We start from the raw sequence: 57,671 nt of genomic DNA on the forward strand, positions 1-57,671 counted from the left end.
CTCGCAACGCATTGATTGCTTGCCTATCTACTCAGTAAGGCTCTTCAAAGGATTATTAACGAAATCTTAAAACTCATTCTTTATTAAGCTGAATTATCATTTGTGACAAAGCTGAATACACTGCCTTCATTCCAACAATGTTTAGGGTAAAGTTTATGAAAGCAATGGTTGTTCGAGAGTTTGGTGGCGCTGAAGTGTTTGAAGCAGCAGAATTAGCAAAGCCACAAGTTACAGTGGGCAATGTTGTGGTTCGTATTGCCGCTTCCAGTGTTAACACTATTGACATGATGATTCGAGAAATGGGGGAAAGCTTGCCGTTTTCTCCTCCTGCGCCAGCGGTGTTGGGAATGGATTTCGCGGGTACTATTGAAGAAGTCGGTGAAGGCGTATGCGACTTTAATGTTGGTGATGAAGTCTATGGTTGTGCCGGTGGTTTAGGTGATTTACCTGGCAGCTTAGCCCAGTACATATTGGCCGATGCTAAGTTAATCGCTCGCAAACCAAGCAACTTAAGCATGCGCGAAGCAGCTGCTATTCCGCTTGTGGGCATTACCGCATTTGAAGGTTTGACTCGCGCAGGCATTAGTCGAGGCCAGAAGGTGTTAGTACACGGTGGCGCAGGCGGTGTAGGGCATTTAGCCGTGCAGTTAGCCCGTTTCTACGGTGCTGAAGTATATGCAACTGGCGCTGCGGGCGAACAAGCTAAGCTGATAGAGAAGTTAGGCGCTACCGCGATTGATTTTGCCGCTGAGCCTGTGGCCGACTACGTTTCTCGCTATACCCAAGGTGCGGGTTTTGATGTGGTGTATGACTCAGTAGGTGGTCCTAACTTAGTAAACTCGGTGGAAGCGGCTAAGTTAAATGGTCAAATCGCCACAACCCTAACCTTTTTAGAGCTAGACCTGTCGATGATTCATATGAAGGGCTTGTCGCTACACGTAGTGTTTATGCTCATCCCAATGATTCATAACCAAGGTCGTGAAGCTCACGGTAAAATTTTAGCTGAGCTCGCTAAAATTATTGAACAAGGCGCGTTAACGCCAGTGTTAGACGAGAAGCGTTTTGCGCTAGATGACGTCAGTGATGCTCACACTTACTTAGCCAGTGGCAAAGCCATTGGTAAAGTGGTTGTAGACCTAGAGTAAACTGTACCAACGTTAATGGCTTACCCTACGGTAAGCCATTTATCTCCTCGCTAGGAAGGCTTGTTTAGACCCCTTTCGGAACACTACCATGTTAGCTGTATCACCAACATTAACCCTCATCATCAAAAAGACTCTGCCACTCAGCTTAGGCTTGTTTGCGGTAATGCTAGTGCAACTAGTGGACTCGGTATTCATTAGTCGCTTGGGCTTAAATGAATTAAGCGTTCACGGTATTACTCTGCCATTTCAAGCTGGCTTAATAGGTTTGCAAGTAGGCATTGGGGTCGCTGCAACATCGATTATCTCTCGTGCGGCAGGTGCTAAGCAACATGCTCAGGCTGGGGTTACCGCCAGTTTGGCTTTTATCTTTGGTTTGTTGTTTATTGCCCTTATTTGTTTGTTATTGATTGTGTTTACGAACAGCATCTTTGCTTCGTTTGTAGAGCGCGGGCCGGACGAAGCGCAATTTGAGTTGCTGTTAGCCATTTTCGCGGATTATTGGCCGGTGTGGTTGTTAAGCGCTAGCACGGGAGCGGCGCTTTATTTGGCTACTTGTGTCTATCGGGCCAATGGCGATACCAAAACAACCGGAGCCATGTTTGTTCTGGCGAGTGTGATTAACTTGCTCCTCGATCCCTTACTAATTTTTACTTTGGATATGGGCATTCAGGGGGCGGCGATTGCCTCTACCTTAGGTTATGGTGTCAGTACCCTTGTTATGCTGCTAAAAGCCAACAATAAAAACTGGTTTCACGCTATCCGCTTTAAGCCTGAAACGCTCAAGTATTTTACTGCTCTTATCAATATGGCTATACCGACTACTGCTAATCAGCTTTTGCCTTCAGCAGGCGCTTTTGTAGGAATGATGCTGATTGCGCGGATGGGCACAGAGGAGATCGCTTTTTGGAGTTTGCTTGCTCGCATCGAAAGCTTTTTGTTGGTATTTACCCTTGCGCTAACCATGTCTGTTCCGCCAATGATAGGGCGTTATTTAGGAAAGGCGCAGCCAGAGAAAATAGCGCAAGTGGTCAGCGCGACAGCAAAGTTTGTATTGGTATATCATCTGCTGGTGGCGGTGATTCTGGCATTGGCCTCTCAACAACTGATTCCTACCTTGAGTCAAGATATGGGGATTCAGCTTTGGCTAAGCAGCGCTTTATGGATCATCCCTTTTAGTTATGGAACCTTAGGTTTGTGCATGGTGGTAGCATCGATTTTTAACGCACTAGGTTTAGCTAAAATCGCGTTATTAGTATCACTCGCACGCTTGTTCGTACTGTATATTCCGGCCTTGCTGATAGGCATCTTAAGCGGTAGCGTATTGCACGTAGTTATCGCTGCTACAGCCGCTAACTTTTTGGCGGGGGGATTCGCGTGGTATAAGCTAAGCACCTATATTAAAAGCAATCTTTCTGGCAATACCATTGTCAATCAACGCCAAGTAAGGCTACTACCGAGCTAATGTAATGAACATAGAACACCTCAAACTGTTTGTGAGGCTAGCCTCCACCCATAATATTAGCCAAGCGGGCCAAGAATTAGATTTGTCTCCACCGGTTGCTAGTATGCATATTAGCCGTCTTGAAGAGAGTTTAGGTGCGCGATTAGTGCATAGAACGACCCGTAAGGTATCGCTTACCGAGGAAGGCGTCGCCTTTCTACCTCATGCTAAAGAGATACTGTTAAGAGTAGATGCAGGAAAAGCCTCTGTTGGCTCTGGCAGTGCTCTGCCTCAAGGCGTGCTTCGAATCGCCGCGCCGTCTTCTTTTGGGCGAATGCATATCATTCCTGCCTTAAAAGAGTTTTTGGCGTTGTACCCAGATTTGTCGGTGGATATTTCTTTAAGCGACAGTATTTTTGATTTAGTTGAAGGAGGTTTCGATGTATCTATTCGTAACGCCACATTGCATGACTCAAGCCTGATTGCGCGAAAACTGGCGGCGGATAAACGTATTATTTGTGCATCTCCTGAGTATTTAGCAAAACACGGCAAACCGGAAAATCCTGAGCAGTTAGTAAATCATCAATGTATAAAGCAAGCAGGTTTAGCCCATTGGAATTTTGCTACCACTAATGGTCCTTTTAACTTTAAGGTAAAAGGGCATATCCGCGTTGATAATGGAGAGGCCGTTCGCGATCTTTGTGCTGATGGAATGGGCTTGGCGAAGTGCGCAACTTGGATTGCTTATGAGCAGCTTAAGTCGGGTCAACTGGTGCAAGTATTGGAGGATTATCCGCTACTCGATAACGCCGCTATTTGGGCTGTTTACCCCAGCGCGACCTTGCTTGCACCTAAAGTAAGAGTGTTTATTGACTATTTTTTGCAATGCTTTGGCAGTCCGCCTTATTGGTGCGAAGATACTCAAGCAAGAGATACCCTGCCTGCAGACGCATAACTAAAAAGTGGCCATCCTCATTTCATGGACTCTATGTTCTCAGTAAAGGGCTAGGTAAGAGACTTTTTTCACACCTTAATAAGTGCTTTTAGATAAAAGAAAACACCCTAAGGGTGTTTATGCTATAAATAAACAACTTACCTCCAAGAGTACTAAGATGAATTACTCACTGAGCCAACTTCAAGCCTTTGTTAGTACGGTGGAGTCAGGCAGCTTTAAGCAAGCTGGTATGCTGCTAAATAAGCGCCCCCAAGTTATTGCTAAGCTGGTGGGCGCTTTAGAAGATAGCTGTAACTTGAGCTTGTTTGAACGCAAAGTGCGCCAGCTAGTGATTACCGATGAAGGTAAAATATTGTTTCGGCTTGCTAAAAGGATTATGCAAGACGCCCAACAATTTGATAGCCAGCTAACGGCATTTGACCAAGCCTTGCCGAATGAGTTTAAGGTTGCCATTGATAACAGCTTAGTTTGCCAGCAAGTGACCGAATGCTACTTGGAAGTATTGAGTCAAATTCCTACCATTGAATTAGAAGTGTTAAGCGGCGAAACCCTGCAAGTATTGGATTGGGTGAACGCAGGCGATGCAGAGCTTGGTTTAGTATTTTCACCACTAGTTGAGCAAAGTGAGTTAGCTCAAATTGATGTCTTTCATTTTAGTATGGTAGAGGTGGCGGCTAAGCAGGTCGTTACTCAAGGCAGCGTTCTCGGCGAACAAGAGGTAGCAAAGCTTAGCCAAATAGTGCCTAAGTTTATTTATCAACTGGGTCACCAAGAGGTGTATGTATCCAGTGACCGAAATATCATCTCTAACAATGCGCAGGAAAGCATTGCTATGATGCTTGCTGGCACTGGTTGGTGTCGATTACCTTGTTATATTGTGCAGCCTTACTTAGATTCTGGAGACTTAAATGAGTTTTCTTTGGAGGGGGCCAATCGAATCATTTGGCATGGGTCGGTGATGCATAATAAGAACAAAGAACTGAGCATGGCTGGCGATATATTTTTGGAAAAAGCCATGGCACTGCAAGACCGGATTAGTCAGTAATGTACTTTAACATCTGCTAAAACTGGCCTGGCAGTTTAAGTTGTTGTCTTTAGTTGGTTGCGGGGAATGACTGGTGAGAGTGCATGTTTAACCAGTGACCATTGACCTTTTTTAAGACAACGGTAATGACATAAGGGCCAGACTCTAGGGTGTGATCATTAACATCAAATTGGCTGTAATGCATGTCTGCTACATAAAGAGCAACAGTGTCAGATAACAGCGTTACTTGCTCTTTATGGGTTTTTAAGTGCTGTTTTACTACGCCATCAAAGGCTAAACCATACAAACCCAGCGTCTCTTGCTTTGACCAAAGAGGGTGGCCAGCCATTACGTAAGTGTGGTTATCAGGCGCTTTGCTAAACATTGCATCTACATCGGCGTTGCTCGCATGATCCCACATTTCATGCACTGCGGTTAATACTTCTGATTTACTGTCGTTAGCAAAAGCGGCACCCGGTGACGCCATAGTAAGCACTAACAGCGCAAGACCAATTAAAAAGTTGATGATATTCATAGCTTGTTCTCTTGAGGTGATAGCCTGATAAAGGGCTTTGAGGATTGAATGTATTCGACGATTTTTTGCGCGTGTAATTATTGCCATCGGTATTGTTGGTAATCTGCAGAGCTATCAATAGATGCAGTCTTGTACTTGGATGACGCTTCCATGGAACCTGCAACAAATGCATTCCCATTAGCTTCAAAAGTATTATAAGAGCCTGCGTTGGCAGCAGAGGCAATTAACGCTGCAGTTGCAGTTTTTACAACAAATAGCTTCTTCATAACTGTTTCTCTTAGGGTGGAAAGCAACAAGTTTTTGTTTGGTCGCTGCATTTCAATGACACCATTATCAACATCCTTTAGAGTACTTGATAATCGTATTGGACACCTTTAGGGTGTTTATTGTTGATAGAAAGAGTTAACCAGTATTGCGGCCAGTTGGCGATTGGATAAAGCCGCGTAAGCCAAAGGCTTGGTGAAACAGCGGTGAAAATCGGATGGCGCTAAATAGTAAAGACCGCATTAGCGGCCTTTGTAGGGATGTTTGTTGGTCGTCGCTTAGCTAAGTATTACTGTGTTTGGAAAAAACTGCGTCCAAATACCGTAGTGAACACCGTTATGGATAGCCACTTGTTCACCTTGTTCATTGAGCAACTTAACAATCTCGCCATCACTAAATATCTGCAGGGTTTCACCACCTAACTCAAAGGTGAAGCCATTATTTTTGTGGGCAAAGTTTGGGTCAATTGCAATTTGCTCTTGGCCGTTGTCGTATCCAAATATTTCTTGTTTCGGGTTAATTCTAGTATCAGCCAAGTTCAAGGTATCAAAGATAAAGTCTGGATTATCAATGTTACGTTGGTCTTTCAGTGGTTGTTCAAATAAGCCAAGTAATACCTGGTCGATTAAACGCTCCATACCATAAACGTATACTTGTGCATCTGGGTATAAGGTTTTAGCCGTTTCCCATTCCATTTGGGTATTTGGGTGTACCGTAGTTTGATGCTCGGTAAATTCAGACTGCATAGTAATTTGCTGAATCGCGGTACCGTTATTAGTGTCTTTGAATACTAGGTTGTTATGCACTTGCCCTAATACTTGTAAGTTAGATTTACCCAAGCCGTAGTCTGTTTCTACTACCATTGGTAAGTTAGATAAACCACAATAGGTAACTGCGTACTCAACACCGTCTTGTTCAAAACCAGCAACATGCGGTACTTGTAGGTGGTAGCGAGGGAAGATAAAGGTTTCGCCTTTTAGCTCAACTACATAAACCCGTGAGTCTTCTTCTGGAATGAACATATCCGCATCTTCGGTTGAGAAGTACTGTGCGTTAAACTGCTCAGTAGGGAAAGCGGTAGGCATTGCATAAGACTGCGCCCAGAAAGTAAGCGCTACACCTGCAGTGGATAAGCCCATCCATAGTGGTTTCCAAAACTTCCCTTTGCTATTTAACAACCAAAGTAGAGCTAAAGCCAATGCTTGTGCTGTCCAGTAATAAGGCATGTAGCGGAAATAGTGCAGCACTAAGTCTCTTGGTACGCCAATGGTTTGACCTGGCTCGGTCATTAATACCGCACAAAAAATAGCGAAGCTAGCCAGCAGCAGTGCATATAAGTTAAAAAATATCTTCATCGTTATCTCCTCAGAGCACCTGGTAAATTTGGTGCTATTGACGCTAGTGATTAACACAATCTAAAAGTTGTTAGGGCTAACCACGTTGTCGCTGTTCTCACTGTGCTTGTGAGCGATGGCGCTAACTAAGTGGCTATAAGTTGAGTGAATTTTGTCATGAGGATGATGAGAGAGTAAGCCGAGTGGCTGGAAAGCATTGTTCCACTAAATGGTTCAATAATGCAGACTCGTTATTTAAGTTTGTTAGCCGTTCAGGCTTAGTTCGCAGTGTTTAACTAAGTTCTTTGCGTCATAAAAGCACGGCAAACGCCGTGCTTTTTACTTTTAAACTGCGGCTTTTGCTTTTGGCTGAATGAGCACTTCTGGGCTCGATAGTCCCCAATCTACAATGGCTTCTTGCTGGTCTATTTCATAAAGGTTTTTGCCGCTGGCATGGTTAATAATTTTTGCAGCTCGCCAGGTGGCTAAACTGAGTTGCGGCTCGGCAATACCGTGGCTATGAATGCCGGCATTCACCATGTAAATACGGTTGTTAGCTGCTGGCCATTTCACGCTAAAATCAGGACAAAGCTCTGGCAAGCCTTGTGAGTTTAGAGGGATTTGCGAAGCTAGTTTGGTTAAACAACTCGGCAGTGCACGGCGGTAACCGGTACATAATATCACTACGTCGGCGTTGATTTGAGTATTGTCGTGGGTGAGACCATGCTCCAAGTGTAATTTGTAGCCATTTTCGTTATGCGCCAGCGAAATCAGTGTTCGATTGGGCTGAATAGACCACCAGCTTGGATTATTAAGCACATAACGGTCGTGATAAAGGCGCTGGTAAATGCCTTGTAAGCAGTCGTTTGTAATTCCGTCACTGGTGAGTTTTTGGCGAGACACTTCACTGTTTTTGGTAGTTTGCGCTAGGTGATAAAATCCATCCACATAATCAGGCATAAAATACTGATCGGTAAAGCAGCTTTCATCTAGTGCTTCAATGTTTGAGCGGCGCGATATCCAGTTTATATCTGCTACTTCGCCGAAGGTTTTGTCGAACAGGTGCTGGAATACATCAGCACCGGTTTGTCCTCCGCCAATAATAGCCACACGTTTGCCCGTTAAATTAGGTTTTCTCAAGTCTAATTCGCTGGCATGAAAACAGGTATTGCTAATGTGGGGCTCACAAAAAGTTGGCACTTGTGGTTGCATACCAGTGCCAACGACCAAGTGTTTACTTTGGTAACTGTGTTCACTGGTTTCAATGGTAAAGACGTCGCCATTAAACTCAACAGACTGAACGTCTTGGTTAAAGCGAGTATTGTTTAAGCTGTGTGCTGCCCAGCTTAGGTAATGGGAAAATTCGATACGTGAAATCACCGACTGGCCTGAGGCAATAAAGGGGTAGAGCTTTTGTTGTTCTACCAAGTAATTTAAAAAACTATAGGGATTGGTGGGGTCAATGCCTGTCACCAAATCCTTCAAGTAGGAGGTTTGCATTTTTGCATCATTTAGTAGCAGCCCAGGGTGCCAAGCAAAAGCCTTTTTACGTTCTAAAAAAAGCGTTGAAAGATCAGGCTTTGTGCTGGCTAATGCGGCAATACTCAAGTTAAAAGGGCCAATACCAACGCCGAGTAAATCTACTGTTTGTGTGTTCATATTCAGTCCCTAAATGGCAAATTGATTAAAGAATCGCTGGCGGCTACATTGCAGTAATGCCGCCCGTTTGTGTGGAAAATCGAACTCAAATTGTTTTTCTAAACCCAGTCGTTCGGTAATGCTTACCACCCGGTGATTGTCGGCCCTTGGTTCGCCCATTACGTTGTTGGTTTTAGCTTCATCTAAAAAGCAGTACTGCAATATTGCGCAGCCCCAAGTGTCAAAATACACGCCGCCCCTAAAGTTGAAGTTGCCCACTAAAATATGCACGCCACGGTCGTATTCTTGATAGCTATAATGAGGACCTAAGCGATCTTCTGCCGTCCAATACACTTCAAAATAGCCAAACGGTACCCCATCAAATTCGCCAATGACGGCATATTGATGTGGGTCTTTTTCCATTTTGCTTAAATACTCGTTATGGCTTTGTTTATCGCCTTCTAGTTCCCAAACCGGAAATATTTTGGGGTGATTATGCCAACGATTAAAGCAGGCTAAATCTCGGTCTTTATCAATGACCCGAAAGGTGAGTTGGCGTTTTAAGTGGTAAAAGTAGCGGCTATATACCTGGCCACGAGGCCTTGCAGGACGAATCGGATGCTTATTACCATTGTCGGCGCGTATTAGCTCAGCACTTTTTGCGGCAGTTTGTTGTTCTCGCCATAGCGGCGCTAGCTGCAAAAATTGCTGCAACGTTAAGGCATTCAATTCGGATTGATTAACCGCGTGTTTGGCAGAGGCTGGGTAGTAGTCACACTTTAGGGCGTCGAGCTTAAGCTTGAATAGGCCATGTTCCGCAATACTCCACCATAACAAATCGTCTGTTTTATATAGTGCGTTTAATGTGGAGTCATCACCACCAAAGCGCAACTGGCAGCAGTTTTGATGGTTTTCTATGGTGCCTCTCGCCAGCGTTTCGCCATTTTCTCTTACCGCAAACGTTATTGCGTTGTCAGGGAGTTGTTCATCTTCGAAACATAGCGTTCTGCCACCTGCGAGCTTTTTAAAGGTGAGCAGCGGTGCCTTAGTTTGTTTAAAAGGGTTGTCGATAGAACAGTAAATTTGGCTAGGATCTTCTAGCGTGGCTTCGTTGTGATTCGCCAAGAAGCAATAAAAATTACGTTTCCAATGTAAGCTTGGAGAGCTAAGTAAATACCTATAGAAAGAACCATCTTGAGGATGGCTTGCTTGCAACTCACTTATTTTATCCCGGCACAAATCCCATAACTTAGTTTCGCTGATCAAACCTGCGGCACCAATAGCGGCAAGGGTATTTAGTAGGCTGTTGCCGATTAAATAGTAGGCATGGTAGGGGTTTACCTGCTCAGCCTCCATAAAGTACTCGGGCGTTTCGTCGCCAAACTGTTGTTTAAACAAACTCATTGCTTGGCTGGTTAAACCAATACCTTGGCAATCTCTATACGCTGCGCCGCTAGGTAGGTTTTTTTCAATCTTAACAAGAATATTTTGTTGGTGGGCTAACAGCACAAATCCGTAGTCGGTGCGCGCAATACATAGCGGCTTAATCACCTTGTCCCAAAACGCTGACACCCATTTAAGCGAAGCGTGCTGGTAACATAATTGGTGTTGTTGTGCGTAGCTCTTAATCCAGTGAACCACTTTGGCATCTTTTTGCGCGCTGTTAACTTGGTTTACACTTGCCAAGCAAAACATGTTTTCAGTATTTAATTTACTGTTAGCAGCATGTGATTGATGGAATGGGTTTTCTCTAAAGCTAATCAGTGGTAGGTCTAATACTTCGCCGTTTATGCCAGTAACACTTGCCCATAAGGGTTCTTCTATAAAGTAGCTATCAGGCAAGCGCTGACGCAGCTCTTCACCCGCGGGGGTATTAAGTAAGCGACTGAACTGAATACCTCGTTTGGCTTCTTTACTGGTGAGTAAGCGTAAGGAATTGGTGAGTTTGACTGGTAGCGAGACCTTTAGCATCCAAGCTTGCTGGGGATGGTAAATAGCCCGACTAGACGATGTGGCTGTCCAGCCTGCAGATTCTATTCCTAGGTCTTTTACCACTTCGGCAAGGCTTAGCGCCTGTTCACTCTCACGCCAGGCTTTGGCTTGTAAAGGGTGCATAGGGAAGGGCACCCATTGTTTATCTTCTAGCTGATCTGCAGTGAATGTAGCGCCATTAGCTTGATTGGCCTGTTTTTCACTATTGCTGTAAAGCTGTTTTAGTTTGTCTGCTAAGTCTCCAACAAGGCTTTCGCCGACCAAGTGAGAGGAGTGAATCGCAAACCATTCAATGGCAAAATTGCTGGCAAACTCCGGCAAATATTGGGCTTGTTGTTGTTCACTTAAGGGTTCACAACTTTTTCCTGCAGGGTGCATGCTATGGCCGCCAGTCAAACTTTGCTCAGACAAAATAAACTGGTCTAAAGTAAGCTTGGAACGCTGGCTTAAAGCTTGTTCGGCTCGAGTAATATAATGATTAGAATCTTCGACACGCTGACGAAATAGCGCTTTTTCTTCTTTGCTTAGCTGAGGGTACAAACCCTCGACGATTAATTTTAATGCCACTTCAAATAAGATTCTTGTTTGTTGTTGAGCTTGATGTAACACCAGTTCTCCGCTGTAGCGGTGCCGCCAACTGGGCGATACATAACTCAACTTAATCTCTAGGCTAGAGCTTGCTGATAAGGGCAAAAAAACTGAATTGCCTTCTAAATGCTTGTTAGCGGTTTCGGCCAGCAAACTGTTGAAAAATGACTGATGGCAAAGTGCGTGAGTCTTCATTACTGCTGTTCCTGCTTAACTGATTGAGTTGATCCCCAAGGGCTTACAGTAGCCGCGCCTTGCCACTCAACACTGAGCTCGGCCACGTTACTACGCGATTTAGTTCGTTTGGTGATTGGGCTGCCGATGACTAAAAATCCCACCGGGTGGTGCCTGTCTTGTAAACCTAACAAGTGCCTAACGTTAGGGAGTTCAACGGCGTCGGTGCTATACCATACGCCGCCGAACCCCAGCGCATCGGCCGACAGCAAAATCATTTGGCAGGCTGCTGCAGCCGAAAATATTTGGTCTTGTTTAGAAATGTGACTGTCTTCGGCAAGCTCGGCTGAAACCAACACTATGCTGGGGGCTTGTTTTAAATAACTGGCTAAGCGTTTGGCGCGTTGTGGCTCTAAGCTCGCGTTGGCAGTTTGCCAAGCGGTTTGCAACAGTGAGATAAGCGCCTCAATATTTTGTTGATTAACCACTAAAAAATGCCAAGGCTTTAGTTTTCCATGATCGGGTGTGCTCATAGCCGCTTGCAGTATCTCTGTCATTTGTTGTGGCTTGGGCGCTGGTTGTTGCAGCTCATGAACGTGGTAAGACACTCGTTCATTTAAAAATTGGCTAATGGCATTCATGTCCGTTTCCTGTAGCTAATCAGAAGTAGCAAAATAAAGTAGATAGACCCGATTACCGACACCATAAGGCCGGCAGGGATTTCGTTGGGCGCCATGAGTCCTCGGCCTAAGCTGTCGGCCCATATCAGCAATATTGCTCCAGTAATGCCCGAAGCAGGGATAAGGTGTTTATGGCGATATAAACCTAAAAGGCGCGCGCAGTGCGGGGCAAGCAAACCTACAAAGCTAATGGAGCCAATGCTTGAAACACAAATGGCAGTGAGAAGGGCAGAAATAGCCAATAACAGTAGCCGTTGCTTTTGCAGCGCTACGCCTAAGGTTTTTGGCAATATTTCGCCCAATGGCATTAAGTCTAACTGTCGCAAAAGGGGCACAATGGCCAATAAACTAAGGGTAGTAATGCTGGCGATGGGTATGATGCGTTCAAACGTTGCCCCATAGGTGGTACCCGCTAACCACATCATGGTGACCGACGCGGTGGAGCTGCCAAAAGTGAGTAATATTTGGGTTGCAGTGCCAGCAAAGGCGGTAATCACAATGCCAAATAAAGCCAATTGAGACACGCTGAGTTGTTGTTTTAGCCCCCATGACAGCAAGGCCATTACCGCACTACCGCCTACTAACGCTGCTAGAGTAAGCTGCAATTGATTGGCGGCGGGGAAATATACCAATACGCAAGCAATCAGCAATACTGCCACAGCACTTACCCCAGATATATCAGGGCTGGCCATGGGGTTTTTAAACAAGGTTTGCAACAAGGTACCGGCACAAGCCAAACCAAAACCACCAAAGGCGGCCAATAATACTCGCTGGTTAATCCATACCGCACCTATGTCTTGTGGCTTGGCTAAGCAAAAGTACAAACTAACAACTAACAAGCCACTGAGGGCGCCAATAACAAGGGTGGGGCTGGCGTGAATAAAGGGCTTTAAACCTAAGTGTTGAGTTTCTACCGCGGCTAAGGCCTTGCCAGAGCGTTGAAACAATAAAAACACAAAGTAAGGTGCACCTAACAGCGCTGTAAATGCACCAGTGGGTAAGCGATAGCCCAAGAACAACAAACTTCGTGAACACCACTCGGCGGCTAATACCAGCGCTGCACCAATAACAATGGTGATAAACCACTGCAGGGCGATATTGTTGGCTCCTTTGCTAAGCCTTAATACCAAACGTGTTAGATGCGGAGCCATTAAACCCACAAAACCTATCATACCAACAATAGACGTGGCCAAAGCAGCTTGGCTAATGGCTAACAGCAATATTGTCCAACGCCAAGGTTTTATGGCGAGGCCTAAAGCGGCTGCATGAGTATCACCCAATAAGAATAATGCTAGCTTAGGCAGTACCACCACACTCAGTAATAAACAGACCAACATCGGTAGGGCAGTTTGTTCTAACACCAGAGTATTGGTTTGTAATACCTGGCCACTTCCCCAAAGAAACAATCCGTCGGTTTGGTTTTCAAAGTAGAGCATAAACAACGACGATAGGGCCCCGGCACTTAAGCCTAAAGCCATGCCAATTAACACCACCGGTAGCTTACCGCCGCCGATCAGTTGGCTAACTGCTAGCACTGCTAACGAGAGTAAAAATCCACCTATTAGTGCGCCAAGCCAAACTAAATTAAGACTTGCCTCGGGCAATAATACGCGGGTTAGCACCGCGCCGAGCAACGCGCCAGCGGCGATGCCCAAGGTAGAAGGAGAGGCAAAATCATTATCTAAGCTGGTTTGAATCAGAAAGCCTGAGCTGGCGAGCAGGGCGCCGGTAAATAAAGACATAATGGCGGTAGGTAGCCAAATATTGTTTAGCATGGCTTGCGCCAATTCTTGGTTGGCTATCTCTGGCCTACTTAAGTAATAAGCAGCCATCAGCAACAGTAAGACCATTAGGCTAGAAGAGATGGATTTAACCACGGTTACTCTCCTGCCAGTTGAGTAAAGACTGGGCGAATGCTTCGGCCATTTTTAGTGATGAAAGTGGGCCGCCAAAACTAAACAAAGGCTCAACGTCAGAGAATTGCTTCTGCGCAACAAATGGCAATAGAGGCCATACTGGAGATAACATCATTCGTTCACCGTCGACTTGATTGCCGGCCAACAATAAATGGCTGTTACTAAGCCTTGGCAGTTGCTCTAGTTGTAAGTGAATAAAATCTTTACCGGGTAAGCCTTGTTGCCATGCGTAACGCAGCCCTAGCTCCTGGCTAATTGCGCCAGCTAAGCTCTTATCGGTAAATACGCGCAAACCATATCCCATGCCCACAAACTTGGCATAGGCCACGGCTTTATTGCTTAAACCTTGGGCGGCAATGCGCTGTTTTAACTCGGCTAATCGCGTGTTTAAGCGCGCCAATACAGCACTTGCTTGATCCGTTTTATTTACTGCTTTAGCAATGCCACTGAATACCCGCTGGGATTGCTTAAAGTAACTAAAGGTTTGTTGGTCAGCACTAGGGAATTGCTGATACAACAAAGTAGGGGCAATTTGCTCTAAGGCGTCTAATATTCGGCGGTGACGAAACTCATAACCAATAATTAAATCTGGCTTTAAGCGAGCAATAGTTGCGAGATCAGGTTCTTGGCGACGACCAATTTCAGTGACCCGTTCGGGTAACCTTGGGTGGTTAGTTTGCCACTTTTGGTAGCCCTTGGTGAGGGTTAAACCAACCGGTACAACGTCGAGCGTTAGCAGCATTTCTGCGGCAGACCAGTTCAGTGCGATAACCCGTTGAGCAGGCTGCTGTAAACTTACGCAGTTGCTTAAACACACCTCAGTAACTTGGGCAAAGCTTGGTGGTGAAAGAATCAGCATGAGCATAGCCGCTAAAGCTTTTGTAAAACGTCTCATTGCTGTTGCTCCGGCCACAAAACCTGTTGTGAGCCAATTTGGTGGCAAGTTACCGGGGTCTGATACACTTCGCTAACGTCTTTGGCATTGATCACTGAGCGGGCGTCTCCACTGCTCACAATTTGCCCGTGATTAATCAACATAGCTTGGTCGCTGAATTGGGCGGCCTGGTTTAAGTCATGCAATACCCACACTATGGTTTTGTTGTATTGTTGATTTAAGCGTTGGACGATCTTTAGCAAACCTAGCTGATGAGAAATGTCTAGCCACGAAGTGGGTTCATCGAGCATTAACACCTCGGTATCTTGGGCAAGAACCATCGCCAGCCAAGTGCGTTGCAACTCTCCTCCTGATAGGTCAGTAAGCAACTGCGACGCATACTGTTTTACGCCTGTTTCCTGCATCGCCCAGTCGATAATCTGCTTATCGTCATTTGAGATGTTTTTATACCAAGGTCGATGAGGGTGGCGCCCAAAACAAACCAAGTCAGCCACATTCAAAGTGGCGGGCACTGGGTTTCGTTGCGGAAGCAAAGCGAGCTGTTTGGCCAGCTGTGCGCGACTAATGCTTGAGAGCGGCTGTTGCGCAAAACTTATGTCTCCAGCGCTGGGCTTTACCAAGCCAGCCAATACCGACAACAAGCTGCTTTTGCCCGAACCGTTAGGGCCAATCAGCGCGGTAACCGCACCTTTGGCAATCTTTCCGCTCATATCATTGAGGATGGTATTCCCCCCCAATTGGAGGGAAATATGATTAAAAGTAAACAAAGACTATCCTCTAGAATTCAGCGTTGTAGCTAAGTGCGTAGGTTCGGCCTTGGCCTTTAAAGCTAAACAATTCAGGGGCTGAAATGCTGCTATAAAGGATCTGCGCACGTTGCGACCACAGGGTTTCATAATCTTTGTTAAACAGGTTTTGAATACCAAAGTTAACTCGGCCAATTGGCAGTGCGTAGTAGGCGCTGAGGTTAGCCAGTGAATAGCCTTTAAGCTCGCCGCCATTGTCGTCACTGTAGTCAGCCAATGTTTGCCATTGCAGTTCGGCGCCGTAGTTCAAATTGTCGTAGCCACCCCGTAGCACCGCATTTGAGGGGCTAGTTTCTTCTGCCGCTAACGCAGACCAAGAACCATCGGATTTAGTTTGGCTTTTAATTAGATGGGCTTGAACGCCACCGTACCAGTCTTCGGTAAACGAATAATTGGCTTGTCCTTCTAGGCCATAAATTCGGCGTTCATCGTCATTCACCACTACTGCTAAATTGCTTCGGTCGTAGGAGGTGGTTTTATCTGACAGCGAGTAATAGGCGGCTAATTGAACGTCGTAATCGGCTTGTGCAATTCGCCAACCAAATTCTAGCGAGTTAGTTTTTACTCCTTCAAGGCGATTGTCGGCAACGTTAATGCTGTCTACTAAGGTTGGGCCATCTCCATAAGTGCCATTGTAAGTGCCGTTACCGTAATACTTGGCGGGGTCGGGTAGGTTAAAACCTTGGCTAAAGTTGGCCCACAATTGTTGTTGCTCGGTAATTCGGTAAATAGCACCTAGGTTGAACAGCAATTCGCTGTAGTCAGTTTTTCCGCCTTCAATGGTATCTGGCGAAGCGCCTCCATAAGCACCAATGCCAGCAAGGTGCTGCTGCAATACACCAACGTTGTCGCCGACTTCGTGTTCAATGTATTGGTAGCGCAAGCCACCAGATATCGCCCAATCTTGGTTTATCTCCCAGTTTGCTTGACCAAAAGCTGACAGCTTTTGGGTATCAATATCTGGGTAGCGTTGCAGGGTTTGCACTTGTTTAAAGTTCATGCCGCCAGAGGATAGGGCGGTATTGGTGTCGTAGACTTTTTGCTTAGCAGAAAACGATTCTGACTCGGCATCTATACCGTAATTTATTTCTAAACTATCTATGTTCTTAATGAACAGAATTTTGCCGCCAAATACATCGGTTTCTTGTAACGATGCGCCGTATAGCGGGTAGCTATTGCCGGGAAGCGGAGACCCTGTTACACGATAAATTGATGGGAAAGGGTAAAACTGCATCGATTCGCTGCGGTAGTAAACCTGCGCCAACATGGTTTGGTTTAGCAAGTTATCGTGGCGATATTGACCATTAATCAAAAAACGCTCGGTGGCTGGTTGTTCCTCTAACTGCAAACCCTTTTGAATGCTAATGAGCTCAGGAGCACCAAAAATACCCGCTAAGTTAGGCCCTAGATAAGTACCGTATTCGGTATCTTGCTCGCTGTTGTAATATTGCCCCGTTAGCGATAAAAGTTGCTCATTGGTAGGTTCAAATTCAACATTACCCATAATGTCGATACTTTGATTAAACTGTAAATCGGTTTGGGTGATATCAGGCAGAATCATTTGCCCATCGGCATCATAAGCTGCACCGCGACCTTCATAGGCGGCAGATAAGCGGCCACGTAGTTTGTCACTGCCACCAGATACCGCTAACGCGACATTTTTATTAAGATCGTCACTGCTGTTAAAGCCCGATGAGGCATCTACTTTTAACTCAACCTTAGTCTCGTTTGCGGTGGCCTTTTTAGTGATGATGTTAATGATGCCGCCTGCTGCGCCAGCACCATAAATAGAGGTAGCACCAGATAACACTTCAACATGGGCAATGTTGAAAGGATTAATACTGTCTAGCTGGCGGCTAATCGCGCGAGTAGAATTTAACGATACGCCATCAATCATTACTAAGGCTGAACGACCACGAAGGTTTTGGCCAAAGTTAGTCCGACCTTCATTACCAAAATCAAAACTAGGGATTAAACGGCCTAGTGCGGTTTTTAAATCAGCGCCAGTATTAATTTCGCGTTCGATTTGTTCTGGGTCTATTACCCACATAGTGGCGGCAATATCTGAAATAGTGGTATCTACCCGGTTTGCTGTAACCACTACCGTATCTAAAGTAGTGTTGGCGTAGCTAAAGCTAGCAAATAACACCAAAGCTATAGGCGTTAGTGTTGTGTTTAAAGTGCTAAGTTTGTTCATTATCTTCCTTGAACCGTAGTGATTATTATTAATTTGGGGCTGGCTGAAATCGCGCATGCTGGTTGACGACCAACACCAGCGCGACCATCGCCAAACTAAAGACCCAAATAGGAGTGAGCAGGGGAATACCCAGCATTAAGCTAGCGCTAGCTACCGCGGTACCTATTAAGTAACCGGCGGTATGAGCTCTCGCTAAAAAGGCACTTCGTTTTGCTCTAAACGAAATCGAAGGATTGTTTGCGTAGGCCTGTTGGCTGTACCAGCTCGGTAAGCCTGAAATAGCAAATGCCATTACCGCTAAAGCCAACAATACAAATGACCAGTTTGAGAGAGGTGCACTGAGTAGCAGGGCTCCGACGAGTAGCGACCCGATTAATGCTGCGGGTAAGCGTGCTTGGCTGCGAGCAAACAAAGGAAGCAACACAAACTGATACACGATGATGATTACACTTAAATAGAGCAGTAATGAGGCGTAAATTTGGGTTGCTTGGGCGCCTTGATAACCAAAACCAATCAGTAGTGGCAGTATCAAATATTGCACCGTACTAACCAGTGAAGTGGTGAATACAGCCAGCAGTAAGATGTATTTGAATGGCAGAGACTCAGGAAGAGAGGACGGTGTAGCTAAAGGTTTGTTTTGCTCTGTCTCAGCTGGCCAGCCTGACTTCGCTACCAGGCAGTAAATCAGCGCTATTAAGGCAAACAACACTGGAGCGCTCAAGACCCAAAGGCCTACCAAAGGCAGCAGGGCGAAGCAGGGGCCTAGTAGTCTGCCAATAGTAATTGAGCCGCTGGTTTTAGCCAGTTGTCCAACATTGCTGTTGTTAATTATTGCTAGGTAGCTGTGCGCTAGAATGATAAATGCGCTGCTAAATAGGCCTAGCAGTAAGCGGCTGGCAGACACTAATAAAAGCGATGGTGATTCACTAACAAACAGGGTGAGGCAAAACACCAAGTTTGCGAGTAAAAAACCGCTAATCGCTAAAACAGTGCTACGCCACAAACCAAGTTTACTGAGCTTACTTCCCCAAAATGTAACGCCAAACCAATAGCTAATTAGGTTTACGTTTAGCACTAAGGCAACGAAGCCTAGGTCTTTTTCGGAATGGCTAAAACCTAGCAACAGCGAAAGCTCCGGCAAAAACGCCAGCACCAGTGTTTGGTTAAGACCTAGAAGAACTAACAAGCCGCGATACAGCAAAATACAACTCAAATACAAATGATAATAATTTGCATTATCATTGTGTATTTTTGTGGCCTATGTCAATATCTTCATAACAAAAACAGCAATAAAAAATAAACCTGCTTTTACAAAGGATTAGGAGAAGTGATGTTTAACGAAGCGCATTGGCATGCCGCAAACGTAAATTTGGTAGCAAAAATTTTAAGTGAGCTGCATTTCGAAGAACGGCTTCAGTTTGAGACCGACCATGAACATGAGCATGACGGCGAACCTCACCTGTTGCGCTCTTATTTGCTTGTGGGTGCCCAACAACGCTGGGCTTTTAAAGCGAAGAAAACTATTTGGGGCATGTTGCTTATAGACCCAAGAAGCATTGAAGTGAATGACCAATGTGTACCTTTAGCGGCTGAATTACTGCTCGACATTCAAGTATTAATCGATATTAACGATATTAATTTGGCAGGCCTGCTGGAGGAGATTCAACAGACCTTGTATAGCGATACGGTTCGCTGGAAACAGCAACAAAATGTCAACGCAACAGATTTGGTATTGTTAGACGAAACGTCCCGCCAAGCGTATTTAGATGCCCACCCTAAAGCCATCGCCAATAAAGGACGCTTAGGGTGGGGAAGCGATGAGCTTGCTAAATATGCGCCAGAATCAGCCAAAGGCATTCAACTTAGCTATCTAGCGATTAAAAAAGAACTGTGTAAGGTAGGGTTTAAGCAAGGCTTAGAGCAATCCACTTTACTCCGCGACACCTTGGGCGAGGCAGCATTAGCAGCCTTAGTGAAACCATTGCCTAGTAATTGGCAGGATGGTTTTTATATTTTTGCCGTTCACCCCTGGCAATATGAGCGTTTTATTCAAATTCAGTACGCCCAATATTTAGCGCAGGGAGAAGCGATTTATTTAGGCAGCATCAAGGGTGATTGGTTGGCACAGCAATCAATTAGAACCTTAAGCTCCGCTGACCAAGCGCAGCCTTATGATCTGAAAACAGCATTAACCATTCTCAATACATCTTGTTTTCGAGGGATCCCGGGACAGTTTATTGCGCAAGGGCCGCAGTTATCCAGTTGGTTGGCGAACTTAGCAGCGCAAGATCCCTTATTTAAGGAACGAGGCCTACATGTTCAACAAGAGGTAGCAGGCGTGTTTTGCGCCCATCCCCAGCAGCAAAAAATAGCTGCTGGTGCTTATCGTTATAACGAAATGCTAGGGTGCATTTGGCGAGAACGGGCTGAATTGCTAATCCCCAAACATCAGCGAGTCATGTCGATGGCAACCCTCATGCAAGAAGATAGCAACGGCGAAGCTGCCATTGTGGCTTTAATTAGTCTGTCTGAAATTAGCGCTGAAGCTTGGTTAAGAAAACTGTTTAAACATGTAGTGGTGCCGCTGTATCACTTAATGTGCCGATATGGTGTTGCTCTAGTGGCGCATGGGCAAAACATTACCCTAGTATTGGAAAATCATCAGCCTGCAGGCTGTACCATTAAGGACTTTCATGGCGATTTACGCTTGATTGATCAAGCATTCCCTGAGCTAGAAAGTTTAGATAAAGAAGTGGCAGATACCTTAACGCGCTTACCAGCCCACTATTTAATTCATGACTTAGTGACAGGGCACTTTGTTACGGTGTTACGTTTTGTTTCTCCCAAACTACAACGAATTGCGGTGTCTGAGCAGCAGTTTTATCGCTGGCTAGCTGAAGAAATCTGCGATTATCAAGCCAGCCACCCTGAGCTGAAGCCTCGTTTCGAGCTATTTGATTTGTTTAAACCAGAAATTGAAAAGATTTGTGTTAATAGAGTGCGGTTTAAAATTGGTTACGGAGATAGCGAAGAGCGTCCTTTGCCGGAGATTGGCAAGCCAATATCTAACCCTTTATGTTGCTAAATAGATTATTGGAGCAGGCCGTCTGTAACATCAAAGATGAGAAGCCAAACAGATAGGCTTATAAACTCAAATTTGCTAAATTTTCACCAACGCTAACGTAAACAATAAGGGCAAGCCCAGCTTACCCTTATTGTTTCTCGATTTACGCGTTTAACTTAGTCAAAGGCATTTTTTCTTCACCTCAGAAAGGTAAGGGTACAGAAACACAAAGCGGCCTACATAGAACATGATAAAAGCAAACCATAAGCCGCTATTCCCCCATGGTTCTAATGTAAAATGCACCACCAGCAAAAAGACAATTAAAGTAATTACGCTCGAATTCCTCACCGGTTTTGTGTTACCAGTGCCGGTAAAGATGCCGTAAATAGTTAGTCCGTAGCCGGCAACTAGAGGAAACACTAATAGCCAAGCCGACATGTCCTGATACAGCGTGACTAACTCGGGTATTTGCGTGAAGATTAACACTAAATCATGCTGGGTTAAGGCGATTAGCACGGTTAACAGTGCAACAAAAATACTAGTCCATTGCCAGTTTAAGCTTAAGGTGCGTTTAAGCAGGGCGGGGTTCTTTTGGCCAACAGCTTTACCGGCAAATACACTAGACGCATTGGCAATACCATCGAACATATAACTGACTAAAAATGTTACCTGCATCATAATTGCGTTGGTGGCGAGCACCTCTGCGCCTAGCTTAGAGCCGCTTCTTGCCATTACGTTGAAGAACACCAAAATGCATATTGTTCTTAGCATTAAATCGGTATTGGAGGAGATAATGGTGGCGAGATCTTGCTTACTCATTCGCATATAGCCAATGTATTGGAGAAGTGAGAAATGACTGCTCTTGATCACCAATATAAAACCTATCGCAAAAGTTGAGGCTTGGGCGATTAAACTGGCGTAGGCGACACCTGCCACCCCAAGATCAAAACCTAATACAAACACTGCATCAAGGATGATGTTAAGTACGTTGCCAAATACTTGAGTAAACAGGGTTTCTTTTACTTTGGCTTGACCCATCAACCAACCAATAATGGTGTAATTGAGAAGCACGAGTGGTGCGCCCCAAATGAGTATATCGAAGTAACTTTTAGCGTGAACAGCAACATCAGGTTGGGGTTCTATTACCGCCAGTGCACCTTGCCAAATGAAACTTTGAGTGGCAACAAATAAGAGTCCTACACACCCTGAAAGCATCAGGGGCCTAATTAAACTACTTGCGCGGTCTTGATTGCTATTTTTCCCCATAGCAATGGCACTTTGGCCGGTAGTACTCACCCTAAAAAAGCCAAATAGCCAATATAGGGTATTCATAATTACTGTACCAATGGCTACGCCGCCAATTAACTCGGTTACTCCTAGTTGGCCAATTACTGCTGTGTCAACAGCCCCTAAAAGGGGTTGACTTAAGGTGGCAATAATAAAAGGTATGGCGATTTTGTAATAATCGTTATGGCTTAAGGTCATTTATCTACATCATTAATATCAAAGGGGATTTCTAGGTAACTGGCGGCATTTAATAAGTTTTTTGTATACTCGTTAGTCACCAATGGCAGGGCTGCAATATCGTTTACTTGCTCTACAATTTTACCGTCTTTAAAAAACATCAAGCGGTCACACAGGTAACTTGCCACCGCGATATCATGTGTGATGAACAAGTAAGCAATGTTGCGTGATTGCTTCAGTTCAAGCAGTAAGTCCAAGATTTGCACTTGAATAGAGACATCCAGCGAGCTGACAGCTTCGTCGAGCAAAATAAATCTAGGATTGGCTGCGATGGCGCGAGCAATGCAAACTCGCTGTAACTGCCCACCACTTAATTGGTGCGGATACCTTGCTCGCATACTGTCTTCAAGGCCGACTTCAATCAGCAGTTTACTGATTTGCGCTTTTAATTGTGATTTCTCAAGGCCTTCATTGATCAGTGGTTCGGCAATAATTTGGGCAATGTTAAGTCGTGGATTGACCGAGGTATTGTAATCTTGAAACACTACGCTAACGGCTTTGTGCCGAGGCAACTGAGAGATTTCATTGCTGAATTTCACCGAACCATTATCTTGTGTTTCTAAGCCCAAAATAACTTTGCCTAAGGTACTTTTACCGCTGCCAGATTCCCCTACAATGCCTATGCATTCACCTTCATTTAAACTAAAAGAGACACCTTTTAAAACATCTTGGTAGCGTTTAAAAAACCAGCTGTCGTCTTTAGCAAAAGACTTAGTAATGTCTTTAAGTTCAAGCAGCATTTATACGCCTCCCATAACGTGTTTAAAGCGATTGATTAACTTCAATCTGGTATCTATCAGGTAACGGGTATGCTGGCTGGAAGGCGCGTTAAACACTTGCTGAGTGCTACCGTAATCAACCATTTTTCCTTGATGCATGACTAACACTGAATCGGCGATGTGCGATACCAAACTGAGATCGTGACTAACAAAAATAATGCTCGTACCAAAGCGTTCTCTCACCATTTGTAGTTCATTGATGACTTCGCGCTGGCTAATATAGTCAATAGCAGTGGTGGGTTCATCTGCAATAATTAGTTTTGGTTTTAGTACTAAGGCCAAGGCCACCATGATGCGCTGCAGCATGCCTCCGCTTAATTCATGAGGGTATTTGCTTAACAGGTATTGCGGGTTTTTAAGGTTTACTTTGCTGAGTACCTCGCAAAAAAGCTTTTTAGCATCACGTGTTGAATGAGGCTGATGTTGCTTGATGGTTTCAACTGCTTGGTTGCCAATGGTAAACAGAGGGTTAAACGCTGTCATTGGGCTTTGCATTATCATGGCTATTTGTTGTCCACGCATGTCTTGGCGCTGTTTGCTCGGCATTGTTAACAAGTTTTCACCGTCAAATATGGCTTGCCCACTCACGGTAAACTGCTCGCCAAGTAAGCCGTTAATTGCAGAGCAGCAGACGCTTTTACCACTGCCTGATTCGCCTAATATGCCTAAGCATTGGTCTTCTTTAAGAGTAAAGCTCACGTCACTAACTAAATGAGATTGGGTGTTTCCTGTTGCTACCGATATATTTAGGTCTCTAATCTCTAGCATTGTTTGTGCTCCGTTCTTGGGTCAAGCACATCGCGTAAGGCATCGCCTAACAAATTGCAGCAAGCCACCACAACCATAATGGCTAATCCCGGCACTATCATTTGTTCTGGGTTGGAAAACAGGACTTCTTTGGCATCGTTTAGCATGGCTCCCCATTCCGCCGTTGGCGGCTGTACCCCAAGGCCAAGAAACGACAGGGTAGAGATACTTAAGATAATCCAACCTAAATCAAGTGTGGCTAAAATGATCACTTCAGCGGTGATATTGGGCGCCAGGTGTTTAGCGAAGATAAAGCGCTGCGGAGACTTGACTGTTTTCGAGTACAACATGTAGTTTTTGTGATTAAACGAAATCACCGAGCCACGCACAATACGTACGTACCAGGCTATTTTTGCGATGAAATTGGCCAAAATAATGTTGCCGATCCCCGGCCCTAGAATGCCAACAATACTTAGAACAATGATTTCATAAGGAAACGACAGCATGACTTCGCAGGCACGCATAATTAAGGCATCCACCTTGCCTCTTAAATAACCCGAAATAATGCCAATTAACGCGCCTACCGCCGCGGTAATCACCATCGTGATGAGCGAATAGTAGAGGGTAGTGCGGATACCAAACAGCAGTCGAGAGTAGATACACCTTCCCAGATAATCAGTGCCTAAAGGATACTCTCCAGACATGGGTAATAAGGTGTTAATCACGTCGGCTAAGTTTGGATCGTGAGGCGCTAAAAACGGTGCAAAAGCCCCCATTAAGCAAATAATGGACAATAGAATTAAACATATTAGTGCGGTTTTATTATTGAGTAGGCGCTGGGTCATTGGTATTCGCCTTCTGATTTAAGGCGCGGATCGATCACCGTTTGCAGGATATCAATAATCAAATTCGACAGAACAAACAAGCAACCCATCACCAGTATGTAGGCTTGAATTACCGGGTAATCGCGATTAAAGATTGCCGATAGCGCTAGCCGGCCAAGCCCAGGAATGGCAAAAATACTTTCAATAACCACTGTGCCGGCAATTAAGCGAACCACACCAATACCCAATGCTGTCATTGAAGTTTGTAATGAGTTTTTGAGTAAGTGCTTCCAGATAACTTGGTATTCAGACAAGCCTCTAGCCCTAGCATAACTTACGTAATTATCTTGCATGGTGTCGAGCATTGAGTTGCGAATTAAACGTATATACGTGGCAATGTATGCCATGCAAAGTGTAATTGAGGGCAATACGTAGTGGCTCCAACTGGTCGCGCCGCTGCTTGGTAGCCAATACAATTTAATAGAGAAAAACCAAATCAGAATAAAGGCTAACCAGAAATTGGGCATGGCGGTACTAGCAAAAATAAAGGTTCGAACGATTTTGTCTAACCAATGATCTTTGTACACCGCGCTCAATACACCTAGAGGAATACTCACTGCAATGAGCAGAACTAATGAGATGCCAGCCAAGGTTAAAGTGTAAGGAAAGCTCCTCGCTAGTTCGTCAAATACAGAGCGATTAGCGTTAGTAAACGAGGTGCCAAAATCGCCTTGTAGCGAAGCACTTAGCCAGTGGGTATAACGCACCAAAAAAGGTTGGTCTAAGCCCAGTTTTATACGGATCTCTTCAATGGCTTCTTCGCTGGGTGTTGTGTCGTTTACCCTTAAGGCGACTTCGGCTGGATCTGCCGGGATTAAGTTAACCATGGTAAAGGCGATGAAAGACACCAGCAGTAAGGTGATGCAGGCGCCAAGCATTCGCTTAAAGATGTATTTTGCCATTATTAATTTTTACCAAAAATAGAAAAACTGACGCTCATCTCTGAGCGCCAGTTTATTACAGCAACAGTAGCGTGTTATTTAATAGACATACGCTGCAGCGGAATTTCGAATTGAGAAGGATTAAAACCTACGCCTTCGAGTTTATTACTGAAAATTGCACGGTTTTGCTCATAGGTTAGCGGTATATAGATGGCTTGATTGTGCAGCGTTTCTAATACATAGCTGTAGTGAGCTTGGCGTTCTTGTTCGTTGGTGGCTTCTAGGGCATCCAATATATGCTGGTCTAATTGAGTTTTTTCAGGAATGCCTTGCTGCGCAGCGTAATCGCCATAAACGGGTTTACGCATGCCACCCAAAAATGATTGAGGATCATAAGGAGTCCCCCAAGAAATATTGAATGAAAGGTCAAATTCGCCGTGCTTTAAGCGGTCGCGGTGGGCTTGTTCTTCTTCACCTACAAGCTTTAAGGTTAGCCCCAGCTTCGACCATTCACTTTGTAAGTACTGGGCAATGGTGCGCTCAACTACCTTGTCACTGTCGTAAGACAAGGTGATCTCAAAAGGCTTTCCGTCTTTCTTGCGCATCTTTCCATCTAATGTCCAACCGGCAGCGTTAAGCAATTGCTCAGCCGTTTCAACACTGTATTGGTAAGGTGCTAGATCAATGTCGGCGTAAGGTACATTGCGAGCCAGCAAGGTATCTGCTGGTTTCTCTAGGCCCAACAAAATGCGCTCGGCAATAACCGCTTTATTGGTGAGGTGGCTTAAGGCTTGACGTACTCTGGTGTCATTTAGGTTGTCGCTTTTTGAATTCAAGATCAGCATTCGAGTAGATACTGGCTCAGACAAAATTGTGTTAAAACTAGGGTCAGTTTCAAACTGTTTAAATGCGCGGGCGGTTATCAGTTGTAAACCGTACACCATATCTACATCACCACTGCGCAGAGCTAACAGTCTCGCTTGGTTGTCAGGGATAACCTTAGCAACAATTTTTTCTATTTGTGGCTTTTTACCCCAGTAACTGGCGTATTGTTCAAAGGTAGCTTGTTGGTCAACAGTGTTGCTGCTTAATTGATAACTCCCGGTTCCTACATAACAAAGAGTGCCGTCTTTGGTGGTTCCCTCTTTAAAACATTTAGGTGATAAAAAGCGAAACGGCCTGGTTACACCTAACTCTACCAAGAATGGGTAGTATGAATTAGCAAACTCCACCTCAACGGTGTAGTTATCTACAACTCGAACGCTCTGCTTGCCAGTTTCCTCTACTTCTAACATCAAGCGAATCGACTCAAGCCAAGTATGGCGATTACCATTGTCTAGTAGGGCATCAAAGTTTTGCTTTACGACTTCGGCATTAAATGGTGAACCATCAGAGAAAGTTACACCTTCACGTAGTGTGAATGTATATAGCTTACCGTCTTCAGAAACCGACCAATTAGTAGCAAGCCATGGCTCAAGCTTGCCGTTTTCACCTAGATGAATCAGACCTTCAAATAATAGGTTTTGAGCAAAAATTTCCCCCCCATAAAGATGAGGGTTCAAATCGCGAATATCGCGGTAATTAGCAAAGGTTAATGTTGAGTCGTTAGCCAATGTAGCTGGGCTGGTTATTAAGGCACTCGCAAAGCATGCAGCAAGAGTAAGCAGTTTCTTTAGCGTCATAGATTTCTCTCATATGAAAATGGGAATCATTATCATTTGGTGATATAAGGATGATAATAATTATTATTTAGCTTGGCAACCATGATTTGAATCAACTTGTTATTACAAGGCTGGGGAAAAAATGAATTTGTTGTCTACATACTGTAAACACAGACATTAAACGGCCTTTATCGCTGAAATTTAAGATGGAGGAGAGGCGGGTTATTTAGCCAACAGTGATCGGTGTTATGTATTCACCACCATTCTTTTTAGCGCTTTATCTAAAAAGATGTTCTTGAGTACACCTGAAATCTACAAGTGACAATGGTTAATTCGACAAATGAAAGTGTGGGGTTTAAACAGTGATTTGATTACTAGCACTGGTAAGTGCCTTGTTGTAGATCAGCCTTACATTAAGAAGCTTTCGGCTGTAGATGATAAGTCATATTAATGAAGGTTTAAGCTTAATGAGTGGCAAATAAAGACGCAGTACTTAGCAGATAAACTAGCTAGAACTATAGCTTGCTAGCCACTATCGGTACTTTTCTTGAGTAATAATTTAGTTTTTTATAGCCTAGTTATCACTTTTAACAGAAAAGCTTGTTAATGATTGCCTAAATTGATAGGTGGGTATATCATGGTCTTATTGTAATACAATTGATTATTTTAGGAGTTTGAAATGACAAAACCTGTCATCGGTTTCATCGGTCTTGGCCTTATGGGCGGCAACATGGTTGAAAACCTACAAAAACGTGGTTATCAAGTAAACGTGATGGATCTTAGCGCTGACGCCGTTGCTCGCGTTATTGATCGTGGTAATGCTACTGCATTTACGTCGGCTAAAGAACTAGCTGCTGCAAGTGACATCGTTCAGTTTTGTCTTACAACTTCAGCTGTTGTTGAAAAAATTGTTTACGGCGAAGATGGCGTATTAGCTGGTATTAAAGAAGGTGCAGTATTAGTCGACTTCGGTACGTCTATCCCTGCTTCTACTATCAAAATTGGCGCCGCTCTTGCCGAGAAAGGCGCAGGAATGATCGATGCGCCTTTAGGCCGTACTCCTGCTCACGCTAAAGATGGTTTGTTAAACATCATGGCTGCTGGTGACCAAGCGACTTTTGATAAAGTTAAGCCTGTTCTAGAAGAGCAAGGTGAGAATGTATTCCACCTAGGTAAACTTGGTGCGGGTCATACTACTAAGCTAATCAATAACTTCATGGGCATGACTACCGTTACTGCTATGTCTCAAGCATTTGCTGTAGCAAAACTTGCGGGTGTTGATGGGCAACAGTTGTTCGACATTATGTCGGCTGGTCCTTCTAACTCGCCGTTTATGGCTTTTTGTAAAAACTACGCTGTAGACAGCAACCCTAACCTAGGTTTCTCAATTGCTAACGCAAATAAAGATCTAGGTTACTTTAATGAGATGGTTAAAGACTTAGGTAGCGAGTCTCTTATTGCTCAAGGTACTTCTACTAACTTGCAAGCCGCTGTTGATGCTGGCCTTGGTCAAAGTGACGTACCTGTAATCTTCGACTATTTCACAAAACTAGAGAAGTAATTCGAAGACCACCTTACTACTGCATATTGGCTACTTGCTTAGCTAGGCAGTAGTAGGGTTCAATCTTCACCTCATCGTTACTAAAACTGCTTTCCAAGCCTAAATTCAAACTACTTTTTAGCGGGGAAAATTGTTTTCCAATCCTGCTTCATGTCTACCACTGTCCAGCCTTTTTCTTTGGCTTCATCAAGCCCTTTATCAAAACGCCCAATACTAGACTCTCTATCATAGGCCCATTCACGCTTGTCATCGGTATGGTGGACGTATAGTGCAAACCTTGCACCATCGCCGGCCGTTGTCCATTGCAGCATTTGTAAGTCGCCATCAGAATTGCCGAAGGCTGCGATAGGTCGGCGGCCTATTTGTTGATGAATAGCTACCACTTTTCCTTCTTTATCATCGTAAAAATCCAGCTCAGGCTGGCGAATTAGGGTAGGGGAGCCATCCAGCACTTCAAATTCCACTTTAATGCTGCTACCGATCACTTGTTCTGGTGGAATGCCATAAACTTGCTCGGTCCAAGGGCGCATAAATTCGATACCGCCGCCGGAAACAATGAATGTTTTAAAGTTGTTTTTTCTAAGATAATGCAGCAGTTCTAACATCGGCTGGTAGACCATTTCGGTGTAGGGTCTGCCTGAATCTGGATGAATGGCCTTAGCTAGCCATGCGTTAACGATAACTTCAAACTCAGTGGTGCTCATCCCGGCATGGCTGGCCATAACTAACTCCAAAATAGCATGTTCGCCACCGGCCAAAACACCCTCCATATCGCCTTTTAACACAGAGGCGAAGGGTTCTTTGGTTTTCCACTCTGGGTGCTCAGGTGCTAAAGCTTTGATACGATCGATGGCAAAAAACAACTGGAAATACATCGGTTGTTCGGCCCACAAGGTTCCATCGTTATCAAACACCGCTATACGTTCTGAGGGCGGGACAAAATCAGCTGAATCAGTGTTTACTACATTTTCTACAAAGGCCATAACTGATTGTTTAGCCTTACCCTCATTCCAGGAGGCTAGCGGAGTGCTTGTCTCGGCTGTTACTTTACCTACAAAGCACAAGATAAATAATAGCGGCAGCATGGTTAACCTAATGTTGTTCATCGTATTCCTTCCCTGAATCGTCAAAATATGCAGAAAAAATCAAACAACAGGACTATGGAAGTAAATCTTTAAATACGCCAATAAATATCCTAAATAGTCTCAAAGTAAGGCAGCTCGTCGGCTCCTTCAATAGGATTAACTGTTTGCTCTGCGCTATTGGGCGCTAATGGTTCAGGGAACAGATTGCTTTTATTTATTTAAATGATTTTGACGCTTCAAAGTTTCCAGACTGCTGCTACGCTTTTAGTGACTTTTCTAACAGGGAGCGTTTAGCAGATGCTTAAATTTTTAAAAGATAGTATGACTTTATTGTCTGCTGGGGCACTAGGTTTGGCGTCTGCCAGCTTAATGGCTGCAGAAAAACCCAATATCTTGGTGATTTGGGGAGACGACATTGGCCAATCTAACGTAAGTGCTTATACCTTTGGCTTGATGGGTTACAAAACTGCCAATATCGACAGCATTGCCAAAGAAGGCATGATGTTTACCGACTATTATGCCGAGCAATCTTGTACTGCGGGGCGCTCTACCTTTATTACCGGTCAGAGTGTGTTGCGCACCGGCCTAAGCAAAGTAGGGTTCCCTGGCGCAGATTTAGGTTTACGAGCCGAAGACATTACGATTGCTGAAGTACTAAAACCAATGGGTTATGCGACCGGACAGTTTGGTAAAAATCACTTAGGTGATAAAGATGAATTTTTACCAACGGCTCACGGCTTTGATGAATTTCTAGGTAATTTGTACCACTTAAATGCGGAAGAAGAACCTGAGAATGTCGATTATCCAAAGGATCCTGAGTTTCGTAAAAAATTTGGTCCTCGCGGTGTAATTAAATCGTCTGCCGACGGAAAAATTGAAGACACCGGGCCATTAACTAGAAAGCGCATGGAAACTATTGACGACGAAACGGTAGAAGCTGCTATGGCATTTATGGAGAAAACCGTAAAAGCGGATAAGCCATTTTTTGTATGGTGGAATGGTACTCGAATGCATTTTCGTACTCATATAAAGCCTGATTTACAAGGCAGTTCTGGGGTGAGTAATTACGCAGATGGTATGCTAGAACATGACCGACACGTAGGTTTGTTGCTTAAAAAAGTGGATGATTTAGGCATAAAAGACAACACCATTGTGTTTTACTCTACCGATAATGGCCCACATATGAATAGCTGGCCTGACGCCGGTTTAACGCCGTTCCGCGGCGAGAAAAATACCAACTGGGAAGGGGCTTACCGTGTGCCTGCTATGGTACGTTGGCCGGGTAAAATTAAGGCGGGTGAGGTATCAAATGAAATCATGCATCACATGGATTGGTTGCCAACCTTTGCTGCAATTGCCGGAGATGACAAAGTAAAAGACAAACTGCTCAAAGGCCACAGTGCTAATGGTAAAGATTTCAAAAATCACTTAGATGGTTATAACTTCCTCCCATATTTGATGGGGAAAGAGGAAGTAGGGCCGCGTGATGAAATGTTCTATTTCTCTGACGATGGTGATCTCACAGGACTTCGTTATAAAAATTGGAAGATAGTCTTTATGGAGCAGCGAGCTCAAGGCACTTTGCAGATTTGGGCTGAACCTTTTGTTGAGCTGAGGGTGCCTAAAATCTTTAATTTAAGAATGGACCCTTATGAAACCGCAGATCGGACATCTAATACTTACTGGGATTGGGTGATTGATCGAGTGTATTTGCTGGTACCGGCGCAAACTTATGTTGCTAAGTACCTAGCCAGTTTTGAAGAGTTTCCACCTCGTCAAAAAGCAGCAAGTTTCAATGTCTCCCAAGTGATGGAGAAATTACAACAGCCTGCGTCTAAATAATTTACATTAATATCAAAAAAGGGCGCAACTCGCCCTTTTTTAACGTTTTTTTGTTGTTAGACTAATTGTATTAAGCCCCGATTGATTGTATTGCCCATCGAGATTCCCATGTGTTTTCTAAAGCAATGTTTTAAACTTTTCTTCATTCTTATCAGTCCTATTGTGCTAGCTCAGGAATATGTAGGTAATCAAAGTTGTGCTGCTTGCCATAAAACAGAAGTCGAAAACTGGTTGCCTTCTCATCACGCAAAAGCGATGCAGCTTGCTACCGAAGAAACAGTATTAGGCAATTTTGATGATGTGCGATTTGAGACAAATGATGGCTGGACAAAGTTTTTTCGGGACGAGCAAGGTTTCTATATAGAGACAGGAAAAAGCGACGAAGTAGGCAAGCGTTACTCAGTGCCTTATGTTTTCGGCTACACGCCACTGCAACAGATTTTGATTGATATCGGTAGTGGCCGTTTACAAGCTTATACTGTGGCTTGGGATTCAAGAACTAAAGCAAAGGGCGGGCAACGTTGGTATAGCCTTTATCAGCAAACCCATACTCCTGATACCCCGTTTTATTGGAAAAGCCAATTTAATAACTGGAACGCGCGCTGTGCCGAATGCCACTCTACAGATCTAAAGCGTGGCTACGATGCCGCAAAAGACGAATATGACACCACTTGGAGCGAAATCAATGTTAGTTGTGAAGCTTGCCATGGTGCAGCAGCTAAACATGTAGCCTTAAAAAGTGCTGATAACGCTGAGAATACCGATGAACCAAGCGCTAACTCAGGTTTTGACAAAACATTGCTTAAACGCAGCAATTGGATATTCAAGCCAGAGCAAGCTAGCGCCGAGCGTTTAGACAATGGACTTGTATCTTTAGACCATGGCCAAGTAGATCAATGTGCTGCATGCCATAGTCGGCGAACAGCGCTTACTGACGGGGCAGGACCGCACAATTTCTCGCAACATTTTATTCCTAGGCTGGCAGTACCAGATTTGTACCATGCTGATGGTCAAATACTTGATGAAGTCTATGTTTATGGCTCTTACAGCCAAAGTAAAATGGCCGCGGCAGGGGTGGTATGTAGTAACTGTCACGAGCCTCATAGTGGCAAAGTGCTAAGCGCGGATAATAGTTTGTGTGTCCAGTGCCATTTATCTAACCAGTTCGATACTCCTGAGCATACTTTGCATGAAACGGGTTCTGAGGGGGCCTTGTGTATCGATTGTCACATGCCTTCGCAGCGTTACATGGGGGTGGATGATAGAAGAGACCATAGTTACCGGATTCCCAACCCATGGGTAAGCGAAGCCTTAGCCTCGCCAGATGTGTGTTTAAATTGCCATCAAGATAAAAATACCGAGTGGTCTCAACAGCAACTGGAACATAAAAAAGCTAAAGTATTCGGCGCTTATGATGATATAGGCTCTGCTTTGTACCTAAACTTGCAAGACCCAACACTTGGCCAACAGCAGATTGCTTCATTGATATTAGATGAAGAACAACCTGCAATGCGCCGAGCGGTATTGCTTAATCATCTAGATGTAAATATTACCAGTAATCTAGAAGTGCTAAACACCGCAGCAAATAGCCCTCAAAGCTTAGTAAAGTTAGGCGTACTAAATGCGCTTGAATCAGCGGCTTACGCCATGCAGCTACAAATAGGCTTTGGTTTACTTTATGACGAGCATAAAAATGTTCGACTACAAGCTATTCGACTATTAGCTCCTGCATTTAGGCAAGCATTGCCTGAAAAGGCTCAGCAGCCCATGCAAGATGCTTTAATGGAAGCGGTGCTGACTTATCAAGGGCAACAAGATTTACTTTCAGCGCAACTCGCTTTAGCGGATTTAGCCTACAAAGTTGGGGATCTTGAACAAGCAAGCATCCAGTATTTAAATGCGATTGATCTTCAACCTAGCTTTTTGCCAGCTAAGTTAAATTTGGCCAGCGTGTACCGTGAAAGTAATCAGCTAGAAAAAGCCCAAGTCTTGCTACAAGAAATTTTGAAGGTAGAGTCCAATCATCCAATGGCTTTACATAACCTTGGTTTAATTTATGTGGTTAAAAGGCAGTGGGCTAAGGCGCTACAAGCCTTACAAAAAGCAGCAGACTTAGAGCCCGATAATCACCGTTTCGCCTATGTGTACTTACTAGCCTTGGAAGCCAGTGGTAACTTAGAGCAAGCAAAAAAACAGCTGGCCAAGCTAGAGGTGATGACGCCTGGTGACCCGGCATTATCTGAAATTCGCCAGCGCTTAAAGTAGTGGTAGGGCACTACCGTGATGTTGGCTGTAGTCGGCGTATTCCTCGCCGAAAAAACACCTAAACTGGCTTGGAAGTTTTAGCGTTTAGCTTAGGTGTTTAGCTCAGCTAGCAATTTGAAAGTGTCTAACCCTTCAGAACACCCCTCTTCGGGAATTATGACTTCACTAAATTGTTGTTATCTTTACTGCCGTTTTAACGGCGCGTTTCAAGTATTGCATCATCACTGGGCCTAGTAAGGGCAGAGCTGCAGCTACTTTGGCTGCAATTGATTCATTTAGGTCAATGCCGGTTCCATACATCCGCCAAAAACTTAGTTACGTTTGTTTTCTATGGTTTTGGAGAAAGCTTCTCAACCCCCTTTAGTGATTATGATCATGCTAATACCTTCAAACCTATTAATATGGTTGTATTTGCAGCCACTTTGCATGGCTAATTGTCTTTGCCAATTATGATGATGAGAGCTGATAGTCAAGAGTGTTCTGCTTCATTGTTTGAAAGCGGAATGTGTTTACAAAAGTACTGAGTGTATTGATGATATTAAGGGTGTAGCTATTCGATATCGCTGGAATATACAAGAGAGCAAATGTTGGAACTCATCAACAAAAAAGCCCGTAGCTCATCGAGCTACGGGCTTATATATGGTCGGAACGAGAGGATTTGAACCTCCGACCCCCGACACCCCATGACGGTGCGCTACCAAGCTGCGCTACGTTCCGAATTGAATCTGAATTTACTTATCAAACCGCTTAGTGTCAATACACGGCTAGCGTTTATACGCTTAAGTGCTCAGCGATTGTACAAATTACTGTTCTGGCTGATAAAAACGTTTTAAGTCGTTTAAGACTTGTACCAGCATTGGCACCGAGACTCGGGCATTACTAGGGTTTAAGTCACGATCAAGTACCTGGTAACTGCCAGATTGGTTAAATAAGGTAATTTGGTTACCCTGTAATACAGCTTGCTGTTCTTGGTTACCGATTAATAACCAATCTCGCTTACGCTTGGCATAGATATTTTGTCCATTGCTATAGTCGGCACTGTTTGATGTAACACCTAACATTCCTTCCAAAATAGTAGGAATAATATCGTTATGGCTCGTCTCATCGTGCATTAGCGTGGGCAGGCGATCTGGCCAAGAGATAAACAATGGAACCTGAGTTTGGTAGCGACTAAAGTTACTGGCATTACCCCAGTAGTTGCTGTTGTTATCGTTTAGCTCGTTTCCGTAGTCAGACGTTACCACTAAGATAGTATTTTCTATCTGACCCGTATTAGCGAGCTCTTGGTAGACTTTTTTAAGTTGTTTATCTACGTTTTGAGCGGCTTCGAAATAATGCTGCTTGATTAACTCCGGCGTTACTTTTTCCATACCTTCGCCACTAGCGTTATCGTATGCTGCTACGCCATTTAGATACAAAAAGTTGAACCAAGGCAGCTGAGAATATTGACTGTGTTGCCACATTAACCACTTTTGCAGCGCTTGCTCATCGCCTGCCGCACCACCAGGCCACTTGGTCATATCAAGGTTTTTAAGAGCACTAAAGCTTGAGCCTGCGATTTCTGGGGTGTTTAATCCTTTGCTGCTAAACAACTCTATTTGGTAGTTATTGTCTTGCAGAGCAGAGACTAAAACTGGGCTTTGTCGGCCTGCTTTTATACTTGGCCAATAGCTAGTGGGTAAGCCATAAAGCAGGCTTAGCATACCTTCTGGTGATTTATTACTACCACTAAAATGACTGAAGAATTGGCTAGAATTTTTAGCTTGTCGCCAGCTGTGGGGCATTGCTTCTTTTGTCAGCATGTCCCAGCGTAAGCCTTCTACAACCACTAGCATTAAATTATAGCGTTGTTCTACATGGCCATATTTGATGGGCGATATCGGGTATCGCATATTGCCTTGTTGCTTTTTCTCTTGAGCTTTAATGCCTTGATAATAAGCATCTACATCAAATATACCTTGCTCTTGTAAGAAGCTACGGGCAGTTAACGGATAGAATAACGGGTAGTTATTCTTTTGCTGGGTAATTGTTCGGTAGTTGGTTGCATCGGCCCAAGCATGCACAAAGTGGGTTAATACAAAACAAACAAATAGAATTGCCGCTAGCGGCACACCCAAGCGTTTGTGTTCTAATCGGCGTAAATATTTCCAACACAAACGGGCTAGCCACAATTCCAGCAAGAAGATAAAAGGGACTGAAACAAACAGTAAATTAAGTGTATTTGCTTGGCTATTTTGGTCTTCATCTAAGAGCAGCTTTAACAACTCAGGATTAAGGTGAAGGTTAAACGTGGCAAATACTTCGGTATCTACAATAAGTAAGCTGATCCCCACGGTAGCAAATAAAGCACCCACAAATCGCATTGACCGATTGCTAGGGATAACAAAGCTAAGAGGGAATAAGGTGAGTAGGAAAATCACAAAGGCGATAAATGAAAATTGCCCTAACCAGCTTACTAATAAATAGCTTTGCCCCAAAAACGTTTCTGGCGGCGCAGCTAACACTAAATAGCGTAAGCCAACAATTAAGGCCAAAATAATGTTAGATAAACAAAACCAATGTCCCCAGCTAATTAACTGAGACACTTTGTCGCGGTACTGTTTTGAGCTATTTACCATTGCGGGCTTTACGGTCCTTTGCTTTATTCTTATTTTTCGTCAATTGAGCTTTGAAGGGCTTTTGCAAATCCTTCGCTTAGCTTTTTACGTTGCTCCGGCGCAACCCGTTGATTGATCAAACAGGTGGTAGCATTACCGAGTACCATAAGGGCTAAATCGGTAGTTACATTATGATTATCGACTACTTTGAGTACGTCATTAAGTAATTGTTCCACTTGCTCTGTGGAATATTTTGAAACTATTGCCATTACTTCTCTGCAAATTTGCTGGTAAAGACGCGTATAATAACCCACCTCGTCAGCAAACACTAACAGTAAGAGACTATGAGCATTTCCCTAAAACACCTTATTTTACATTCACTAGAATTGACTGAAGACGGCACTATTGCTCTGCAAGCTAGGAGCGAAGAGATGGCTCATAGCGAAGAAGCGCTTAGTCTTATAGAAGGCCTACATCTCAACTACAGTGGGCGAGCTGCCAAAGGTTTTGGTTTCTATAATGAAGAGAACAATAGTCCTTTTAAGCTTCAGCTAGATGCTTTACTAAGTGAAGAAATCGATTTTCACCGCTACAGTGTAGATAGCGGCACTGTATTAGTAGAGGAGCTCAAAAAGTATGAGTTTATCGAGCAAGGTGTATTGTTACTGGCCAACTACGAGCATGTAGCGGGTGAATACCTGTTAATCATGTTGTTGGAGAATAAGATCTCTCCAGCCGTTGATGACAGCTTAGAGCTAACCGCTAGTCGCTATTTAGAAACAAGTTCTGTGCAGTTAGCGGCGCGCATTGATATTACCGATATGCAGCGTAATCCTGAGTCTCAACGTTATGTTTCTTATGTAAAGGGAAGGGCTGGACGAAAAATTTCTGATTTCTTTGTGGAATTCTTGGGTTGCGATGATGGTTTAGACGTAAAGGTGCAAAATGCGGTCTTAATGCAAGCCGTTGACGACTATTGCCAAGCGACCCAATTAGATAAAGAAGAAAAGCTTGCTTATAAAGGTGAAGTAAAATCTTATTGCGAACAGCAACTTAAAGATGGTGAAGAAATCGTAGTAGGGGAGTTAGCTAAAGCCCTGCCCACTGCCGAAGACACCGTAGACTTTTACCAGTTTGCCGCCGAAAACTACCCTTTGGAGGATCAATTCCCTGCCGATCGTACTGCGCTTAAGAAATTAGCCAAATGCTTTGGCCAAGGTAAAGGTGTGTCTGTAAGTTTCGAACAAAAATTGTTAGGTGATCGCGTTTTTTACGATGAATCAACCGATACATTGACGATTGTAGGTGTGCCGCCTAACTTAAGAGAGCAGTTAAAAAATAACAAATAACTTAATTAACAAGCATGAAAAGGTTATCAGTTTCAAATGTGTTGTAAAATTACCACATGGAAAGGTTTTCACAGGCTTGATAGGTTATTTTTGTTGTTTTATTACCACTGTTAGGTGATAAAACAACCGCTCAGGGCACGCGGGGCCTTGCTCTAGTGCTTTGTAGTATAATTTCAAAAGTGCGAGCTAAGTCATGTGCTCGCGTAGGCAATTGGGCTAGAATCAAGCGCAGCAAGTAACATTGCGACCCAAAATTATAATCATAACGACAGTTAAGGAAAGGCTAATGAAAAAGACAATTCTTGCATCTGCTATAGCGGTTGCTTCTTTAGGCATGGCATCTAATGCTTTTGCTGCGATTGAAGAAGGCCAGTTAACCATTTGGGTAAATGGTGATAAAGGCTACAACGGTTTAGCTGAAGTAGGTAAACGCTTTGAAGCTGATACTGGTGTTAAAGTAAGTGTTGCTCACCCTGATGATGCCCCTGGTAAATTCCAGCAAGCTGCTTCTACAGGCTCTGGTCCAGACATCTTTTTATGGGCTCACGACCGTTTCGGCGACTGGGTTGACGCTGGTTTATTAACAGAGCTTAAGCCAAGTGCTGAAAAGAAAGCAGCAGTTGAAGACTTCGCTTGGAACGCTGTTACTATCGACGGTAAAGTTTACGGTTACCCTATTGCTATCGAAGCTGTAGGTCTTATCTACAACAAAGACCTAGTACCTACCCCTCCTAAAACGTGGGAAGAGATTCCAGCACTAGACGCTAAACTTCAAGAGTCTGGTAAGCACGCAATCCTTTGGGATTACAACAACACTTACTTCTCATGGCCTCTATTGGCTGCGAACGGTGGTTACATCTTCAAATATGAAAACGGTACTTACGATGTTAAAGATACCGGTGTAGCTACAGATGGCGCGAAAATGGGCGCTAAAGTAATTAAAGACCTAATCGAAAACGGTCACATGCCTAAAGGCGCTGACTACGGTGTAATGGACTCTGCCTTTAACAAAGGCGAAGTAGCCATGGTTATCAACGGCCCATGGGCTTGGGATAACATGGAAAAAAGTGGCATCAACTACGGTGTAACTTACATTCCAACTATCAACGGTAACAAAGCTAAGCCAATGGTTGGTGTTTTAGCAGGTGCAGTTAACTCTGCGTCACCAAACGCTGATTTAGCGGTAGAGTTCTTAGAAAACTACCTTGTTACTAATGAAGGCTTGAAGTCTGTAAATGACGATGTACCACTAGGTGCTGTTGCACTTAAATCGTACATGGAAGAACTTTCAAGTGACCCTCGCATCGCTGCAACTTTCGCAAACGCTCAAGATGGTGAGCCAATGCCTAACGTAGCTGCTATGGGTAAATTCTGGTCTGCGATGGCAACATCACTAACCAACATCACTAGTGGTCGTCAACCTCTAGAGAAAGCTCTAGACGCCGCTGCGCGTCGCATAGCGAAATAATACGGTCATATTATTTCGGTCAGGAGGAGGATATTGGTCTATCCTCCTCTTTATTAATTTCGGTCAAATACAAAGGTTGTACATAAGATGGGTCTTTCTGCGTCTCCAGGTTTTATGCAGGGCAAGTATGCCTGGCTAAAACTGCTGCTGATCACAGCGATTGTGTTGCTTAACGGCTATGCAATTGTTTTGATGTATGCAGGTGGTGAATATGCATTTGCATTGCTCACCCTTGTTGTTGTTTCTACCGGTGTGTATGTTTTTACTACTAAAAAAATGTATGCCCACCGATATATCTTCCCTGGTATTGCTGGGATGGTGGTCTTCATCATTTTCCCTCTGGCTTATACGATAGGCATTGCGTTTACTAACTACAGCGGAACAAACTTGTTATCGCTAGAGCGTGTAGAGCAGTTGCATACCCAGAAGACTTACATGGCTAAAGGCGGTTCATTTGGCTTCCAGTTGCATCAAGCAGCAGAAGGTAAATACGTAATAGCTCTTTCTCAAGACGATAAGTTGTTTGTAACTCGTCCTGTTGAAGTTGTTTCTAACGCCGATGTTCGCGCTAGAAAGCTTACTCTTGAAACTAAACGGATTAAGTTGCAAGCAGTAGACGCTTTACCTACTAGTGAAAAAGCCCCGATTAAAGAAATCATTTCTCATCGCCAATTCTTCAACAACATCGTGCTGGTCACGCCTGAAGCTGATGAATTAGTCATGAATGGTCTACGCAAGTTCTCAGCAATGAAACCACTATATTCTCGCTTAGCCGATGGTGTAGTACTTAAAGAAAGTGGTGCCATTTTACCTGGTCCTTCTATTCTTCGTAACAACCAAACTGGCGAGCTGATGCTGCCGAATATGGAAACAGGTTACTTCCAATACATCGATGGTGATGGTGAATTTGTTGGTAGTCGTTTAGCACCTGGTTTCACCGTAGGTGTTGGTTGGAAAAACTTTGAACGTGTCGCTACCGATAAAGGTATTAAAGAACCGTTTATTGAAATCTTCATTTGGACGGTTATTTTCGCCGGTGTTTCAGTAGCCCTAACATTGGCTATTGGCATGGTGTTAGCCTGTCTAATTCAATGGGAAGAGCTTAAAGGTCGCGCTTTTTATCGCGTGGTGCTTATTCTCCCCTATGCAATTCCCGCGTTTATCTCAATCTTGGTATTTAAAGGTTTGTTCAACCAAAACTTTGGTGAGATTAACGGTATTTTAGAGTCACTATTTGGCGTTAAGCCGGATTGGTTCACCGATCCTATCATGGCTAAGTCAATGATTTTGATTGTGAACACGTGGTTAGGTTACCCATACATGATGATCTTATGTTTAGGTATGCTTAAATCTATTCCTGAAGATTTATATGAAGCGTCTTCAATGGATGGTGCTGGTCCAATCAGTAACTTCTTCAACATTACTGTTCCACTATTGATGAAACCACTAACGCCATTGTTGGTTGCATCGTTCGCCTTCAACTTTAACAACTTTGTATTGATTCAGTTGTTAACAAATGGTGGCCCAGACATTATCGGTGCTTCAACACCAGCTGGTACAACCGACTTGCTCGTAAGCTACACCTACCGAATTGCCTTCCAAGGTGATGGTGGTCAGGATTACGGTCTAGCCAGTGCGATTGCGACATTAATCTTTATTGTGGTTGGTGCATTAGCATTGATTAACTTGAAACTAACTAAAGCTGATAAGACGGCGTAAGGAGAAGCTACTATGGCAATGGTTCAACCTAAATCATTGAAATATAGAAAACTAGCTACTCACGTAGTGTTATGTTTGTTTCTATGTTTAATTATTTTCCCATTATTAATGGTAATCACTATTTCTTTCCGTACGGGTAACTTTGCGGTAGGTGAATTGATTCCTTCAAACCCAACTTTGGATCACTGGCGTTTGGCTTTAGGGATTACTGTTGTAAACCCTGATGGCTCTTTAACTCCGCCTCCATTCCCGGTACTTACCTGGTTATGGAACTCGATTAAAGTTGCGGGTATTTCAGCCTTATTAATTGTTGCCCTTTCTACCACAAGTGCTTACGCGTTTGCTCGTATGCGTTTTAGAGGTAAGGCAACCATTCTTAACGGTATGTTGATTTTCCAAATGTTCCCATCTGTTTTGGCCTTGGTGGCAATTTACGCCTTGTTCAATAAGATTGGTGAATATATTCCTTGGTTGGGTCTAAACACTCACGGTGGTTTAATCTTCGCTTACCTTGGTGGTATTGCACTTCACGTGTGGACTATTAAAGGCTACTTCGAAACGATTGACCCAGCGCTAGAAGAGTCTGCAGCGATTGACGGTGCAACTCCATGGCAAGCGTTTAGATTGGTATTGTTACCGCTTTCTGTGCCTATTTTGGCGGTTGTGTTTATTCTTGCATTTATCGGTGTTATTACCGAGGTTCCAATGGCCTCAGTACTGATGCAAGACGTTGATAAACTCACACTCGCTGTAGGTGCTCAACAATATCTCTATCCGCAAAACTACTTGTGGGGCGATTTCGCCGCTGCAGCTGTTTTGTCTGGATTCCCTATCACCCTGGTGTTCCTCATGGCTCAACGTTGGTTGGTCGGCGGGTTAACAGCTGGCGGTGTTAAAGGTTAAATTATTTGGGCGTAGCTGCGAATGCAGCTACGCAAAACAAGATTGATTGCGAGTAAAGCAACGCTTTATTCAGTTTGGAGCTAATAATGGCTGATGTAATTCTAAAAAATGTACGTAAAAACTACGACCCGGCAATTCACCAAGATACCTTGCGTGATATTAACTTAGACATTCAAGATGGCGAGTTTGTAGTATTCGTTGGTCCATCAGGTTGTGGTAAATCGACGCTATTACGTATGATTGCTGGCTTAGAAGATATTACTAGCGGTGAGCTTAATATCGGCGGCAACTTCATGAATGACGTGCCACCAGTAGAGCGTAACGTAGGTATGGTATTCCAATCTTACGCTTTGTACCCACACATGGACCTACGCGAGAATATGTCGTTTGGTCTTAAGCTGAAAAAAGTAGAAAAAAGTATCATTGAAAAGCGTGTTAATAACGCTTCAGATATTTTAGGCCTAGATCCTCTACTTGATCGTAAGCCAAAAGAGTTAAGTGGTGGTCAGCGCCAACGTGTTGCAATTGGTCGTTGTATCGTACAGCAACCAGGTGTTTTCTTGTTCGATGAGCCGTTGTCAAACTTAGATGCTGCACTCCGTGTGAAAATGCGTATTGAGATCGCCAAGCTTCATAAAGAACTACAATCAACCATCATCTACGTTACTCACGACCAAGTGGAAGCGATGACCTTGGCGGATAAAATTGTAGTACTAAGCCCATTAGATCCAAATGCTGCTACAAACTTAGAGCAATATGGTTCACCGCTTGACCTATACCATAACCCAGCAAACAAATTTGTTGCTGGCTTTATTGGCTCACCAAAAATGAACTTCATTGAAGGTGAAATAGTAGAAGTAGGCGAGCAAGAAAGTAAAATTAAACTGGTAACTGGCGATATTGTTAGCGCTGCGGTAGATACAAGCCGTGCAAGCGTTGGTGATGCTGTTGAGTTTGGTTGCCGCCCTGAGCATTTGGTTGAAGATACCCATGCTCATGCAGAGAACTTTATTACAGGTACTGTAGTAGTTGCCGAGCACCTAGGTGCAGAGTCTTACGTTTACATGGACGTTAAAGGCTTTGATTTCACCTTTAAAGCGCGTAGCGAATTCCCAACGAACAATGGTGATGAGTTGCGTGTTGGCTTACCAACTAAAGCTAGCTACTTGTTTGACAGTAATGGCATTGCGTTCCCACGTACTGCCAAGTACAACAAAGACTAGAAGTTGACCGTTAATTCAAAGCGACCCTCGGGTCGCTTTTTTTTGCTTAAAATAAACTTAGCTCTGGGGAAAAGAATAAGATTTAATTTGGGGTTTTGTTTTCGCGTTGAACAATCTCTAGCAGGGCCGTTTGGATAAATTTTTGTTTTACCGACTCATCTGCATCAAAGCTCAGCCCGTAATGAACCCGTTCTGGAGATCGTTGTTCTAAGTGTTGGTTACAAATACTTGCCTTAATGCTTAATGTTTCATATTCATCTATTGGAAGGTGTAAATTAAAGCTTCGTTTTGTTAAGGGTAATGGTATTGGAGCGCTTATAAAGCCACCACCATTTAGCGATAAGTCTTTGAGTAAGCCTTTAAAAGATTCATTGCTGTCGCTTTCACTTTGCATTCTACAGGGTAGCGACACCGGTAAACGGCTATGTTGTCGCAAACTAATTTTTTGGATATTACGTGGATAATCTAATACCACCCAGCGTCCTACACTGCTCATTAACTTTGAAATTGAGCCGCGGTAAGCAAAAATAGTAGCGTTTGGATCGCCTTCATTAACGATTCTCACCACAATAGATTGACCTTCGCGAATTAAGTCTCTGGCCGCTTCCCATTGTTGGTCCATGCCTCTAGATAGAATCACGCACATACCTGGTTCAATACCAATCAAGCGACTACGTAAGCGCAAAGGGTTAGTTGGGGTAGGGATCTGCAAGTGCACTTCGGTTTGGCAGGGAAGGGCATTAAACTCATTGAGTAACTCAGGCGCTATCGGGTCCACGGCGTTATCTAGTGATTATTCAACATGGTTAAACCTTATCACAGTTAGTTGAATTTTGGTTTTTCCGCTTGTTGAGATTGAGAAGCAACTGCCTAAATGGTGGCGTTGTGGCTATAATGTGCCGCATTAGCGATAACGGACTGCAATATGAAACTATTTGTAAAAGACTTAACAGTGATTGACTCAACCTACTTATGCCCAGACCGAGGTTTAGTGGGGGAAAGTTGGTTAGTGGATATTGAATTGGGCGGATCGCTAAATGATATGGATATGCTGCTTGATTTTGGCCAGGTTAAAAAACTGATTAAACGGTTAATCGACGATAAAGTTGACCACAAACTATTGGTTCCTCGTCGCTCTCCATTGTGTAAGGTAAGCAATAGCGAAGGCTACACGCAATTAGACTTCCAACGTCCACATGGTAAAAGTATTCACTTACGCTGCCCGGATGAAGCCTACACATTTATTGACGCGGTTGAAGTGAGCAATGAAGCCTTAACTGCTTACGTAAATGCGGTGGTGCTAGAACAATTACCCAATAATATTCAAGACATAAACATTAACTTACGTCATGAAGCGATCGACGGACCGTATTACCACTACAGTCACGGATTGAAGAAACACGATGGTAATTGTCAGCGAATTGCTCATGGTCATCGCTCAACGATAGAAATTTTAGTGGATGCAGAGAGTGATGTTGACTTAGCCACTAGTTGGGCAATGAAATGGCGTAACATTTATCTCGGTAGCGCCAATGATGAGATATCAGTAAATGATATTAGCTTTTATCAGCAACAGGACTGGCAGCAGCATTACGCCTTTGCCTACCAATCACCTCAGGGCTTTTTTGAGTTAGTGGTGCCTAAGCAAGAAACCGATATTTTACCCTGTGAGACAACGGTAGAGAATTTAGCCGCTTATATTGCGCAAACCTTATCTAAAGCGATGGATGGGCATACGCTAAAAGTGATTGCTTACGAAGGGGTAGGTAAGGGTGCAATTTCAGAAGTATATCGATAAAAAAGGCTCCTAATTAGGAGCCTTTTTAGTGTTAGCTCATTGTTTACAAGGTAAAACGTTTTACCAATGAGTCTTGTTGTTGCGCCAGGCCACCCAGTTCTTCACTGGTGCTGGTGACAATTTCAATGCTTTGGTAGTTTTCGTCACTAATATCGGAAATGCGATTTAAGTTATTCGATATTTCCGCGCCAGTGGCTTGCTGCTGTTCTGCTGCTGCGGCAATTTGGCTACTCATATCCGAAATTTGGGTAATAATTCCCTGAATTTCTTCCATTGCGCCGTTGGCATCTGATGATTGTGAGATGCTAGCCTGCATTTCTGATGAACATTCTGACATTACCGATACTGCACGTTGGGCACTTTTCTGCAGGTTTTCAATCATTGATTGAATTTCTGTTGTTGAGTTAGTGGTTTTTTGTGCTAGCACTCTCACTTCATCGGCAACAACCGCAAACCCTCTACCTTGCTCACCCGCACGTGCGGCTTCAATGGCAGCGTTTAATGCAAGTAGGTTGGTTTGGTCTGCGATACCGCGAATCACATCTAAGATAGAACCAATGCTATTGCTCATGCTATCTACTTCGCCGATTACTGAGCTACTATGCCCCAGTTTTTCAGACAGTTGATGGGTAGTCGTGATGTTATTGCTCATGATCTGACGACCAGAGTTAGAGGCCTCTTCCACTTCCATTACTTTTTCCAAAGTAATGTTCGCGCTCTTGGCTACTTCTCTTACCGATTGTTCCATCTCGGTCATGGCGGCGGCAACAGAGGCCGTTTCTTGACGTTGATTATTGAGCTCTTCTTTAGCGGTATTTAGGGTCGTGGAGTTACCCTGAGATACATTCGACAGGCTTTCTGCCGCTTGGCTTATGTCATTTAGCACCGAGCGCATCTGCTCCATCATACTGTTGGCTGAGTCCGCAAGTTGTCCAAACTCATTAGTACTTTGGTAGTTTACCGTTTCCGTCATGTCTCCCGCTGCAGCTGCCTTAAGCGTTTTAAGTAACTGATTTAGCGGTTGTTTGATTGAACCTGCCACGTTCCAAGCAACGAGTAACGCTAAAGGAATGGCAATAATCATCGCGGTTATTAGCTGAATACGGCTTGATTCAAGCATCTTATTTGCATTAGACGCCGCCATATCGACTTGAGCATTTGCAATATCATTGATTGCTGAAAGCTGGCTAATGGCATCAGTAATTTGCACTGCAGTGTCGGCTACTCGTAGTGAGATAGCTTCTTTAACTTTGGCGACTTCTAAATGATTGGCAAGTACGCCATCATCTTTGGTTGAGTCTTTTACAAACTGGTCAATTTGGTGACCCATGTCGTTGCGCAACTCTGGAATTTCGTCTTCTAAATCAGAGGTGGCGCTCATGAAGTTTTTAATAAGCTTGTTATTTCGCTTCAAAATCACTGCAATTTTTTTAGACTCTACAGTGTTTAAACCTTCCAAAGTGTTTAGCTCAATTACCGCCATTGCATTCAGAAAGCTTTCGGCTGCCCAACGAATGTAGTCATCGTTTAGCTCTACCACTTTGTCTGAGAGGTTCTTTTTAAGCTGTGGCAACATTACCGTGAGTTGGTTGGAGCTACGCTTTACTGATTTCAGTTCTGACAAGTAATTTAAGTTGTCGTCCATCACTTGTTTAGCAACCTGAAAGTAGTTCTGATCTAGGCTGTTTAGCGTGTCTAAACGAGCTTCTAGTTCAGCGTTGCCTTCGGCCATCGAACGCAAGGTGCCTAAAGATGAAATGAACACTAATTCACTTTGCTCAAACGACTCGCTGCTTGCTTTGATAACTTTAGTATCAGCAGAGGTTAATGCATCTTTAAAGTATTTGTCTGCGGTCAGCAAATCTACGGCAAACTCACTACTTTGAATAACCAAAGGTGTGGCTTCTTCGGTCACCACGTCAAGCTGTTGGTTAAACTGACTGCCCGTTTGTAGTGACAATACATTAGTTAACACCATCATTAGAACCAAAAAACCAAATCCGATGTTTACTCGATGAACAATAGAAATGTTTTTAAAAAATTGGAGCGATGAGGCTACGTTTAGTGACTTTTTTTTCATAATTCCTCGACCAACCGATCTGTTAGCTATTTATAGTTTTTATATTATTTTATTTAGTAAAAAGTATGCCTTTAGTTGGCTATTCTTACTATGCAAGAGATCACAACTCTAGACGCTGGAAGCCCTTTTATACTGATAATAGCGGCCAACTTAACAAAGACTTTACCTTTTAAAATATAAAGCAAAATAAATTGTACAAATATAGAACAATCACAAGCAATTTGTAGAAATACTTCGCGCTAGATTAGGTCTAGCTCGTAAAATAGTTTATAAATAGACTTCTCCCGAATATCTGGTTTTTGGAACGCATTAATGGCTGATTCATCGCCCATCAAGTGGCGCGTTTTACATACTCGTAACACTGCGTTCTTTAGCAAGATGAACAAACAAACTATCGCTTTCGCTTTATTTACCAGCTTATTGCTAGTTGGTTGTAGTAGCGCAGTTTTTAGTGATCTTTTTGTGAGTTACGACGAGCAACTTAATGCTAGTCGTTATCAAATGGGGTCTGGGCAGTTCGAGTTAGCCTCGGACCTTATTTCTGAAGGCAGTAAAAGCAATAATAACTACTATCTTAAGCAGTTGGAAAAAGGCCGCTTATCTTATCTAGCGGGTGATTTTTCTAGCAGTCAGGCTCATTTTACCCACGTTGATGAGCAGCTCACTTGGTTGTCTCGCCAAGCTGAGTATCGTTTATCTACCGGCTTACAAAATGTTTCAGCCTTAGCAACCAACGACAATTTTATTGAGTATCACGTGCCAGTTTACGAGCAAGTGATGTTACATCATTATCAAGCCATCAATTACTTGCACAGCGACGGTTTGGAGTCTGCGCTGATTGAAATCCGCCGCGCCGGATTGATTCAACAGCAAGCTATGCAAGAAGTGCCGGTGACTTTAGAAGAGCAACTTCGTGATTACAAGTCGCAGTATGATGACCTAATGACGGATTACCCGCAGCTAAAAACTCAAGACAAAGCCTTAGCGAACGCCTTTCAAAACGGCTTGAGTTTTACGCTATCAGCCGTTTTATATTTGGCCGCAGGGCAAGAAGATGATGCTTACATTGATTACCGAAAAGCGCTAGCGCTAGCGCCAAACAACGGTTATTTGCAAGCAGAAGTCGCTCGTTTGGGCCAAAAGCTAGCCATGAGTGATTACCAAGAATACACACCAGCCAAAGCTAAAGCCTTAACCAAGCAGCAGGGGTTATTGGTTGTGTTGCACGAACAATCAATTGTGGCAGCGCGCCAAGAGGCTCGCTTTACTTTACCCCTATATAATCATAATCGTTGGGAAACCTACACAGTCGCGCTACCTGTTATTTCAGGGAATGCGCAAATAGCTATACCGCAATGGATGAAAGTGGGTAACGAGCGATTCTCCAGTGAGCGCTTAGTGCAGTTTGATGAGCTAGCAGCTAAGCAGTTACAACAAGATTTACCCGCAATATTACTGCGGCAAATTTTGCGTGTGATAACCAAAGATCAATTTCGTCGTGAAGTGAATAAAGATAAAGCAGATGACGAAGAAAACTGGGCAAACGCGTTGGTGAATGTGTACAACATTGCGTCGGAGCGGGCAGATACACGCAATTGGCAAACCTTACCAGCCTTGGCGCAAGTGGCGATTAAGCCTCTGCCAGCTGGCGAACATACTCTAAAATTTGAAGGCTTGTTGCAAAACCAAGCAGCAATTAATATAACTGCTGGTAGAGTAACCTTAATACTGACTAATGATTTGGGCTCTCCAGCTCAAATATTTAATTTATAAAGAGGGTAAAGCTATGAAATATTTGCTGTTATTAACTGCACTGCTTGTCGTAGGCTGTACCACCGACACCTCTGGCATTTCGGCAGATTCAGATAAGCCCGATGGGAAGCAATGGCTAATTGTAGACAATATTAGCTTGGGTCGAAAACTCACCGTTCTAGATGCTGCTACTCACCAAGGAATGGACCGCTTGCGCGGTGTGGCAACAATACAATCTTTATTCAAAGGTGACTTAGATTTGCAGTATCGTTTTTACTGGTATGACAGTAACAACATGCAAATTGATAGTGCAACTACCGCATGGACGCCTCTAAGCTTACACGGCAAGCAACAAATTCAAGTGCAATCAGTTGCCTTGGTGAATACCGCGAGCCATTTCAAAATTTATGTTAGAGAAGTTAAATAACAGAGAGATATCCCATGAAAAAACTCGTACTCGCTGCATCTGTACTAGCCCTTACCTTAAGTGGTTGTTCTACCCAGGTGAGCTACGGCGACCCGCAAGAAGTTGAAACAGTAGATGTTGCTTTTGGCTCAACCGACTTACAAAAAATTGCCGGTGAAATGACAGACTCGATGATTTCGTCACCACTGCTAACCGATATTACCAATAACAATCGCCCGATTGTGTTTGTTGAACGCATTAAAAACAAAACAACCGAGCATATTGATACCGAGTCAGTGACTGATTCCATTAGCACTAAATTACTGCAATCGGGCAAGTTTCGCTTTGTTGATATGACACGCGTAACGGCGGTACGTGAACAGCTTGACTTTCAGAACGATGGCGGGCTAGTTGACCCATCTAAAGCGATTGCTTTTGGTCAGCAAGTGGGTGCTGAGTATATGCTTTATGGCAACCTTTCAAGCATTGTAAAAACTAACAAGAAAACCAAAGATGTATATTACAAAATGACTATGCGATTAATGGACTTAAAAACTGGCTTAGTTGAATGGGCTGACGAAACTGAAATTCGCAAAGGCGAAACTAAATCTACTTTTGGTTGGTAGTTAGTACATGGGACCTCTGTTTTTAGATTTACTCGGTACGGAGTTGAGCGCTGAGGAGCGCGAGATGCTCCAGCATCCCCTTGTGGCTGGCGTTATTTTGTTCAGCCGTAATTATCAAGATCGGGCTCAGTTGTTAGAGTTAGTTCGTACCATTCGCTCTGCGAGTAAACAACGCTTATTAGTTGCTGTTGATCACGAAGGGGGCCGAGTACAGCGCTTTAGAGAGCAATTTTCAGCTATTCCTGCCATGGGCTTGATAGCGAAAGGCGCAGACACTCTTCATATTTCTCACCAAGACTGGGCTAAGCAACTGGGTTGGTTAATGGCTGCAGAGTTACGTGCTTGCGACATTGATATTAGCTTTGCACCCGTTTTAGACATTGATGGTGTTAGTGATGTAATAGGGCAACGCGCTTTTAGCAATAGCCCTAGCGAGATTATACGTAGCGCGAGTGCGTTTATTGATGGAATGAACTTAGCCGGCATGAAAGCTACAGGTAAACACTTTCCTGGCCACGGCAATGTAAAAGCGGATACTCATCATTTAGAGGCTCGTGATCCGCGCCCATACGCAGAAATTAAGCAGCAAGACATGCAAGTATTTGCCGCGCTTATTGCTCAGAATAAACTCGATGCAGTAATGCCTGCCCATGTTATTTACAGTGACGTAGATGACAAGCCAGCAGGGTTCTCGCAAATATGGCTGCAAAAAATACTACGTAAAGAGTTATCGTTTAACGGGCTTATTTTTAGTGATGACCTCAGCATGAAGGGCGCAGCAGTTGCGGGTAATCATATAGATCGTGCTCAGCAAGCCTTAGCGGCAGGTTGTGATTTATTGCTAGCCTGTAATGATAGAGAAGCTAGCATTAGTTTATTAGATGGCTTAGATCAAAGCTGTGTTGCGAATGCCGAAACCTTAGTGGGGAAAGCGTTTGCGCATAGTTGGTCAGAGCTCGAATCGCAAGCTCAGTATCGAGAAATTGCCGCTCGTGCTGCACAAATAGTGCAAATGAGTAGTGAATGGTAACAATTATAAATACACTTAGTTTTAGTGTGTGAATGTAAGGAAGGTATTGCAGGATGATTATTTATCTACACGGCTTCGATTCAACAAGTCCGGGTAACCATGAAAAAGTGCTTCAGTTGCAATTTGTTGATCCCGATGTGCGACCGATCAGCTACAGCACCATTCATCCGCGGCATGATATGAGTCACTTACTGAAAGAAGTGCATAAACAGCTCATGTTAAGTGCCGAAGAAGAAGTTGTTATTTGTGGTGTTGGCTTGGGGGGCTATTGGAGCGAGCGCATTGGTTATTTATGCGGGATCCCATCAGTGATTTTCAATCCTAACTTACATCCAGAAAAGAACATGCAAGACCGAATTGAACGCCCAGAAGAGTACATCGATATTGCATCTAAATGTGTTACTGAGTTTAGAACCAAGAACAAAGGTAATTGTACCGTGGTGCTCTCAGAGAATGATGAAGTGTTGGACAATTCCCATTCTGAGCAAGAGCTTAAAGCCTATTACGATGTTATTTGGGACAAAGAACAAAGTCACAAATTTAAAGACATCAGCCATCACCTGCAGTTGATAAAGTCTTTAAAACGCCTACCAAGTTTATAGAATCTTAAATTTTCATAAAAAGAGGGAATTAATCCCTCTTTTTTATTGGGCGCTTTTTGTGATCTTAATCAAGTTACGTATAATGAGCCCACCTTAGCTAGTTGTTAAAGGCATAACAAAAATAAAAGCCTTTGTAGTAGAGCTAAACACTTCAAGTTGTTACAAGGAAATATTCAAGCATGACTAGAATCGTTGTAGTTGGTGGTGGGGCCGGTGGTTTAGAACTGGCGACGCGCTTAGGCCGTAAACTCGGTAAACACGGAAAAGCTAACGTAGTGCTGGTAGATAAAAACCGCACCCATTTATGGAAGCCGCTATTACATGAAGTGGCTACCGGCTCTTTAGATGCAGGCATTGACGCTTTGAGCTATCGCTCACATGCTGCTAATCATGGCTTTGAATTTCAACTTGGCGAAGTGGCTGATGTAAATCGTGAAGATCAATTGGTGACTTTAAAGGCCATGGTCGAAGAGGGCAAAGAAGTCCTTCCGGCGCGCCAGCTAAATTATGATTACTTAATCATGGCGATTGGCTCTGTTTCGAACGACTTTAATACCAAAGGTGTTAAAGACAATTGTATTTTCCTCGACAACCCAAGCCGCGCTGATTTATTCCACCGTCGCATGCTTAATCGCTTTTTACAATATTCGCAAAATGACGAAGCGCAAAAGGGCGAAAAAGTACGTGTTGCTATTGTGGGGGCAGGCGCAACTGGCGTAGAACTCTCTGCTGAGCTGCATAACGCCTTAGATCAACTACGCGCATATGGCGTGCCAAACCTAAGCCATTCAAGCCTAGCGGTAACCTTAGTAGAAGCGGGTGAGAAAATTCTCCCGGCATTACCTGTACGTATATCTAGCTCAGCCCATTCAGAGTTACAGAAAATGGGGGTAGATGTACGTACTAAAACGATGGTGACGGAAGCGACTGAAGAAGGCCTAACGACTAAAGACGGTGAACTGATTAAAGCCGACTTGATGGTGTGGGCGGCAGGCATTAAGTGCCCTGATTTTATGAAAGAACTCGGCGGCTTAGAAACCAACCGCATTAACCAGTTAGTGGTTCGCCCAACCTTGCAAACCTCGCGCGATAGTAATATTTATGCGATTGGCGATTGTGCGAGTTGTGCCATGGGAGAAACCGGTTTTGTACCACCACGGGCTCAATCGGCTCATCAAATGGCTACCTTAGTATTTAAAAATATTGTGCGCCAAATTGAAGAAAAACCACTGCAAGAGTTTGAATACAAAGACCATGGTTCCCTAGTATCACTCAGCCGTTACTCAACAGTCGGTTCGCTAATGGGTAATCTTATGCAAGGCTCAATGATGATTGAAGGGCGCATTGCACGAGTAATGTATATCTCGCTTTATCGGATGCATCAAATCGCCTTACATGGCTACATGAAAACTGGCTTAATGATGTTAGTAGGGCGAATTAACCAAGTATTAAGGCCTAAGCTTAAGTTGCACTAAGTTTATTAGTTAAAAGCAGCTCAAGGGCTGCTTTTTTGTGCAAGTGTAAGCTGAAAGAATAGGCTGCTAGTATCGTCGTATTAAACAATACACTTGCAAATCAGCGCCTTCCCTCCGATGATAGCCAAGGATATCATTTACAACATTCACTTATTCTATGTCTCAGTCTAGTCAGTTTGATCTCAATCTTTTACGTGTTTTTAAGTCAGCTTATGAGCATGAGTCAGTCACTCGAGCCGCAGAACAGCTTGACCTGACTCAATCGGCAGTTAGCAATGCACTTTCTCGTTTAAAAGAAACGATTGGCCAAGAGTTGTTTAGCCGTACTGGTCGAGGCATCAAGCCAACGCCATTTGCACGAGACTTCTATTCTAGCCTGCAAGCGCCTTTGCTTAACATTGAAGGGCTTATCGAAAGCGTTCAAGATTTTACGCCGACTACATCCTCACGTCAGTTTAACGTTTATTGCCACGAGGCGATGTTTCATAAGCTACGACAAAAGCTCGATATTGCACTGAAAGATAGCGCAATAGATGTGATGTTGATTGAACTGCCCAGCGATGAGCAAAAAATATACGAGGATTTGAGCAGTGAAAGTGTCGATGTTGTTATTGATGTATGTGCACCAGAGGGTTTAACCTTTAACTCTCAGGTCATTCAGCGAGATAAACTGTGTTGCATTGCTAATCGATCGCACCCTCGCTTACAAAGCGGAGCCCTGACCCAGGCTGCTTATTTAGCCGAGCAGCATGCAATGTTCGATATGCGCCGCTTTGACCTTACCTTTGTAGACTGGATTACTGATGAAGTGCTACCGCGCCGCAAAGCCTACAGTGAGCATAAGTCATTAATGGGAATGATAGCGGCCATATCTTATAGTGATGCCGTGGGAGTGGTACCTTGTTCGCTTGCTCAACAATATAGTGAGGTATTTAATCTTCAGTTAATGGATTTCCCTTTCAAAACTCAGTCTTTTGATTCTTATCTGGTTTCCTTATCTAAAATGCAAACTAACCCAGCTAATCAATGGCTTAGAACCTTGTTGATTGGCCAAGTATAAGCTCAATGTAATAGCTGTATCTTGGCTCATTACTGTCACACCATTTGTTCGCTAGTCTTCACTTAAAATAATAAACCTTACTTTTATCCTCAACCTGATATCACTTACGTAAATATCTGCTTTAGCTTAGAAGAGTTGTTTGCTGCCGAAGTGTTCGCCAAAATAGATTCAACAAACGAATTATATTTTATGACTGCAAGGATGCTGCGACAAAAGGTACGACATATGAAAAAATCTATTTTAACGGCATCTATTCTTTCAGTATTCACCACAAGTGTTATTGCACATAGCCATGATCATGATGACCACGCTGGTCACGATCATGAGCATGTAACCACCGAGTCCTTAGCAAACGGTAAAGGAAAACCTGCTTCTGTTCATACCATTGAAGCTAATAAGGCATTTGCCAAGACTCTAAACTTTGAAGACACAACGGTATTTTTTGATAACGACAAAGGATTAGTGGTTCCATTAGATGCTAAAACATCAATGTCTCTGCGCGATCGTTTCAAAAATTTGCACACAGGATTGGAAGCACACGACAACTCGCCTGATACCGTTAACCCTTCTTTGTGGCGTCAAGGACAAGCAAACTTTGCCGCCGATGGTTTGTATAAAGTTACCGACGGCATCTACCAAGTTCGTGGTACCGATTTAGCGTCAACGTCGTTTATAAAGTCGGATTCAGGTTGGATTGTTTACGATGTACTGATGCACGATAAAGCCATGGAAGCTTCACTAGAATTCTTTTTAGCCAATGTGCCAGAAGGCGGAGATGAGCCGGTAGTGGCAATGATTTACTCTCACTCTCATGCTGACCACTTTGGTGGCTCGCGCGCCGTTCAAGACCGTTTTCCTGAAGTGAAAGTGTACGCGCCTCATGGGTTTATTAAAGAAACCGTAGATGAAAATGTACTGGCGGGAAATGCTATGTCTCGCCGCGCGGCATACCAATACGGAGCTACGCTGGGTCAAGCTAATACAACCGGTATTGTAGATGCCGCCTTATCGAATGGTTGGTCGCAAGGCGAAGGTTATCAAATTACGCTTGTAGCACCCGACCAAACCTTTCCATCTGGTGATGAGCAAAAGTTTTTTGACTACGAGATAGACGGCGTGAAGTTTGTGTTTATGGACACCGCTGGAACCGAGGCTCCATCTGGTCACGTTGCGTACTTGCCTGAGCACAATACATTGTGGACTGGCGAAATGGTCTATCAAGGTATGCACAATGTGTACACTTTGCGTGGCGCCAAGGTTCGTGATTCGTTGAAATGGTCTAAAGACATCAACGAAATGATCAACGCGTGGGGCGGCGAAGTGGAGATGTTAATGGGCTCTCATTCTGCACCTATGTGGGGTAACGAGAAGATTAACGATTACATGAGAGCACAACGTGATAACTATGGTTTTGTTCACAACCAAACCTTGCGTTTAGCTAATAGCGGCATGGGAATACAGGATATTGGCGCATCAATTAACGATGAACTGCCAACTAGTTTACAGCAGTTATGGCACACCAACGGATACCACGGTACCTACAGCCACAATGCGCGCGCTGTATACAACATGTATCTTGGCTATTTTGATATGAACCCAGCCAACCTAGACCGCATGGGCGTTGCAGATGAAGCTGAGCGTTTCACGCAAGCTTATGGCGGCTGTGAAGCAGGTTACGCAACAGCAAAAACTTACTTTGATAAAGGTGAGTATCGCTTTGCTGGCGTAATGCTCGATCATATTGTACGTGCTTGTGATAGTTCTTCAGAAGCTCGTTCATTGCTTGCCGACAACTGGGAGCAGCAAGGTTATCAAGCTGAAGGTGCAGGCTGGCGTAATGTGTTTTTAACTGGCGCGCAAGAAATTCGCATAGGCACTATGCCTGGTTTGCCTAAAACCGCTTCTTCCGACCTTTTGTCTGAAATGACGATAGAGAACATTTTAGACTTTATGGCAGTAAAAATTGTTGCCACTAAAGCCGATGGCAAAGATTTTACGCTAAACGTAAATGTTCCTGATATTAAAGAAGTGCATTATGTGGAGTTAAGCAACGGTAACCTAAACAATATTCAGGTGGCTAAACTGGCTCCAGCAGATGCGACGTTGCATATAAATAAAGCTGATGTAACTAAGATTTTGTTAGAGCAAACAACCTTAGCAGTCTTGCTTGAATCAGGCAAAGCAGGTATCGAAGGGGATAGTTCAGTAATGAAAACACTGGCAGAGGTATCAATAGACTTTGATGGTTCTTTTGAAATCGTACCTCGCCCATCAAAAGGCCAAGAAGTAGATGCTCACATCTACAACTAGCTAACACAGAATATGGGTACCTGTTAGCGAGAACAAAATGGCCACATTAATGTGGCCATTTTTACTATTCTGTGGCGTGAATAATCGCGGACACATGGTTTTCAACCACTGTAAAAACCACTTTATCTCCTACTTTAAAATCGTGGCCATGCACTAAGCAGTTATATTCTTTTCCTTGTTCGTCTTTCAGTATGAGGCGGTCAATATACTCGCCAAATTTTTCGTTAGTAATGTCTTGGCCTATGAAAGCGCCTGCGGTACCTATAATGGCGTTAGCGCTTCCACCACCAATTTGTCCGCCGACTAAAGCGCCAATAAACGAGCCGCCAAATTGTTTACCTAATGAGGCATCTTTCTTTACTTCGCGAATATTTGATACCTCACCGACATGCCGAACTATATTGGGAGAGTTATCGAGTTGATCGGTAGGCACTTCTTTTTGAGGTGAAGTACAGCCTTGAATCGTTAAGAGTAGAGTGGCCAATAGGCAAGTCCGTAGCATATTCATGTCATTTCCTTATCGGTGCTTTATGTGCTTGGTTTAGCGGTAGAAAGTGCTCAGGAAAAGTATAATCCAATAAGGTGTTTTAGTTGGCGAAACTAAGTAAGCACCAAGAATTTTATTCATGGAAGAAAAGAGAGGGTAACCATCGAGAGCTGAATACCCAATTAGAGGCTTAGATATGGAGAGAAATTCAGGGTTATGGCTTATCTAACGCAGACTTAAACACGATAAAACTCATCATCAAGCTAATCCACAAGGTTACTGCATTCAGCGCCTCAAAACGCCAAAAATTGAGATTTATGGAATGAACTTGAATCGCTATATCGGCAAGGAGTAAAACTAAGATCCCCCATAACTGCCAGCGTATCGAAAGTTTCTGCCACAGCTTAGGGAAGATTAAACGAGTGAGTGGCAGGGCGCCCATAGCAAGACCAAAATAGAACCAGAAATGGTCGGGATAAAGCAGCCCCAGAATTTTGTCACCAGTTTGGCGTGAGCTGGCGGCAATCGCCAGCAATAACCACGTTCTGCTTAACAGCGCACAGGCAAACAGTACGCTGGGTTGATTCGCTAATAACACCGCTTAATTAAGATGCTGGCGTAGCGCTAGCGCTTTGTTCAGGCGAATTATCGTCGGTTAGCTGTGCTTGTTCATTTACCGCAGGACTTTCTTCAACAGCATCTGCAACGGGCAACGACTCAGCGCTGTTTGTTAGGTTTGTTTGCTCTTCTGGGCTACGGCGGATCTGAATCAGCATTCCCATTAATGGGTGATCAAAATAGTGAATTTCGCTGGAGCGAACTCGACGTTTTTGGTCAAATTTAAAGCTCTGTAGTTGCTCTTCTGTTTGATACTCGGTGACTAAACTACCGGCTTCAACATTGTTAGCA

Annotated in this window: 47 protein-coding genes and 1 tRNA gene (1 of these 48 only partly in view); 22 read left to right on the top strand and 26 right to left on the bottom strand. The window is 43.8% G+C overall.

Annotated features, from left to right (window positions below):
• Positions 1-155: 155 nt before the first annotated feature.
• From Q4592_RS00275 to Q4592_RS00290, 4 genes are all read left to right on the top strand, one after another.
• Positions 156-1,145 carry a zinc-dependent alcohol dehydrogenase family protein gene (locus Q4592_RS00275; protein WP_303508329.1) on the top strand — a complete coding sequence of 330 codons (990 nt, stop codon included), beginning with the start codon at positions 156-158 and terminating at the stop codon, positions 1,143-1,145.
• A gap of 88 nt (positions 1,146-1,233) precedes the next feature.
• Positions 1,234-2,607 carry an MATE family efflux transporter gene (locus tag Q4592_RS00280; protein ID WP_303508332.1) on the top strand — a complete coding sequence of 458 codons (1,374 nt, stop codon included), beginning with the start codon at positions 1,234-1,236 and terminating at the stop codon, positions 2,605-2,607.
• Positions 2,608-2,611: 4 nt separating this feature from the next.
• Positions 2,612-3,541, top strand: coding sequence for a LysR family transcriptional regulator (locus Q4592_RS00285; protein ID WP_303508335.1), 930 nt, complete (start codon positions 2,612-2,614; stop codon positions 3,539-3,541).
• A 157-nt stretch (positions 3,542-3,698) separates the two neighbouring features.
• Complete coding sequence (locus Q4592_RS00290; RefSeq protein WP_303508338.1) at positions 3,699-4,586, top strand: LysR family transcriptional regulator; 888 nt, start codon at positions 3,699-3,701, stop codon at positions 4,584-4,586.
• Positions 4,587-4,635: 49 nt separating this feature from the next.
• On the opposite strand, the gene Q4592_RS00295 is transcribed toward Q4592_RS00290, so the two are convergent.
• The 11 genes from Q4592_RS00295 to Q4592_RS00345 form a co-directional block, all read right to left on the bottom strand.
• Entirely contained in the window at positions 4,636-5,100 is a 465-nt protein-coding gene (locus Q4592_RS00295) for a nuclear transport factor 2 family protein (protein ID WP_303508342.1), read from the bottom strand.
• 77 nt (positions 5,101-5,177) lie between these two features.
• On the bottom strand, positions 5,178-5,417 hold the full coding sequence (locus Q4592_RS00300; RefSeq protein ID WP_303508345.1) for a hypothetical protein: 240 nt from the start codon (positions 5,415-5,417) through the stop codon (positions 5,178-5,180).
• Positions 5,418-5,642: 225 nt separating this feature from the next.
• Positions 5,643-6,719 (bottom strand): DUF3179 domain-containing (seleno)protein, encoded by a 1,077-nt coding sequence (locus Q4592_RS00305; RefSeq protein WP_303508348.1) that lies wholly within the window; start codon positions 6,717-6,719, stop codon positions 5,643-5,645.
• Positions 6,720-7,043: 324 nt separating this feature from the next.
• The gene (locus Q4592_RS00310; RefSeq protein ID WP_303508351.1) at positions 7,044-8,357 is read right to left on the bottom strand and encodes a lysine N(6)-hydroxylase/L-ornithine N(5)-oxygenase family protein; all 1,314 of its coding nucleotides are present in this window, start codon (positions 8,355-8,357) and stop codon (positions 7,044-7,046) included.
• Between the two features lie 9 nt (positions 8,358-8,366).
• Positions 8,367-11,111 carry a GNAT family N-acetyltransferase gene (locus Q4592_RS00315; RefSeq protein ID WP_303508353.1) on the bottom strand — a complete coding sequence of 915 codons (2,745 nt, stop codon included), beginning with the start codon at positions 11,109-11,111 and terminating at the stop codon, positions 8,367-8,369.
• A complete protein-coding gene (locus Q4592_RS00320; RefSeq protein WP_303508354.1) occupies positions 11,111-11,731 on the bottom strand; it encodes a nitroreductase in 621 nt (206 codons plus the stop codon). The genes Q4592_RS00315 and Q4592_RS00320 overlap by 1 nt, the downstream gene beginning before the upstream one ends.
• The gene (locus Q4592_RS00325) at positions 11,728-13,647 is read right to left on the bottom strand and encodes an iron ABC transporter permease (RefSeq protein ID WP_303508356.1); all 1,920 of its coding nucleotides are present in this window, start codon (positions 13,645-13,647) and stop codon (positions 11,728-11,730) included. The genes Q4592_RS00320 and Q4592_RS00325 overlap by 4 nt, the downstream gene beginning before the upstream one ends.
• On the bottom strand, positions 13,640-14,581 hold the full coding sequence (locus Q4592_RS00330; protein WP_303508358.1) for an iron-siderophore ABC transporter substrate-binding protein: 942 nt from the start codon (positions 14,579-14,581) through the stop codon (positions 13,640-13,642). The genes Q4592_RS00325 and Q4592_RS00330 overlap by 8 nt, the downstream gene beginning before the upstream one ends.
• The gene (locus Q4592_RS00335) at positions 14,578-15,348 is read right to left on the bottom strand and encodes an ABC transporter ATP-binding protein (protein WP_303508361.1); all 771 of its coding nucleotides are present in this window, start codon (positions 15,346-15,348) and stop codon (positions 14,578-14,580) included. Before Q4592_RS00335 ends, Q4592_RS00330 begins: the two co-directional genes overlap by 4 nt.
• A 10-nt stretch (positions 15,349-15,358) precedes the next feature.
• On the bottom strand, positions 15,359-17,584 hold the full coding sequence (locus Q4592_RS00340) for a TonB-dependent receptor (protein ID WP_303508365.1): 2,226 nt from the start codon (positions 17,582-17,584) through the stop codon (positions 15,359-15,361).
• 28 nt (positions 17,585-17,612) lie between these two features.
• Positions 17,613-18,770, bottom strand: a complete 1,158-nt coding sequence (locus tag Q4592_RS00345) for a hypothetical protein (protein WP_303508368.1) — start codon at positions 18,768-18,770, stop codon at positions 17,613-17,615.
• A 144-nt stretch (positions 18,771-18,914) separates the two neighbouring features.
• Between Q4592_RS00345 and Q4592_RS00350 the strand changes: the two genes are divergently transcribed.
• A complete protein-coding gene (locus Q4592_RS00350) occupies positions 18,915-20,669 on the top strand; it encodes an IucA/IucC family siderophore biosynthesis protein (RefSeq protein ID WP_303508370.1) in 1,755 nt (584 codons plus the stop codon).
• A gap of 159 nt (positions 20,670-20,828) precedes the next feature.
• Here Q4592_RS00350 and Q4592_RS00355 read toward each other — a convergent pair whose 3' ends face one another.
• From Q4592_RS00355 to nikA, 6 genes are all read right to left on the bottom strand, one after another.
• Positions 20,829-22,133: an MATE family efflux transporter gene (locus Q4592_RS00355; RefSeq protein ID WP_303508373.1), complete on the bottom strand. Its 1,305-nt coding sequence runs from the start codon at positions 22,131-22,133 to the stop codon at positions 20,829-20,831.
• Entirely contained in the window at positions 22,130-22,912 is a 783-nt protein-coding gene (locus tag Q4592_RS00360) for an ABC transporter ATP-binding protein (protein ID WP_303508376.1), read from the bottom strand. The genes Q4592_RS00355 and Q4592_RS00360 overlap by 4 nt, the downstream gene beginning before the upstream one ends.
• Complete coding sequence (locus tag Q4592_RS00365) at positions 22,913-23,719, bottom strand: ABC transporter ATP-binding protein (RefSeq protein WP_303508377.1); 807 nt, start codon at positions 23,717-23,719, stop codon at positions 22,913-22,915. It lies immediately after the preceding gene.
• Entirely contained in the window at positions 23,713-24,543 is an 831-nt protein-coding gene (gene opp1C / locus Q4592_RS00370; protein ID WP_303508380.1) for a nickel/cobalt ABC transporter permease, read from the bottom strand. Before opp1C ends, Q4592_RS00365 begins: the two co-directional genes overlap by 7 nt.
• A complete protein-coding gene (gene opp1B / locus Q4592_RS00375; RefSeq protein WP_303508383.1) occupies positions 24,540-25,484 on the bottom strand; it encodes a nickel/cobalt ABC transporter permease in 945 nt (314 codons plus the stop codon). The genes opp1C and opp1B overlap by 4 nt, the downstream gene beginning before the upstream one ends.
• A gap of 74 nt (positions 25,485-25,558) precedes the next feature.
• Positions 25,559-27,145: a nickel ABC transporter substrate-binding protein gene (nikA, locus tag Q4592_RS00380; RefSeq protein WP_303508384.1), complete on the bottom strand. Its 1,587-nt coding sequence runs from the start codon at positions 27,143-27,145 to the stop codon at positions 25,559-25,561.
• Positions 27,146-27,803: 658 nt separating this feature from the next.
• On the opposite strand from nikA, the gene Q4592_RS00385 reads away from it, so the two are divergent.
• Positions 27,804-28,685: an NAD(P)-dependent oxidoreductase gene (locus Q4592_RS00385; protein WP_137673043.1), complete on the top strand. Its 882-nt coding sequence runs from the start codon at positions 27,804-27,806 to the stop codon at positions 28,683-28,685.
• A 110-nt stretch (positions 28,686-28,795) separates the two neighbouring features.
• Here the strand turns inward: Q4592_RS00385 and Q4592_RS00390 are convergent, their stop codons facing one another.
• On the bottom strand, positions 28,796-29,791 hold the full coding sequence (locus Q4592_RS00390; protein ID WP_303508392.1) for an HAD family phosphatase: 996 nt from the start codon (positions 29,789-29,791) through the stop codon (positions 28,796-28,798).
• Positions 29,792-30,067: 276 nt separating this feature from the next.
• Between Q4592_RS00390 and Q4592_RS00395 the strand changes: the two genes are divergently transcribed.
• Positions 30,068-31,612 (top strand): arylsulfatase, encoded by a 1,545-nt coding sequence (locus Q4592_RS00395; protein ID WP_303508394.1) that lies wholly within the window; start codon positions 30,068-30,070, stop codon positions 31,610-31,612.
• 108 nt (positions 31,613-31,720) lie between these two features.
• Positions 31,721-33,877 (top strand): ammonia-forming cytochrome c nitrite reductase subunit c552, encoded by a 2,157-nt coding sequence (locus Q4592_RS00400; RefSeq protein ID WP_303508396.1) that lies wholly within the window; start codon positions 31,721-31,723, stop codon positions 33,875-33,877.
• A gap of 640 nt (positions 33,878-34,517) precedes the next feature.
• Here the strand turns inward: Q4592_RS00400 and Q4592_RS00405 are convergent.
• The 3 genes from Q4592_RS00405 to Q4592_RS00415 form a co-directional block, all read right to left on the bottom strand.
• Positions 34,518-34,594 (bottom strand) — tRNA-Pro (locus tag Q4592_RS00405).
• Between the two features lie 86 nt (positions 34,595-34,680).
• Complete coding sequence (locus tag Q4592_RS00410; protein ID WP_303508398.1) at positions 34,681-36,495, bottom strand: DUF3413 domain-containing protein; 1,815 nt, start codon at positions 36,493-36,495, stop codon at positions 34,681-34,683.
• Between the two features lie 29 nt (positions 36,496-36,524).
• Positions 36,525-36,743 (bottom strand): DUF1414 domain-containing protein, encoded by a 219-nt coding sequence (locus Q4592_RS00415; RefSeq protein WP_137673038.1) that lies wholly within the window; start codon positions 36,741-36,743, stop codon positions 36,525-36,527.
• Between the two features lie 75 nt (positions 36,744-36,818).
• Here Q4592_RS00415 and yejK point away from each other — a divergent pair, with 75 nt between their 5' ends.
• From yejK to Q4592_RS00440, 5 genes are all read left to right on the top strand, one after another.
• Positions 36,819-37,823 carry a nucleoid-associated protein YejK gene (gene yejK / locus Q4592_RS00420; protein ID WP_137673037.1) on the top strand — a complete coding sequence of 335 codons (1,005 nt, stop codon included), beginning with the start codon at positions 36,819-36,821 and terminating at the stop codon, positions 37,821-37,823.
• 286 nt (positions 37,824-38,109) lie between these two features.
• Positions 38,110-39,291: a maltose/maltodextrin ABC transporter substrate-binding protein MalE gene (malE, locus tag Q4592_RS00425; protein ID WP_303508404.1), complete on the top strand. Its 1,182-nt coding sequence runs from the start codon at positions 38,110-38,112 to the stop codon at positions 39,289-39,291.
• 87 nt (positions 39,292-39,378) lie between these two features.
• Complete coding sequence (malF, locus tag Q4592_RS00430; protein ID WP_303508407.1) at positions 39,379-41,010, top strand: maltose ABC transporter permease MalF; 1,632 nt, start codon at positions 39,379-39,381, stop codon at positions 41,008-41,010.
• Between the two features lie 12 nt (positions 41,011-41,022).
• Positions 41,023-41,913, top strand: a complete 891-nt coding sequence (gene malG, locus Q4592_RS00435; protein ID WP_016402572.1) for a maltose ABC transporter permease MalG — start codon at positions 41,023-41,025, stop codon at positions 41,911-41,913.
• Between the two features lie 86 nt (positions 41,914-41,999).
• The gene (locus Q4592_RS00440; RefSeq protein ID WP_137673034.1) at positions 42,000-43,136 is read left to right on the top strand and encodes an ABC transporter ATP-binding protein; all 1,137 of its coding nucleotides are present in this window, start codon (positions 42,000-42,002) and stop codon (positions 43,134-43,136) included.
• Positions 43,137-43,218: 82 nt separating this feature from the next.
• Here Q4592_RS00440 and Q4592_RS00445 read toward each other — a convergent pair whose 3' ends face one another.
• On the bottom strand, positions 43,219-43,914 hold the full coding sequence (locus Q4592_RS00445; RefSeq protein ID WP_303508417.1) for a flagellar brake protein: 696 nt from the start codon (positions 43,912-43,914) through the stop codon (positions 43,219-43,221).
• 147 nt (positions 43,915-44,061) lie between these two features.
• Between Q4592_RS00445 and Q4592_RS00450 the strand changes: the two genes are divergently transcribed.
• Positions 44,062-44,934, top strand: a complete 873-nt coding sequence (locus Q4592_RS00450) for a 6-carboxytetrahydropterin synthase (RefSeq protein WP_303508420.1) — start codon at positions 44,062-44,064, stop codon at positions 44,932-44,934.
• A 43-nt stretch (positions 44,935-44,977) separates the two neighbouring features.
• Here Q4592_RS00450 and Q4592_RS00455 read toward each other — a convergent pair whose 3' ends face one another.
• Positions 44,978-47,014 (bottom strand): methyl-accepting chemotaxis protein, encoded by a 2,037-nt coding sequence (locus tag Q4592_RS00455; RefSeq protein WP_137673031.1) that lies wholly within the window; start codon positions 47,012-47,014, stop codon positions 44,978-44,980.
• Positions 47,015-47,326: 312 nt separating this feature from the next.
• Here Q4592_RS00455 and Q4592_RS00460 point away from each other — a divergent pair, with 312 nt between their 5' ends.
• The 8 genes from Q4592_RS00460 to Q4592_RS00495 all read left to right on the top strand — a co-directional run bounded on the left by Q4592_RS00460 (position 47,327) and on the right by Q4592_RS00495 (position 56,275).
• Positions 47,327-48,787, top strand: coding sequence for a COG3014 family protein (locus tag Q4592_RS00460; RefSeq protein WP_303508434.1), 1,461 nt, complete (start codon positions 47,327-47,329; stop codon positions 48,785-48,787).
• 13 nt (positions 48,788-48,800) lie between these two features.
• Positions 48,801-49,193 (top strand): YcfL family protein, encoded by a 393-nt coding sequence (locus tag Q4592_RS00465; RefSeq protein WP_303508437.1) that lies wholly within the window; start codon positions 48,801-48,803, stop codon positions 49,191-49,193.
• A gap of 14 nt (positions 49,194-49,207) precedes the next feature.
• Positions 49,208-49,798: a penicillin-binding protein activator LpoB gene (gene lpoB / locus Q4592_RS00470; RefSeq protein ID WP_137673028.1), complete on the top strand. Its 591-nt coding sequence runs from the start codon at positions 49,208-49,210 to the stop codon at positions 49,796-49,798.
• A 7-nt stretch (positions 49,799-49,805) separates the two neighbouring features.
• Complete coding sequence (gene nagZ / locus Q4592_RS00475) at positions 49,806-50,828, top strand: beta-N-acetylhexosaminidase (RefSeq protein ID WP_303508440.1); 1,023 nt, start codon at positions 49,806-49,808, stop codon at positions 50,826-50,828.
• Positions 50,829-50,881: 53 nt separating this feature from the next.
• Entirely contained in the window at positions 50,882-51,430 is a 549-nt protein-coding gene (ycfP, locus tag Q4592_RS00480; protein WP_137673026.1) for an alpha/beta hydrolase YcfP, read from the top strand.
• Between the two features lie 179 nt (positions 51,431-51,609).
• Entirely contained in the window at positions 51,610-52,905 is a 1,296-nt protein-coding gene (locus Q4592_RS00485; protein WP_137673025.1) for an NAD(P)/FAD-dependent oxidoreductase, read from the top strand.
• A gap of 157 nt (positions 52,906-53,062) precedes the next feature.
• On the top strand, positions 53,063-53,965 hold the full coding sequence (locus Q4592_RS00490; protein ID WP_303508446.1) for a LysR family transcriptional regulator: 903 nt from the start codon (positions 53,063-53,065) through the stop codon (positions 53,963-53,965).
• Positions 53,966-54,190: 225 nt separating this feature from the next.
• Positions 54,191-56,275, top strand: a complete 2,085-nt coding sequence (locus tag Q4592_RS00495; RefSeq protein WP_303508449.1) for an alkyl/aryl-sulfatase — start codon at positions 54,191-54,193, stop codon at positions 56,273-56,275.
• A 64-nt stretch (positions 56,276-56,339) separates the two neighbouring features.
• Here the strand turns inward: Q4592_RS00495 and Q4592_RS00500 are convergent, their stop codons facing one another.
• The 3 genes from Q4592_RS00500 to Q4592_RS00510 form a co-directional block, all read right to left on the bottom strand.
• Positions 56,340-56,783, bottom strand: coding sequence for a hypothetical protein (locus tag Q4592_RS00500; RefSeq protein ID WP_303508452.1), 444 nt, complete (start codon positions 56,781-56,783; stop codon positions 56,340-56,342).
• 193 nt (positions 56,784-56,976) lie between these two features.
• Entirely contained in the window at positions 56,977-57,360 is a 384-nt protein-coding gene (locus tag Q4592_RS00505) for a DUF2919 family protein (RefSeq protein WP_303508454.1), read from the bottom strand.
• 7 nt (positions 57,361-57,367) lie between these two features.
• Positions 57,368-57,671, bottom strand: the end of a protein-coding gene (locus tag Q4592_RS00510) for a peptidoglycan binding protein CsiV (protein ID WP_303508457.1). Its footprint extends 884 nt past the window's final position; 304 of the gene's 1,188 nt are visible here — the last part of the coding sequence; the start codon falls outside the window, past its right edge; the stop codon is at positions 57,368-57,370.

Origin of the sequence: Agarivorans sp. 1_MG-2023, from assembly GCF_030548385.1 — a bacterium.
Lineage (GTDB): Bacteria > Pseudomonadota > Gammaproteobacteria > Enterobacterales > Celerinatantimonadaceae > Agarivorans.

What these genes read in the sequence shown, in the direction of transcription:
- Q4592_RS00305 (WP_303508348.1), bottom strand. Translation starts at nt 6,719, where the DNA reads ATGAAGATATTTTTTAACTTATATGCACTGCTGCTGGCTAGCTTCGCT.
- Q4592_RS00395 (WP_303508394.1), top strand. Translation starts at nt 30,068, where the DNA reads ATGCTTAAATTTTTAAAAGATAGTATGACTTTATTGTCTGCTGGGGCA.
- Q4592_RS00440 (WP_137673034.1), top strand. Translation starts at nt 42,000, where the DNA reads ATGGCTGATGTAATTCTAAAAAATGTACGTAAAAACTACGACCCGGCA.
- Q4592_RS00320 (WP_303508354.1), bottom strand. Translation starts at nt 11,731, where the DNA reads ATGAATGCCATTAGCCAATTTTTAAATGAACGAGTGTCTTACCACGTT.
- Q4592_RS00310 (WP_303508351.1), bottom strand. Translation starts at nt 8,357, where the DNA reads ATGAACACACAAACAGTAGATTTACTCGGCGTTGGTATTGGCCCTTTT.
- ycfP (WP_137673026.1), top strand. Translation starts at nt 50,882, where the DNA reads ATGATTATTTATCTACACGGCTTCGATTCAACAAGTCCGGGTAACCAT.
- malE (WP_303508404.1), top strand. Translation starts at nt 38,110, where the DNA reads ATGAAAAAGACAATTCTTGCATCTGCTATAGCGGTTGCTTCTTTAGGC.
- malF (WP_303508407.1), top strand. Translation starts at nt 39,379, where the DNA reads ATGGGTCTTTCTGCGTCTCCAGGTTTTATGCAGGGCAAGTATGCCTGG.
- Q4592_RS00400 (WP_303508396.1), top strand. Translation starts at nt 31,721, where the DNA reads ATGTGTTTTCTAAAGCAATGTTTTAAACTTTTCTTCATTCTTATCAGT.
- Q4592_RS00365 (WP_303508377.1), bottom strand. Translation starts at nt 23,719, where the DNA reads ATGCTAGAGATTAGAGACCTAAATATATCGGTAGCAACAGGAAACACC.
- opp1C (WP_303508380.1), bottom strand. Translation starts at nt 24,543, where the DNA reads ATGACCCAGCGCCTACTCAATAATAAAACCGCACTAATATGTTTAATT.
- Q4592_RS00410 (WP_303508398.1), bottom strand. Translation starts at nt 36,495, where the DNA reads ATGGTAAATAGCTCAAAACAGTACCGCGACAAAGTGTCTCAGTTAATT.
- Q4592_RS00355 (WP_303508373.1), bottom strand. Translation starts at nt 22,133, where the DNA reads ATGACCTTAAGCCATAACGATTATTACAAAATCGCCATACCTTTTATT.
- lpoB (WP_137673028.1), top strand. Translation starts at nt 49,208, where the DNA reads ATGAAAAAACTCGTACTCGCTGCATCTGTACTAGCCCTTACCTTAAGT.
- Q4592_RS00315 (WP_303508353.1), bottom strand. Translation starts at nt 11,111, where the DNA reads ATGAAGACTCACGCACTTTGCCATCAGTCATTTTTCAACAGTTTGCTG.
- Q4592_RS00300 (WP_303508345.1), bottom strand. Translation starts at nt 5,417, where the DNA reads ATGCAGCGACCAAACAAAAACTTGTTGCTTTCCACCCTAAGAGAAACA.
- Q4592_RS00485 (WP_137673025.1), top strand. Translation starts at nt 51,610, where the DNA reads ATGACTAGAATCGTTGTAGTTGGTGGTGGGGCCGGTGGTTTAGAACTG.
- Q4592_RS00460 (WP_303508434.1), top strand. Translation starts at nt 47,327, where the DNA reads ATGGCTGATTCATCGCCCATCAAGTGGCGCGTTTTACATACTCGTAAC.
- yejK (WP_137673037.1), top strand. Translation starts at nt 36,819, where the DNA reads ATGAGCATTTCCCTAAAACACCTTATTTTACATTCACTAGAATTGACT.
- Q4592_RS00490 (WP_303508446.1), top strand. Translation starts at nt 53,063, where the DNA reads ATGTCTCAGTCTAGTCAGTTTGATCTCAATCTTTTACGTGTTTTTAAG.
- Q4592_RS00280 (WP_303508332.1), top strand. Translation starts at nt 1,234, where the DNA reads ATGTTAGCTGTATCACCAACATTAACCCTCATCATCAAAAAGACTCTG.
- Q4592_RS00495 (WP_303508449.1), top strand. Translation starts at nt 54,191, where the DNA reads ATGAAAAAATCTATTTTAACGGCATCTATTCTTTCAGTATTCACCACA.
- Q4592_RS00275 (WP_303508329.1), top strand. Translation starts at nt 156, where the DNA reads ATGAAAGCAATGGTTGTTCGAGAGTTTGGTGGCGCTGAAGTGTTTGAA.
- Q4592_RS00500 (WP_303508452.1), bottom strand. Translation starts at nt 56,783, where the DNA reads ATGAATATGCTACGGACTTGCCTATTGGCCACTCTACTCTTAACGATT.
- Q4592_RS00465 (WP_303508437.1), top strand. Translation starts at nt 48,801, where the DNA reads ATGAAATATTTGCTGTTATTAACTGCACTGCTTGTCGTAGGCTGTACC.
- Q4592_RS00455 (WP_137673031.1), bottom strand. Translation starts at nt 47,014, where the DNA reads ATGAAAAAAAAGTCACTAAACGTAGCCTCATCGCTCCAATTTTTTAAA.
- Q4592_RS00340 (WP_303508365.1), bottom strand. Translation starts at nt 17,584, where the DNA reads ATGAACAAACTTAGCACTTTAAACACAACACTAACGCCTATAGCTTTG.
- opp1B (WP_303508383.1), bottom strand. Translation starts at nt 25,484, where the DNA reads ATGGCAAAATACATCTTTAAGCGAATGCTTGGCGCCTGCATCACCTTA.
- Q4592_RS00360 (WP_303508376.1), bottom strand. Translation starts at nt 22,912, where the DNA reads ATGCTGCTTGAACTTAAAGACATTACTAAGTCTTTTGCTAAAGACGAC.
- Q4592_RS00295 (WP_303508342.1), bottom strand. Translation starts at nt 5,100, where the DNA reads ATGAATATCATCAACTTTTTAATTGGTCTTGCGCTGTTAGTGCTTACT.
- nagZ (WP_303508440.1), top strand. Translation starts at nt 49,806, where the DNA reads ATGGGACCTCTGTTTTTAGATTTACTCGGTACGGAGTTGAGCGCTGAG.
- malG (WP_016402572.1), top strand. Translation starts at nt 41,023, where the DNA reads ATGGCAATGGTTCAACCTAAATCATTGAAATATAGAAAACTAGCTACT.
- Q4592_RS00415 (WP_137673038.1), bottom strand. Translation starts at nt 36,743, where the DNA reads ATGGCAATAGTTTCAAAATATTCCACAGAGCAAGTGGAACAATTACTT.
- Q4592_RS00385 (WP_137673043.1), top strand. Translation starts at nt 27,804, where the DNA reads ATGACAAAACCTGTCATCGGTTTCATCGGTCTTGGCCTTATGGGCGGC.
- Q4592_RS00390 (WP_303508392.1), bottom strand. Translation starts at nt 29,791, where the DNA reads ATGAACAACATTAGGTTAACCATGCTGCCGCTATTATTTATCTTGTGC.
- Q4592_RS00330 (WP_303508358.1), bottom strand. Translation starts at nt 14,581, where the DNA reads ATGAGACGTTTTACAAAAGCTTTAGCGGCTATGCTCATGCTGATTCTT.
- Q4592_RS00450 (WP_303508420.1), top strand. Translation starts at nt 44,062, where the DNA reads ATGAAACTATTTGTAAAAGACTTAACAGTGATTGACTCAACCTACTTA.
- Q4592_RS00350 (WP_303508370.1), top strand. Translation starts at nt 18,915, where the DNA reads ATGTTTAACGAAGCGCATTGGCATGCCGCAAACGTAAATTTGGTAGCA.
- Q4592_RS00285 (WP_303508335.1), top strand. Translation starts at nt 2,612, where the DNA reads ATGAACATAGAACACCTCAAACTGTTTGTGAGGCTAGCCTCCACCCAT.
- nikA (WP_303508384.1), bottom strand. Translation starts at nt 27,145, where the DNA reads ATGACGCTAAAGAAACTGCTTACTCTTGCTGCATGCTTTGCGAGTGCC.
- Q4592_RS00290 (WP_303508338.1), top strand. Translation starts at nt 3,699, where the DNA reads ATGAATTACTCACTGAGCCAACTTCAAGCCTTTGTTAGTACGGTGGAG.